Origin of the sequence: Glutamicibacter protophormiae, assembly GCF_014647495.1 — a bacterium.
Lineage (GTDB): Bacteria > Actinomycetota > Actinomycetes > Actinomycetales > Micrococcaceae > Glutamicibacter > Glutamicibacter protophormiae.
Map to the genome: position 1 here is coordinate 56,945 of NZ_BMPH01000009.1, position 56,984 is coordinate 113,928.

Below are 56,984 nucleotides of genomic sequence, written 5' to 3' on the forward strand. Positions count from 1 at the left end.
GGACGGCTCCTACTACAGCACCCTGGCCGGGGTGCCGGTACGGGTGCTCAATGCTCGGATCACCCTGCATACCGACCGTGAGGAGAAGACCTAAACCTACCGTCTGGTCACCAATCTGCACCACCCGGCCCAAGGTACCGCCGAGCAACTGATCGAGCTGTATCACCAGCGGTGGGAAATCGAAACGACGTTCCAGGAAATCAGAGCCACCTTGCTCAAGTCACGGGTGCTGCGTTCTCGGAGCGTGGCCTTGGTAGAGCAGGAAATCTATGCGCTGCTGATCGTGCATCAGTTGCTGCGCAACATGATGGCCGAAGCTACCAACACGCTGCTGCTTGGCCCGTCAGCAGCCGTCGCTGCCCAGATGGTGCCCCGGCTTACCGGTGCCGGGCACGGTGGAGCAACACTCCTGGGCCAGCATCCGGGCTGGTTGAGGCGGGCTGGCCCGATTGGTGCCCGTGTGCTGGCTGCGTTGCAGCCGGCACGGCGGCTGCGCACCAGTTCGCGGACAGTGAAGCGTTCGAACTCCAACTATCAGGCGCGGGCGGGCAATCCGCGCACGCCCACCCGGCCGGCGACACTGCGCGTCGAGATGCTGGGGGCGGAGTACTGGTTGACACCCCCGGCTAAACCTTAACTTACTGGCATTGCCGCTAGACCCCCGTTCGGCACACTCCGGAGCAAAACAGGCCGGGACCGCCCTTCCATCTGGAAGTGCGGTCCCGGCCTGTTGCCAGTGATGGAGCTAGTTCTTGAGGTACTCGTCGTGCTGGCGGTGGGCTTCGATGATCTCGTTGCGGATCTTGTCGATGTCCTTGACCTTGTCGCGGTACTTCTTCTCCATGGTCTTCACGTAGGACTCTTCTTCCAGCAGTTCGGTATAGATGCGCTCGCGCTCTGCCTGGTCTGCGGTGTAGGAGAGATCCGTGTAGTTGTTCGCATGGCGGCGCAGGTTGGCGACGGCGGTCTGCGCCTTGCCGGCCTTGCTGAACAGGGACGCCAGAACAGTGAAGACCAGGACGCCGATGATGACGCTCAGCGACAGGCCGGTGGTGATCTCGATGACCGGCACGTGTTCGCCGTCGTTGATGAACGACAGGTTGTTCTCGTGCAGCGCGTGCAGGATCAGCTTTACGCCGATGAATGCAAGGATCGCGGCCAGGCCGTAGGACAGGTAGATCAGTCGATCCAGCAGGCCGTCAAGCAGGAAGTACAGCTGGCGCAGGCCCATCAGGGAGAACGCGGTCGCGGTGAACACGATGAAGACGTTCTGGGTCAGTCCGAAGATCGCAGGAATCGAGTCCAGGGCGAAGAGGATGTCGGTACCGCCGATGGCCACCATGACCAGCAGCATCGGGGTCAGGACCTTTTTGCCGTCGATCTTGGTGAACAGCTTGTCGCCGTCATACTTGTCGGTGGTGTGGAAAAGCTTCTTGGCCAGTCGGATGATGAAGTTGTTGGCCTCGTCGGACTCTTCGTCCTTCTTGAGCAGGTTGCCCGCGGTCAGCAGGAGGATCAGGCCGAAGATGTAGAAGACCCAGGCGAACTGGTTGATCAGCGCGGCGCCGACGAAGATGAAGGCGGTTCGGGCAATGAGCGAGAAGACGATGCCGAAGAGCAATACCTTCTGCTGGTCTTCGCGTGGCACCTTGAAACTGGCCATGATGATCAGGAAGACGAACAGGTTGTCGACCGAGAGGGCCTTCTCGGTGATATAGCCGGCGAAGTACTCCGCGCCCATGTCCACGCCGCCGAAGATGAAAACGACGATGCCGAAGACCAGTGCGAGGCCGACGTAGATGCTCGACCAGATTGCCGCCTCACGCAGCGACGGAACGTGCGCCTTGCGGATATGGAAGAAGTAGTCGAATGCCAGAAGTGCGAGGATCACGGCAATCGTGATGCCCCAGATTAAAGGAGAAACTCCCATGGGGATTCCTGCTTTCGTAAGTTGGGTACAAGCCATCGAGGTAAGTCTCTTCGCCAACCGAAATCGGTCGGCCGCAGAACCCGGCAAGACTCCCGTGTCTTACGTACTGACGGATCAAACGCTTGTGAATACTCCCTTACGTGAAGTCCACTCTATCGTGCGTTCCACCCTCAGGGAAAGCTCGCAGGCGTTGGCGGCGCTGACCGGCGGCAATCTATCGGCGGGAGGTCCTCCTTGGGATTCGGCCTAGCTCGATGTGTTGCGCGCAGCCAGAACCTGCTCGCGCAGGATGTCGGCATGCCCACAGTGCTGGGCCAGTTCGCGCAGCATATGCAACTGGATCCACCGCAGGGGAAGCGGTCCTCGCTTGTTTCCGGGGAAAACCGTCTCTCCGGTCCTTCCTTCCAAGATCTGATGGGTATGCGCTATTTCTTCGCGGTACTCGGCGATGACGCTGCTGATGGTGTCCTCGACGTCGAGCTTGAAGGATTCATCGGGATTCGGTGCGATGCCCAAGGTCTCGCGGGAGTTTCCCGTGGGCGCCTCCCGGAACCAGACCTGCTCGACGAACGTTCCGTGCTTGACCAGCCCCAGCAGGGTGGTGCGCGAGGGAACCAGCTGCCTGCGGGCCTCCTCCTCGGTCAGACCGTCGAGGCAGCCGATCAGCATCTGGCGATGCTGGTCGATGAAGACCTTCACCTGCTCATCGTGTTCGGCGAATAAATGCTCTGGTGAATTGGGGTTTGCCATGGCTCCATTGTCGGTGCCGGGCTCCGGTGAAAACAAGGAAAAACTTTTTTGAAATAGTTCGACGGAAACGGAATAACCCCTGACAAAACAGAGTTGAGTTAAGTACACTCAAGTTTAACGGTTCGCCCTCATATCGAAAGGAAGCGCGTGGACACCAAACTCACTACCAAGAGCCAAGAGGCACTATCGGCCTCCGGAATGAATGCATCCACCGCAGGCAATCCGCAGATTGAACCTGCACACCTGCTCAAGGCGTTGCTGGACCAGCGCGACTCGGTCGCGGTGGCCCTGCTGAAGACTGCAGGATTGGATGTCGACGCGCTTTCGGTGAAGGCCAGCTCGCTCATCAAGGCACTGCCTTCCAGCTCCGGGTCCTCTGTGGCCCAGGCCCAGTTCTCCCGCCAGCTGCTCCAGGTCGTGAACAATGCCCAGGAGGCCGCCACGGAGATGGGGGACACCTACGTGTCCACCGAGCACCTGCTGATCGCGCTGACCAGCGACCAGACCAAGACCGGCGAGGCACTGCGCGAGCTGGGCGCCACCCGCGACCTGCTGGTCGGCACCCTGCCCACCATTCGTGGAGACCGCAAGGTCGACAACCCCAACCCCGAGGCCACCTTCCAGTCGCTGGAGAAGTTCGGCACCGACATGACCGCCCTGGCCCGCTCCGGCAAGCTGGATCCGGTGATCGGCCGCGACCGCGAAATCCGCCGTGTGGTCCAGGTGCTCTCGCGCCGTACCAAAAACAACCCGGTGCTGATCGGCGAGCCGGGTGTCGGCAAGACCGCAGTGGTCGAGGGGCTGGCCCAGCGCATGATCGCCGGCGACGTTCCGGAATCCCTGCGCGGCAAGACGCTGATCTCCCTTGACTTGGGCGCCATGGTCGCCGGCGCCAAGTACCGCGGTGAGTTCGAAGAGCGCTTGAAGGCGGTGCTGGAGGAGATCAAGGCCTCGGATGGCCAGATCGTCACCTTCATCGACGAGATCCACACCGTGGTCGGCGCCGGCGCTTCGGAAGGCGCCATGGACGCCGGCAACATGCTCAAGCCGATGCTGGCCCGTGGCGAGCTGCGCCTGATCGGCGCCACCACCCTGGACGAGTACCGCGAGAACATCGAGAAGGACCCGGCCCTGGAACGCCGCTTCGCCCAGGTGTATGTGGGGGAGCCGAGCGTGGATGACACCATCGCCATCCTGCGCGGGCTGAAGGAGCGCTACGAAGCGCACCACAAGGTGTCCATCGCGGACTCCGCGCTGGTTGCCGCCGCGGCGCTGTCCAATCGGTACATTTCCGGGCGCCAACTGCCGGACAAGGCCATCGACCTGGTCGACGAGGCAGCCAGCCGGCTGCGCATGGAAATCGACTCCGCGCCGGAGGAGATCGACGAGCTGCGCCGCGAGGTCGACCGCCTGACCATGGAGGAGCTGGCGCTGAGCGACGAGACCGATCCCGCATCGGTGGAACGCCTCGATGCCCTGCGCAAGGACATGGCCGACAAGAAGGAGAAGCTCGATGCACTGAACTCGCAGTGGGAAGCGGAGAAGGCCGGGCTGAACCGCGTCGGCGACCTGAAGGTCAAGCTGGATGAACTGCGTTCGGAGGCGGAGAAGTACCAGCGCGAAGGCGACCTGGAGAAGGCCTCGCGTCTGCTCTACGGAGAGATCCCGACCCTTCAGCAGGAGCTGGAAGCCGCCGCGGCGGCCGAGGAGCACGGGGCTAAGGCGCACACCATGGTGGCCGACCAGGTCACCGCGGATGATATCGCCGAGGTGATCTCCGCCTGGACCGGCATCCCGGCCGGACGCATGCTGCAGGGCGAGAGCCAGAAGCTGCTGGACATGGAGCAGATCATCGGGCAGCGCCTGATGGGCCAGAAGCAGGCCGTGGCGGCGGTGTCGGATGCGGTGCGGCGCACCCGGGCCGGCATCGCGGACCCGAACCGCCCGACCGGTTCCTTCCTGTTCCTCGGCCCCACCGGCGTGGGCAAGACGGAGCTGGCCAAGTCCCTGGCCGATTTCCTCTTCGACGACCCGCGCGCCATGGTCCGCATCGACATGTCCGAGTACTCGGAGAAGCACTCCGTCTCGCGACTGGTCGGCGCCCCTCCAGGCTACGTCGGCTACGAAGAGGGCGGGCAGCTCACCGAAGCGGTACGCCGCCGGCCGTACTCCGTGATCCTGCTCGATGAAGTCGAGAAGGCTCATCCTGAAGTCTTCGACATCCTGCTCCAGGTGCTCGATGACGGGCGGCTGACCGACGGACAGGGGCGCACGGTGGACTTCAGGAACACCATCCTGATCCTGACCTCCAACCTGGGCTCCCAGTTCCTGGTGGATCAGACCCTGGACGCCGAAGCCAAGAAGGCCGCGGTGATGAACGTGGTCAACGCGTCGTTCAAGCCGGAGTTCCTGAATCGCTTGGACGAGGTCATCATGTTCGACCCGCTGAGCATCGACGAGCTGGGCAATATCGTCAAGCTGCAGATCGACCAGCTCTCCGAACGACTGTCCGAACGCCGTCTGACCCTCGAAGTGGATCCGGCCGCCAGCGAATGGCTCGCCCTGACCGGGTACGACCCGGCCTTCGGCGCCCGCCCGCTGCGCCGCCTGGTGCAGCGCGAGATCGGCGACCGGCTGGCCAAGGAGATCCTAGCCGGCGAGGTCCAGGACGGGGATACCGTCTCGGTCACGCTGGATGCGGGCAACGACCGGCTGGCTGTGGGACGCGCCAACGGCTAACCTCCACGGGCCGTGAGCAAAAGGAATGCGGTGTGAAGACTTTCAGGTCCTCACACCGCATTCCTGCTACCCGGGGCCGGCGCAGCAGCGCCGGCGCCTGTCTCAGGCGTTGTCTTTCGATGGGCTCGGGGTTGGGCTTCCTGCATCATCCGAGGCCGGAAGCAGGGAACTGCGCACGTTGCCGTCGGTCAAGCTCAGGAAGCAGGACACCACCCGGTCGCCCTTGTCCCAGGTAGCCTTCGACGGACGGGAGAAATGATAGGTCCAGGTCGAGTCGATCCCCGCGCTCGGGTCCAGCGACACCGACTTGCACAGGTCTTCGGACTGGGTCAGCAGCTGGTCCGCTCCGGGATATGGGGCCTCGGGAGCGCCTTCAAGTTCGAAGCTGCCGATCAGCTGTGCGTTGTGGGAGGAATCGCAGGTGACTACGGTCTGCGGATCCAGCGGCGTGGTGAAGCCGCGCAGGCAGTCTCCGAGCAACAGCTGCTCCGGCGGCATGTTCTCGGCGATGACCCCGTCTAATCCGGGGGCCTCATTGCGCTGCACGTTGTTCGCCTGTGGCGAAGGCGGCGGATCAATGATTCTGAGCACAACGAAAACCACGGCGGCCGCCAAGGCGATGACCGCGGCGGCCAGCAGGAACCACTGCCCGATCTGACGCTTGGGTTTCTCCGGTTCCGGGCGCAACGGAGGCAGTGCGGCCTGCGGCTCCGGGAGGTTCTTATCCACCACCTGATGGGCTCCTTCGTCAGCGGATCGGGCGAGAACGGCAACTACTCATAAAATAGTCGTTGGACTAATCGCCAGTCTAGCGGGTCTGGCCGGTGTTGCGTTCAGCGCTCGCCGTGGAATCGTGTTAACCTTTAATTACGAAAGAACTGATCACATATTCGGGGGCCTCCATCTATTAGGTGGACCACCTCCCGACTCTACTGAAAAGAGGGGGTCACGCCATGGGGCGCGGCCGTCAAAAGGCTAAAGCACAGCGTCAAGCGCGAGACATTAAGTACTACTCGCCCTCGACGGACCTTTCGGCACTCCAACGCGAGTTGGGTGTGCCCTCCGATCCTCATGCTCGGGACACTGAGCGTAATGATTCATCGTATGACGACGATTATTCGGATTACGACGAGTTGACTAAGAAGTATTCGGGAGAAGACGAAGACGACTAAGGTCGTCGACGTTTACCGGGATTCTTTTTGCTCGGGGTGCCACACCTGTGCAGTAAGTGGTACAGCTCTTTAATACATTTTTACGATAAGCCGCAGCGAATAAGCTAAATTAGCTTTGAGGTCGCTGCGGCCTTTGTCGTACCCGGAACCTTGAAAGGTCGATTATGAGCACGCCCGAGGAACTTTCGATCCAGATGGCGCACCACTCGGCGATCCGATCCATGCAGCGCATCGTGGAGCAACAGGCCGAGGCGTCTGCGGAGGGCGAAGCCCGGGACGGGGTGCAGTCGATGCTGGATCAGGGCAAGGTCCTGGTCGTCACCGGGGCCGGCGTTTCCACGGATTCGGGCATCCCCGACTACCGGGGCCCCAACGGCTCGCTGCAACGCCACCGCCCGATGACCTTCCAGGAGTTCCGCTACCGCCCCCAGGCCCGCCAGCGCTACTGGGCGCGAGGCTATGTGGGCTGGCGGCACATGGGAAATGCCGAACCCAATAACATCCACCGGCGCCTGGTCCAGTGGGAACGCGAGGGGCGGATCAACGGGATCATCACCCAGAACGTCGACGGGCTGCACCAGCAGGCCGGATCCCGGCGCGTGATCCCGGTGCACGGCGACCTGTCGATCGTGCGTTGCCTGGACTGCGGCCATGCCGAAGACCGGCGGCACTTCGACGCGCGGCTGCAGGCGGCCAACGAAGGGTATCTGGAATCGGTGGAAATCGATCCCGAGGCGGTCAACCCGGACGGGGACGTGGAGCTGCCGCAGTACCTGGTGGAACAGTTCAACATGGTCGCCTGCGAAAACTGCGGGTCGCTGGTGCTCAAACCCGATGTCGTGTACTTCGGCGAGAGCGTCCCGCCCGCCCGCAAGGAGGCCATGGCGCAGCTGCAGGCCGAGTCCACCTCGTTGCTGGTGCTCGGCTCCTCGCTGGCGGTGATGAGCGGCTACCGCATCCTGCTTGATTTCGTGAAGCTGGAGCTGCCTGTCGCATTGATCACCAACGGGCACGTCCGTGGCGAGCAGAAGGCCACTTGGCGCTGGCGGGTGCCGTTGGAACGCGCGATGGCGCAGCTGCTCTAGCCGACGGCTGCATCAGAGTGCGCGCCAAGGCCCACGCTGCTGCGGCTGTACGCGAGCCCACATCGAGCGTGGCGAAGATATTGCTCAAGTGCCGTGGCACGGTTTTCACGCTCAGGCCGCGGGTGCTGCTGGAGTTCGTGTCCTGCTTCTGAGCCGTGAATCTGCGGTCCGTCAGGGCGGCTCACGGGGTGTTGACGCATTGTGCTCCGCTGCGCGGCGTTCGCCCCGCGTCGGGCAGATCAGCTCTTTGCCTGGGCCGGGCGGGTGCGGAAATCCCCAGGCCCGTCAGGGGCTTCGGCTCGGTACCTGACCTGTGCACCTGCGAAGGCCTGAAGGACGAGACGGTCGTTCCGGACGCGCCTTCGGGATCCCGCCGCTCACAACTGGCGGAGCCGCCGGTGAGATCCGCGGCCGGCGGCCCTGCGCCGGGAACGCAAAACCCCCGGGACACCAGCCTGTCGGCCGGCATCCCGGGGGTGAGCTTTGGAAGACTACTTGGCGTAGCTGCCGGTCAGCAGCACCGCGCCGCCGTCCACGCCCTTGGCGCCCTGGACGAAGTCCAGACCCGCGGCGGAAGCGGATGGATCGAGCACATCGACCTCGCCCATGACCCAGGCGCCCATGCCTGCGGCGTTGAGCAGTTCCACCGCGCGGTCGGCCACGGCCGGATCCACGACGGCGACCATGCCCACACCCAGGTTCAAGGTGCGCTCCAGGTCGGCCTGCGGCACGTTGCCCAGCTGCGCGATGGTGGAGAAGACCGCCGGCAGCGACCAGGTCGAGCGGTTCACGCGGGCCATCAGGCCCTGCGGCAGCACGCGGGCCAGGTTGGCCGCCAGGCCGCCGCCGGTGACGTGGCTGAAGCCGTGCACTCCGAAGTTCTCCCCGTCGTTCAGGGCGTCGACCAGATCCAGGCAGGCGCTGGTGTAGATGCGGGTCGGAACCAGCAGCTCCTCGCCCAGGGTGCGGCCGAACTCGGCGACCTCGCGGTCAAGCTCCCACTTGGCGTGGGCGATGACGCGGCGCACCAGCGAGTAGCCGTTGGAGTGGATGCCGGAGGAAGTCATGCCGATGACCACGTCGCCGGCCTTCACGCGCCCCGGGCCCAGCAGCTGGTCGGCCTCGATGACGCCGGTGGCGGCGCCGGCCACGTCGTACTCGTCCTCGGCCAGCAGTCCCGGGTGCTCGGCGGTTTCGCCGCCCACCAGCGCGGTGCCGGCCAGCTTGCAGCCCTCGGCGATGCCGCGCACGATGTCAGCGATGCGCTCCGGGACGACCTTGCCGGTGGCGATGTAGTCGGTCATGAACAGCGGCTTTGCGCCGACCACCACGATGTCGTCGACGACCATGCCGACCAGGTCCTGGCCGATGGTGTCGTGGATGTCCAGCTTCTGGGCGATGGCGACCTTGGTGCCCACGCCGTCGGTGGAGGTGGCCAGGTAGGGCTTCTTGTAGCCGGTGAGGAAGGAGACATCGAAGAGTCCTGCGAAGCCGCCGACGCCGCCGACAACGCCGGGGGTGTGGGTCGCCTTGATCGCGCCCTTCATCAGCTCGACCGCGCGGTCGCCGGCTTCGACGTCTACACCTGCACCGGCATAGGTGATGGACGTGGGCTGATCTTGCGTGCCGCTCATGGCAGAGGGTTCCTTTTCTGTCGTGGACACCGTAGCTGTGCTCCGGTGCGCTTGCAACGAGGTGGGTTGCGGGGGTACTCGGGCGTGGGCTAGAGGGTTGCTTCGAGCTCGGAGTCCGGGCCCGGTTCGCAGCCGGCCTGGTTGGCCGCTTCCAGCAGGTTCTTGCCGCGGCGCTCGGTCGAGGGCAGCTCGATCGGATAGTCGCCGGTGAAGCAGGCGGTGCACAGGCGCTCGCGCGGCTGGCGGGTGGCCTCGATCATGCCGTCTTCGGAGATGTAGGCCAGCGAGTCCGCGCCGATCGACTTGCCGATTTCCTCCACGGCGGCGCCGTTGGCGATCAGCTCCGCGCGGGTGGCGAAGTCGATGCCGTAGAAGCAGGGCCACTTCACCGGAGGGGAGGAGATCTTCACGTGCACCTCGGCGGCGCCGGCTTCGCGCAGCATGCGCACCACGGCGCGCTGGGTGTTGCCGCGGACGATCGAGTCGTCGACCACGACCACGCGCTTGCCGCGCAGCACGGTCTCCAGGGCGTTGAGCTTGAGCTTGATGCCCAGCTGGCGCAGGGTCTGCGAGGGCTGGATGAAGGTGCGGCCCACATAGGCGTTCTTCACGAAGCCGTGGGTGAACGGGATGCCGGATTCCTCGGCGTAGCCGATGGCCGCCGGGGTGCCGGATTCCGGCACCGGGATCACGATGTCCGCGTCGGCGGAGTTCTCGCGGGCCAGCTGGCGGCCCATTTCCACGCGGGATTCGTACACCGAACGGCCGGCGATGGTGGCGTCCGGGCGGGCCAGATAGACGTATTCGAAGACGCAGCCCTTGGGGGTCGCCTCCGCGAAGCGGGTGGAGCGCACGCCGTTCGCGTCGATGGCGATCAGCTCGCCCGGCTCGATCTCGCGGATGAAGGAGGCGCCGACGGTGGCCAGCGCAGGCTGCTCGGAGGCGACAACCCAGCCGCGGTCCAGGCGGCCGAGCACCAGCGGGCGGATGCCGTGCGGATCGCGGGCGGCGTAGAGGGTGTCCTCGTCCATGAAGACGAAGCAGAAGGCGCCTTCGATCTTCGGCAGCAGCTCCAGCGCGGTGTCCTCGAGGCTCTGGCCTTCGGAACCGGCCAGCAGCGCGGTGACCAGCGCGGTGTCGGTGGTGTTGCCCTGGGCGAGTTCGCCGCGGACCTTGCCGCCTTCGGCGAGCTGCTTGATGCGGACCATTTCGGCCAGGTCTGCGGAGTTGGTCAGGTTGCCGTTGTGGGCCAGGGCCACGGTGCCCGTGGTGGTCGGGCCCAGGGTCGGCTGCGCGTTGGCCCAGTGGCTGGAACCGGTGGTGGAGTAACGGCAGTGGCCGATGGCCAGCTGGCCGGTCATGGAGTTCAGGGTGTTCTCGTCGAAGACCTGGGAAACCAGACCCATGTCCTTGTAGACGTTGATGCGTGCGCCATCGGAGGTTGCAATGCCAGCGGATTCCTGGCCTCGGTGCTGCAGTGCATATAGACCGTAATAGGTCAGCTTCGCGACTTCTTCGCCCGGAGCCCAGACACCGAAGACGCCGCATTCATCCTGCGGCCCCTTCTCGCCCGGAAGGAGGTCGTGATTTAGAAATCCATCGCCACGCGCCATGTAATTATTCTCTCATGTTTCTCAGAGGTCGACACCGACCAAATATGTGGTGGGTGGCGGCCAGGTGCGCGGCCGCCTGCCTTCCTGGGAAGGGGAAGGGCTGCCTAGCCTTGTGGTCCGCTGGAGTCGGTGTCCTCGGCCAGAGGAACCGCCAGATGCTTGCTGGATTTGCGCATGGTCACGCGATCAACGATCACATAGACCACGGCGCCGATACCTACGCCCAAGCCGCCGCAGAACATGGCAAAGAACCCGGAGGCCGATGCGCGTGAATATTCCTCGGACGGCTCGCCAATCAGGCCGACAATCAGACCCACCAACGCACCTACGACAAGGAACGTCAAGACAAAAGGCCAGAACTTCGGTGATGCGTGAACCTGGACTTCAATGGGCTGATCAGCAGACGACGGGGTGGCGGGGTGTTGCTCCATACCCTTAAGGGTACTCAATCAGGGGAAGATGTGCCGACAAGTCTGCCCTAAGTCCCGAGGCATGCAATTGCCCACTTTGCAGGGCTTGTGCCCAGTCGAGCTTCCCTGTTGCCAGGCGAAGCCAGAGATCGGCTGGCATTTCGACCACATTCGGCGGGGTCCCGCGGGTATGCCGGGGGCCGGGTATGCACTGAGTCACACCGAAGGGCGGTACGCGTACTTCCACCGAGTTCCCCTCGGCCCGCGAGGCGAGCTCTTCAAGGGTGAAGCGCACCGCCATGGCGAGCACCGGGCGGGACGGCGAGGCTTCGGCCTGCAACGAATTAACCCATTCCCTGAGCGCCGAACGCCCGTCGGCTTCGTTGATGCGCCGCTTGATGGCCATGGATCCGGTTCCTTCGCTCGATGACGGTTTTCCGCCATGTTTGTTCCCGGGCGCGGCGCCACGGCCGCTAGCATCCGGGGAAATCCCTACCTGCCAACTCTAATCCAGCAGCCCGGGCCCCGGGGGCCGGAGGTTCAGGCGTCAAGACATGCCGGAGCCAGCGGTGGTCGAGTTCGCCCAGCGCTCCGACGGAGGCCAACAGGTCCAGTGCCAGCACATCGGTGCCGCGCGGGGAACCGTCGAGCATTTTCAGCGCCACGCTGTATCCGGCAGGGGTTCCCATGGCCAGCACGCCCTCGGCGCCGAGCTTGGCGATGATGCCGGTGCGTTCGACCACCAGGGTGTTGGCTGATCCCTCGCCGCGGATGGCCCAGGGATTTTCGCGGATCGAATGCACGACCTGTTGGGCGTGGACGTCCCGGGACAGCACCAGTTGGCGGAATCCCCGGGCCAGCGACAGCAGCGACATCTGCGGGGCAGGAGCGCCGCAGCCGTCGACGCCCACGAAGCTGATCGGTCCGCAGAATTCCTCCATGGCCGCCAGCGCCGCACGCTGCACCGGGTGCTCGGGCGAGAGGTACGAGCTGGTTGGGGCGCCCGCAAGGACCGCGGCGTTCAGGAAGGCCGCATGCTTGCCCGAGCAGTTGAACGCCAGCCTATTGGCATGCTGCCGGTTCAAGATCATGCTGGTCCGGGTGGCGCCATCGCCCGGCCAGGCGCTGGGGCACTGCAGATCGGCGGCATCCAGCCCCGCGGTTTCCAGCGTTTCCCCGGCGATTCGCTGGTGCCGGAAGGTTCCCAGGTGGCTGGCGCAGGCCAGGGCCGTGCCCTGGGGAGAAAGCTTCGCCCCGGCGCGCAGCGAGCCGATGGCCTGGAAGGGCTTGAGCGCGGAGCGCGGGAAGATCCGCGCCTGCGGGTTGCCCAGCTCGGCCACCGCCTGCCCGGAGGGATCCAGCACCACGGCCACGCCGAGATGGCGGGATTCGACCATGCCGTTGCGGGTGATGCGCACCAGTTCGGCGCAGTCTGAGAACTCGAGGCTGGGATCCATGCCTGCCAGTCTAGATCCTGTACTGCCCGGCCCGGGCGTATGGCGGGGCCCGGTCACACAAGCCTGGGGGAGCGGGCATCTCCGGTAAACTTTGGCATGTGAAGGTACTGGTTATTGGCCCAGGCGGCCGCGAACACGCAATTGTCCGAGCACTGAGTGCAGACCCCTATGTCAATGAGGTCCATTGCGCACCCGGCAACGCCGGCATCGCGCAGGACGTCACCACCCACGCGATCGATGCCCAGGATCCGGCGGCAGTTGTTTCGCTGGCCCGCGAGCTGTCCAGCGACCTGGTCGTCGTCGGCCCGGAGGCCCCGCTGGCAGCCGGCGTGGCCGATGCGCTGATCGAGGCGGGCATCCCGGTCTTCGGGCCGACCAAGGCCGCCGCGCAGCTTGAGGCTTCCAAGGCCTTCGCCAAGGACGTCATGGCCGCGGCCCAGGTGCCCACCGCCATGGCGCATGTCGCCACGAATACCGACGAGGCCGCCCGCGCGCTGGACGAATTCGGCGCACCCTACGTGGTCAAGGACGACGGCCTGGCCGCCGGCAAGGGCGTCGTGGTCACGTCCGACCGCGCCGAGGCGCTGGCCCACGCCCAGGCCTGCTTCGCCGCCGGCGGCACCGTGGTCATCGAGGAATTCCTGGACGGCCCGGAAGTTTCGCTGTTCGTCATCTGCGACGGAAAGCATGCGGTGCCGCTGTCCCCGGCACAGGACTTCAAGCGCATCTTCGATAATGACGAGGGTCCGAACACCGGTGGCATGGGCGCCTACTCGCCACTTGACTGGCTGCCCGAGGGATTCACGGAAGAGGTCATGGAACGCGTGGCCTACCCGACCCTGCGCGAGATGGAGAAGCGCGGCACCCCGTTCACCGGCGTGCTCTACTGCGGCCTGGCCATCACCAAGCGCGGCATCCGCGTCATCGAGTTCAACGCCCGCTTCGGCGATCCCGAGACCCAGGCCGTGCTGGCCCGGCTGAAGACCCCGCTGGGCGGCGTGCTGCTGGCCGCGGCCCAGGGCAAGCTCGATGACACCGAGCAGCTGGTGTGGTCCAAGCAGACCGCGGTGGACGTGGTCATCGCCGCCGAGAACTACCCGGACACCCCGGTCAAGGGCGCGGCCATCGCCGGCCTGGAAGCGGCCAACGGACTGGAGAACGTGCATGTCATGCACGCCGGCACCGCCGGAGACGAGCAGGGCAATATCACCGTGGCCGGCGGCCGCGTGCTGGCCGTCGTCGGCCTGGGCGACGACCTGTCGGCGGCCCGCGCGGCGGCGTATGCCGGCGTGGCCGAAATCAGCTGGCCCGGTGCCCAGTCGCGCAGCGACATCGCACTGAAGGCAGAACGCGGCGAGATTATCGTTGCAAACGAAAGCAAGTAGAGGACTACAGATTCATGGCAGGATTCCAGACCGACGTGCTCGCCCTTGAGGGTTGGGACCACTTCTACTCGGGCAAGGTGCGCGACCTCTACGTTCCGGCGGGCGTCAGCTTCCAGGACACCGACCGCGTGCTGGTGGTGGCCTCGGACCGCATCAGCGCCTACGACTTCGTGCTGACCAGCGAAATCCCGGACAAGGGCAAGGTGCTCACCCAGTTGAGCCTGTGGTGGTTCGAGCAGCTGGGCGACTTCGCCAACCACGTGATCTCCACCGAGGTGCCTGTCCAGGTGGCAGGACGCGCAATGGTCTGCAAGAAGCTGGACATGTACCCGATCGAGTGCATTGCCCGCGGCTACCTGACCGGTTCCGGGCTGGCCGAATACAAGGTGTCCTCCACCGTGTGCGAGCTGCCGCTGCCCGCCGGGCTGGTGGACGGCTCGCGCCTGGAGCCGGCGCTGTTCACCCCCTCGGCCAAGGCCGAGGTGGGCGAGCACGACGAGAACATCTCCTTCGCGCAGACCGTGGACCGCGTGGGCGCCGAGGTCGCCGAAGCGCTGCGCGAGCAGACCGTGGCGCTCTACGAGCAGGCCGAGAAGATCGCGCGCGAGCGCGGCATCATCCTGGCCGACACCAAGGTCGAGTTCGGCGAAGATCCGGCCACCGGCCAGATCACCCTGGGCGACGAGGTGCTGACCCCGGATTCCTCGCGCTTCTGGGATGCCGAGCACTACGCGCCGGGCCAGGCCCAGGCCAGCTTCGACAAGCAGTTCGTCCGCGACTGGCTGACTTCCGAGGCTTCGGGCTGGGACAAGAACTCGGGCGAGCAGCCACCTGCGCTGCCGGAGGAGATCATCGAAAAGACCCGTGCGCGCTACATCGAGGCGTACGAGCGACTGACCGGGCGCACCTTCGCCGCCTAGCCCCGACGCTCAACAGGACAGCCCCGCACACCGTTAGCCCGGTGCGCGGGGCTGTCCTGTTCAGGCAGGCCCGGGAGTCCTTGCCCGCCGGCTACACCAGCGAGTCCAGCCAGGCCTGGTGCAGCGCCGCGAAGCGGCCCTCGGCGGCGATCAGCTCTTCCGGGCTGCCGTCCTCCACGATCTTCCCGTCGTGCACCACCAGCACCCGGTCGGCGATCTGCACCGTGGACAGGCGGTGGGCGATGATCAGCGCGGTCCGGTTGCCCAGCAGGGTCTGCAGGCCGTGCTGCACCGCGCGCTCCGAGGGGATGTCCAGCGAGCTGGTGGCCTCGTCCAGGATCAGCACCGCCGGGTCGGCCAGGAAGGCGCGGGCGAAGGAAATCAGCTGGCGCTGCCCCGCCGACACCCGGCCGCCGCGCTTGTTCACGTCGGTGTCGTAGCCGTCGGGCAGGTCCAGGATGAATTCGTGGGCGCCGACGGCGCGCGCCGCGTCGTGGATCTCCTCCAGCGACGCGCCGGGGCGACCCAGGGCGATGTTTTCCGCCACCGTCCCGGAGAACAGGAACGCCTCCTGCGTCACCATCACCACGTGCCGGCGCAGCTCGATGTTGGACAGTTCGCTGATCGGCACCGCATCGAGTTCAAGGCTTCCGGAGCGCAGGTCGTAGAAGCGCGCGATCAGTTTGGCCAGCGTCGACTTGCCGGCCCCGGTCTGGCCGACCACGGCCACGGTCTGGCCGGCTTCGATCTTCAGGTCGAAACGGTCCATGACCACCGGCCCGTCGCCATAGCCGAACACCGCGTCCTGGAAGACCAGTTCTCCGCGGACCCGGTCGATGCTGCGTGGTGAGCGCGGCTCGAGGACCGTGGGCTCTTCCTCCAGCAGGCCGGAGACCTTCTCCAGGGCCGCGGTGGCGGACTGCAGCGAGGAGTAGAACATGGCGATCTCGTCCATGGGCTGGAAGACGCGCTTGGCGGCCAGCAGGATCGCGACCATGACGCCCACGGCCAGGGTGCCGTCGATGATGCGGAACCCGCCGTAGGCCAGCAGCGCGGCGACCGTGAGGTTGCCGATCAGCACCAGCCCAGGCTGCAGCACCCCGAAGAGGTTGAAGGAGCGCACGCTGTTGTCCCGGTACTGCCCGGCGATGTCCGCGTAGTTCGCGTCGTTGGCGCGCTCGCGGCGGAAGGCCTTGACCGCTCGGATGCCGGTCATGGTTTCCACGAAGGTGGAGATCACCCTGGCCGAGACCACCCGGGATTCGCGGTAGAGCACCTCGGAGCGGCTCTGGTACCAGTGGAACAGCACGGCCACCGGGAGCACCGCGATGCAGACCACCACGCCGGAACGCCAGTCCAGCGCGAAGATGGAGATCAACGTGAAGACGATGAATACGCAGGAGGAGGCCAGCTCGGAGACGCCCTGGTCCAGCAGCTCGCGCAGGGTTTCCAGATCGGAGGTCTGGCGGGAGATGATGCGCCCGGAGGTGTAGCTCTCATGGAATTCCAGGCTCAGCCGCTGGGTGTGGCGGAAGACCTTCTGGCGCAGGTCCAGCAGCATGGCCTGGGAGATCCTCGCGGCGCACTTGATGTACCAGGACAACAGCACGCCGGCCAGGTTGGCGCAGACGATGTAGGCGCCGCCGGTGAGGCCCAGCGCGGCCCAGTTGCCCTGGCGCACCTGGGGCAGCGTCCAGTCGATCGCCAGCGCAATGAGGATCGGCAGCAGCACGCGGGCCGCGTTGGTGAACAGCACCAGCACGATGGTCTGGATGAACAGCTTCTTCTGCGGCAGCGCCAGCGCGGCGAGCAGGCGGAAGGAGCGGCGGCGCACTTCCTTGCGCTCGGCTCCGGTGAGGGTGACGGCGTCCTCATTGGCGACGCCCAGGGGCCTGCTCATCGGGCCACCTCCGATCGGATCTCGGGTTCGTTCTCATCCAGGCTGGCGATCACGTAGCGATAGTGCTCGTTGGTGCTCAGCAGGTTCGCGTGGCTTCCCACGGCGTCGATGCGCCCGTCGCGCAGCAGCGCCACGCGGTCCGCCAGCACGACGGTGGAGGGGCGGTGCGCCACCACCAGCGTGGTGGTTCCGGACAGGACGCTGCGCAGGCGTTCGGTGACCGCCTCCTCGGTGCGCACATCCAGCGCTGAAAGGGGGTCGTCGAGCACCAGGACCCGTGGACGGGCCGCGATGGCGCGGGCCAATGCGATGCGCTGGCGCTGGCCGCCGGAAAGGGAGAGCCCCTCCTCGCCGATCAGGGTGTCCACCCCGTCCGCCAGCTGGTAGGCGAAGTGTGCCTGCGCGACATCCAGCGCCTCGGCCAGCAGGGCCTCGCGCTGCTCGGCGGCCAGGTCCCCGGGGGCTCCCATGAGCACGTTCTCGCGGATGCTGGTGGAGAACAGCGTGGTGTCCTCGAAGGCCACGGCGATCTCGGTGCGCAGCTCGTCCAAATCCCAGTCGCGCACGTCGACCCCGTGCACCTTGACCGTGCCTGCGGTGGCATCTTGCAACCGGGGGACGAGGTTCAGCAGCGTGGACTTGCCCGACCCGGTGATGCCCACCAGCGCCATGGTCTCACCCGGGCGGATCTGCAGGTTGATCTCTGCCAGGATGGGGCGGGCGCGGCCGGCGTCGTCCGGGTAGGCGAAGCGGACGTGGTCCAGCTGCACCGCGCCGGAGTACTGCGCCGGACGGACCGGGGCCTCGGGGGAGGTGATGTCGTTAATCGAATCCATGACCTCGAAATGGCGCTCCAAGGCGGTTTTAGTGCTCAGCGTCATGCCCAGCAGCATGCCCATGGCTTCCACCGGGATGGCGATGACCGCTGCGATGGCGAAGAAGGCGACCAGCGAACCGACGCTCAGGGTGCCGGCGGACACCTGGGCGATGCCGATGACCAGCCCGATGCCGAGGATGGTTTCGGGGATGGCCACCACGGTGAGCAGGAAGCTGGCCAGCGTGCGGGCCTTGGACAGCTCGGTTTCCTGCAGCGACTTGGCCTGCTCGTTGAAGCCCTCGTAGATGTCGCGGCCGCGGCCGAAGGACTTGATCACGCGGATGCCGTGCACTGATTCCTCCACCGCGGTGGCCAAATCGCCGGCCTGGTCCTGGCTCAGCCGGCTGGCCGCGCGGAAGTCGTTGCGGAAGTGGTAGGCCTTGATGGCGATCGGGATGGAGCCCAGCAGGAACAGCAGGCCCAAGATCCAGGAGTGGGTGAACATCAGCGCCAGGCCGGTGATCACGGTGACGGTGTCCACGATGAGCATCATGGCTCCGAAGGCGAGCCAGCGGCGCAGCAGCGACAGATCCGACATCGAGCGCGAGAGCAGCTGCCCGGAACCCCAGCGTTCGTGGAAGGCGACCGGCAGGCGCTGCAGGTGCTTGTAGAAGCCCACTCGCATGGTCATTTCAACACCCGCGGCCGGGTTGAGCACGAACTGGCGGCGCAGGAAGATCAGCAGCGCCTCGACGAAGCCGAGCAGGGTGATGATGCCGACGGCGTACCAGACCTGTGCGGAGGCGCCGTTGACAGCGAGGACGTCGTTGACCAGCTTGGCCAGGACCTGCGGAATGGCCAATGCCACGATGCCCGCGCCCAGCGCGCAGAAGAATCCGCCGATGAGCCTGGGCAGCACCGGTTTGACGAAGGGTGCAAGCCGTTTCAGTGTTCTTGACAGCGGAACGGCCTCAGCGGTTCCACTGCTCTTCCCCTGCGCCACGATTCCCCGCATTCACCCAGATTTTCGACAGAGCTACAGCCTACAACCACTAGTTGGGAGAATTCAATCATTCAGGGGATTGAGAAGTAAATGTTTCATAAAGGAAAAAAAGCTTCGTTCCTGCAGCAAGGAGATGCGGCAGGAACGAAGCTTTTACGGGTCTGGGGCGGTCAGTCCCTGGCGGTCAGCGTCACCAGCACCGCTTCCGGCGGGCAAGCAATGCGGATCGGTGCGAAGCGGGAATGGCCCAGGCCGGCCGAGACGTTCAACGGCACGCTGTTGCCGGCATGCTCCCAGTAGGTCAGGCCGCGGGCGCGCCAGGTCGGCAGGTCGCAATTGGACACGAGCGCCCCGTAGCCGGGGATGCAGATCTGGCCGCCATGGGTGTGGCCGGCGAAGATGACGTCCGCGTTGGCCGCGGTGAATTGGTCCAGGACCCGCTGGTACGGGGCATGGGTCAGCGCGATGCGCACATGCGGGGCCTCATTGCTGGTGGAGGAGCCGCGGGTCCATCCGGCGAAGTGGTCGCGTTCGATGTGCGGGTCGTCCACGCCGGTCAAATCCAGGCGGATGCCTTTCAGCACGGTCGAGTAGGCCTGGTTGGACATGTTGATCCATCCGGCCGCTCCGAAGGCCCGGTGCATGTTCTCGAATGGCAGCGCGTCGCGTTCCGAGGGATTCGGAGTGCCGGTGTGCCGGACCAGATAGCGCAGCGGGTTCTTCGGGCGCGGAGCGAAGTAGCAGTTGGATCCGGGAACGAAGGCGCCCGGCACGTGCATCAACGGCTCCAGGGCGTGCAACAGATCCGGGACGCCGTTCTGATGGCTGAGGTTGTCGCCAGTGTTGATGACGTAGTCCGGGTTCAGCTTGGCCAGGTTCCTGATCCACCGGGTTTTCAGGTGCTGGCCGGGGATCATGTGGATGTCGGACAGATGCAGGATGCGGATGTCGGCGGCACCGCGGGGGAGCAGCTTCAAGGTCTCGTGGCGGACCCCGAACTTCTGGGTCTCAGACATGCCGTAACCGATGAGCGCTCCGCCTACAGCCAGCGTTCCGGCCGCCAGCAGGGCCGCGGTCCCGGCAGCATGGCCCAACGCCGATGCAAAGTTTTTTTGTTCCGCCATGACTTGTCCGTCATCGTCCTTTCAATATGGCTTTTCACAAAGCCTTCATTAAGCCAATCTAAGCCGAAGGGCCGCGTTCAACCAAAGTTGAACGCGGCCTTCACAGCTGCAAGCTAGTCGTCGGACTTCGATTCCTTCTTGGAATCGGACTTGGAGTCGGACTTGGATTCCTTGGAATCCGATTTGGATTCCTTCTCCTCCGACTTCGATTCGGAGCTCGATTCCTTCTTGGAATCGGACTTCGAGTCTTCCTTCGAATCGGACTTGGAATCAGAAGAGTCCTCGGAAGGTTCCTTCTTCACGACTGGCGCCTTGCGTGCCGAGCCGAGCGATTCGTGCGGGTAGTCGTAAACGGCTTCCTGCATGAAGTCCAGCCACAGCGGTGCGGCATAGGTCGATGAGTCAACCATGGACGGAGCGCGCTGGTCGTTGATCAGGGCACCGTGCATGAGGTTTTCTTTGCGGTCCTCGCCCTGGCCCTTCAAGCGGCCGACCCACGAGGCGGTGGAGATGCCAGTGGTATAGCCAACGAACCAGGTGGAAGTTGCGCCGTTGTTGGTTCCGGTCTTGCCGGCGATCGGGACGTTGATGGTTCCCTTCGCCACGCGGGTCTTCGCGATCTTTGACAGGGTGCCGTTCAAGTCGCTGACGTGCTGTTCTTCAACGGCCTGGCTGCAGGTGGTCTTCTTGACCTTGTAGGCATTGCCGTCGCGGTCGGTGACCGAGGTTAGCGCGCGCGGCTCGCAGAACTCGCCCCTGTTGGCGAAGGCTGCGAATGCCGCGGCCTGGCTCAGCGGAGTGATCTTCTCGGAACCGATGATGAACGACGGGTTGACCGGGGTGAAATCGGTAGGCGTGCGGTTCTCGCCCTTGTCCTGGGCCTTGACGCCCAACGCGTTGATGTACTTCGTGATGCTGCAAAGATCGATCTTGGCAGCCTCAGCAACCGTCGCTGAGTTGATCGACCAGTAGAGGCCGTAATCGACCTTCATCTTGCGGGCAAAGCCACGCGATGCGTTTCCGACCTTCCAGGGTGAGTATGTCTGAACGGAACCCTCTGGAAGGCATGACGCCTTCCACTTGTAGGAGCCGGAGTAGTTCTGTCGGCTGGCATCAATCGTGTCCCACATATTGTGCCCCTCGGACAACCAACCCAAAGTCGTGTACGGCTTCATGGTGGAACCGCCCTGGAAGCCGCCGGCTCCGCCGAGCGAACGTTCAACGGCGAAGTTGATCACTGTATTGCCCAGGCCGCCGGCCGGGTCGTACGTGGTGTTCTGCGCCATGGTCAGAATATTTCCGGTACCAGGCTCAACCGAAACGATGGAGGAGAAGACGTCCTCGTTGGACTTGGCCTTGGGATCGATAGCCTTGCGGGCGTCCTTCGCGGCCTTCTTGTTCAGCTTGCTGTTCAGAGTGGTCTTCATAGTCAGTCCACCGCGGTACAGCAGGTTCTCGCGGTCCTGCTTGGTCTCGCCGAATGCATCGTCGGTGAGGATCAAGTTGGTGACGTAGTCGCAGAAGTAGGCGTTGTCATCCGCGGCGATGCAGCCGGACGGGGACTTGCTGGGGTCCAGCTCCAAGTCGCTCTTGACTGCCTTGTCGTACTCGGCCTTGGTGATCGCGCCGGCGCGCAGCATGTTGCCCAGCACCTTGTTGCGTCGATCCAGCGAGCGCTCGGGGTTGTTGATCGGGTTGTAGACGTTCGGCAGCTGCACCATGCCGGCGAGCATCGCCGACTGCTGGAGGTTCAGGTCCTTGGCATCAACGGAGTAGAAGTGCTGTGCGGCAGCCTGCACCCCATACTCGCGGCCCGAGAACAGCACCAGGTTCAGGTAGCCTTCGAGAATCTCGTCCTTGGACATTTCCTTCTCGATGGACACGGCGTACTTCAACTCGCGGATCTTGTCCGCGTAGTCCTTCTGGCCGCTGATGGTGCTCTCTTCGGCACCGGTCAGTTCCTGGTTGTTCACCAGCAGGTTGTTCACGTACTGCTGGGTCAAGGTCGAAGCACCCGAGCGCGAGGAACCGGTGACGTTGCTGACGACGGCACGGGCGATGCCCTGGGGATCGATGCCCTTGTGCTCGTAGAAACGCTCATCCTCAACCGACACGATGGCCTTGCGCATGAACGGCGAAATGTCATCAAGCTTCACCGGCTGGCGGTTCTGCTCGTAGAACTTCGCGATTTCCTTCCCGTCGGAATCCAAGATCGTCGAAGGCTCCGAAATCGGAAGTGCCTCGAACGAGCTCGGAAGCGCGCTCACAATGTTGTTACCGGTGGTCAAACCGGTTTTTGCTATAGCTGCCACGGGCACGATCATGCCGGCGGCGAGCACACCACAAAGGGCACTGATTCCGAAGAATGCGACGATTTTGCCCAAAGTGGTAGCTGTATCAAAAAAGGGTGACTTCTTAGCTGCCATACCCACTAGTTTACAAGGACGCGCTAACGTATCGAGTATGACTAAATGGGAATACGCCACATTACCTCTGCTGATCCACGCGACGAAGCAGATTCTCGACCAGTGGGGAGACGACGGATGGGAGCTGGTTACCGTAGTTCCAGGCCCCAACGGCACCTCTCCGGTGGCCTACCTCAAGCGTCCGAAGCAGTAATCGCCCAACCCCTAAAAAAGGAGTAAAACCCCATGCAAGAAGCCACTTCTTCGCGTGTCGAAGCTCGCCTGACCGAGCTTGGACTGACCCTTCCCGCCGTTGCCAAGCCGGTAGCCGCCTACCTGCCTGCCGTCACCACCGGCAACTACGTTTACACCTCAGGGCAGTTGCCGCTGATTAATGGTGAACTCTCAGCTGTGGGAAAGGTCGGCGCAGAGGTATCCGCCGAGACTGCCAAGGGCATGGCGCAGACTGCAGCACTGAACGCCTTGGCGGCCATCAAAGCCGAAATTGGTGACCTTGACCGCATCAAGCGCATCGTGAAGGTCGTCGGCTTCGTAGCCTCGGCCCCCGAGTTCACCGGCCAGCCGGGTGTCATCAACGGCGCTTCGGAGTTCTTCGGCGAGGTGCTCGGCGATGCCGGGCTGCACGCCCGCTCGGCCGTCGGCGTAGCTGTCCTGCCGCTGGACGCCCCGGTCGAAGTTGAGGTCATCGCGGAATTTGAGTAGTCAACGACGCGACGCTGTAGCGCGGTCCCGACGGGCATTCCCGTCGGGACCGCGCCACGGCGTGGTGCGCCGGCTCTTCGACGTGCCGCTGCACGAAGTCTCTGCGGCGGAAAACTGGTTCGCCTTCGGAACGCGCACTCCGCGCGCCGCCCGCAAGGCCTCCTCGGTGACCTTGGTGCGCGACACTTCCCAAGGCGTGGAGACCTATCTGACATACCGCCCCGGGGGATCCCCCTTGGGCAACGTGGCATTCCCCGGCGGAAGCCACGAAGCCAGCGACAGGGCCGCCTACCAGTGGTTCGGCCCGAGCCTGTCGCAGTGGTCCAAGCGCATGGACGTGCTGGACCAGCAATTGGTGCAGGCGCACGTCGTCTGCGCCATTCGAGAACTTTTCGAGGAAACGGGCATTCTGCTGGCCGGCACCGACGAGCAGTCGGTCATTGAGATGACCGACCCCGAGGAATGGATGACCGCCCGGGAATCCATCGCCGGCCAGGACTTGGGGTTCGATGAGTTCCTGCGCCGCCGCGGCCTGGGGCTGCGCACCGACCTGCTGCGCCCGGTAGCGCACTGGCTCAGCCCGAACTTCGCTTTCCGGCGCTTCGACACCTGGTACTTCGCCGCCACGGTCCCGCTGCGGCAGGAGCCGACGCTGCTGCGCGGCAAGGGGAAATGGGGGCGCTGGTGCGTTGCCAGTCAGGTGATCGCCAAACGCAACAGCAGCGCGCTGGGGGACATGGTCGGCCAGCCGAATACCGTGGACATGAACCTGTCGCAGATCACCTACCCGGCGGTGGAAATCATGCTCGAGCGAATGACCGATGCCAACGGCGTGGTGGCCTACCTCTCCCGTGTGCGCTCCTTCGACCTGCAGCATCCCGATCTGCTGGTGCGCGACGGCACCTACTATCTTGAGGTCATCGGCACGCAGAAGGCAGATTCGGCCAGCTCCTGGCAGGCCACGGCCGGGCACTGAGCCGGCTGCCGGAGACGAAGACAGCGAAGGCCGAATACCTCTGCAGGTATTCGGCCTTCGCTGTCTTCGCTGATGCGGCCTAGCGCGAGCGCTGGCGCAGGCGCTGGATGTCCAGAATCACGACGGCGCGTGCTTCCAGACGCAGCCATCCGCGCTGCACGAACTCGGCAAGGGCCTTGTTCACGGTTTCACGCGAGGCGCCGACGAGCTGTGCCAGCTCTTCCTGGGTCAGCTCGTGAGCGACCAGGATGCCATCGGTGGCCGGACGACCGAAGCGGTCGGCCAGATCCAACAGCGCCTTGGCCACGCGGCCAGGAACGTCGGAGAACACCAGATCGGCGAGGGACTCGTTGGTGCGACGCAGGCGGGCGGCAAGAGCCTGCAGCAGCTGGATCGAAACCTCAGGAGAGTTCAGGATCGCCTTGCGCATGTTCTCGTGGCTCAGACCGGCAAGTCGGGTTTCCGACACGGCGGTCGCCGTTGCGTTGCGTGGGTGTGGATCGAAAAGGGCCATTTCGCCGAACAGCTCACCCGGGCCGAGAACGGCGATCAGGTTTTCGCGTCCGTCGGACGAAGTGCGGCCGAGCTTGATTTTGCCCGAGACGATGAAGTAGAGACGGTCGCCCTGATCGCCTTCACGGAACACCGATGCACCACGGGACAGATCGACCTCGGTCAGTTCTTCGGTTAGCGTGGCGAATACTTCATCACCAAGCGACGCGAAAAGCGGCGCACGGCGCAGTACCTCGATATCCATTAAATCTCCTGTCAACAGTAGTAGGCGCTCACTTCATTGTGCCGTATTCGGTAACAATGTGACAGTTTCCACACGTGGTTTAACCAAGAAAATGTTGAAAATCACGCAGTTTCGAACAAAACTCGCGAATATGCTCGCAGAAATCCATCAGCTTCTAAGGGTACCTTGGATTAATACCGTTTAGATGAATGAAGTGGAGTCTCGGTGCTCGAAGTTTTCGGCTGGCTGGACGCGGTCATTTGCGTTGTTCTGCTGACTTTTTTCATTATCGGACTCCGCCGAGGCTTCCTTCTGACCGTCGGCGACATGCTCGGACTGATCGTGGGCGGCGTGGCGGCGTTCTTCGCCATCCCGCTGGTGTCGACCCTGGCCAGCAATCCGTGGTGGCGGGTGGGGCTGATGGTCGCCACCGCTGCGGTGCTGATCATCATGGGCCAGGCGCTGGGCCGTTTCATCGCCACCAAGATCCGCCACTGGATGAACGTCGATTTCCTGCGCGCAGCGGACCGGCTGGCCGGCGGTGCGCTTTCGATCCTGATTACCGCCACCATTATCGGCGCCCTGGCGTTCTCCGCCTCCAGCATGGGCATTCCCCGGCTGTCCGCCGAAATCGCCAAATCCAAGATGATCGACACGATCCGCGGGCTCACCCCGGATTTCGTCACCTCGGCCATTTCCACGGCCCGCTCGGCCGTGATGGCGCAGACCATTCCCGCGCTGATCGAGCCCTTCGCTCCGCCGGTCGCACCGGTCGAGGACACCGACTGGGAGCCGAACGACCTGCAGCTGGCCTCGGCAAAGTCCGTGGCCAAGATTTCGGGCACCGCGGTGGAGTGCGGTGTGAACCTGACCGGGTCCGGTTTCGTCATCGACGACGACCTTGTCATGACCAACGCCCACGTGGTCGCCGGCTTGAGCGCCGCCACGGTGGAAACCGGCAGGGGCGAGCTGAACCGAGGCAAGGTGGTGTACTTCGATCCCGAGGCGGATATCGCGCTGCTCTACGTGGAGGGGCTTGCCGCCGAACCGATCGACCTGGCCACCAAGGACCTGGTTCGCGGGGATTCCGCGGCGTTCGTCGGATACCCCTCCGGCGGGCCGCAGCAGGTGCGCGGCGCCGTCGTCGCGTCCAAGGCCACCGTCTCCATCGCCAATATCTACGGCGAGGATCCCGCGCAGCTGTCGGTCTACCAGCTCACCGCCGAGGTGGCGCAGGGCAACTCTGGAGGCCCGCTGCTGGATGAATCCGGCGACGCCGTGGGGTTGATTTTCGCCAAGTCCCGGAGCGACGACGAGGTGGGCTTCGCCCTGAGCCTGGAAGAAATGAGCGACGCGTTGAACGCTGGCGGCCACCGGACCACCTCGATCAAGACCGGCGCCTGCATCAGCGACTAGCTCCGGGCCAGTACGGATCCAGGCAACCGCGCCGCCGCTAGCTGCCCAGCAGGTGGGCCATCTGCTGAACGGCCAGGCGGTAGCCGTTGACCCCGGCGCCGATGATGATGGAGCTGGCCACGGGGGAGATGTACGAGTGGTGGCGGAACGCCTCGCGCTTGTGCACGTTCGAGATGTGCACCTCGATGGCCGGAAGCTCCACGCCGCTGATGGCATCGGCCAGGGCGATCGAGGTATGGGTGAACGCGCCGGGGTTGATGACGATTCCCGCGGCGGTGGTGCGTGCCTCGTGGATGGCGTCCAGCAGCACGCCTTCGTGGTTGGACTGCAGGGCCTTGAGCTCGAAGCCCAGCGACTTGGCCGTGCTGCGGGCCAGTGCCTCGACATCGGCCAGCGTCTCCCGGCCGTAGATCTCGGGTTCGCGGGTTCCCAGCAGGTTCAGGTTGGGTCCGTTGAGCAGCAGGATGGTGCGTGAGGCATTTTCAGTCATGGAGTCAATCTAGTACAGCCGGTGTTCCCGGTGCTGTTCCATGACGAAGCCATCCGGATCCAGGCAGCCGCGCGAACCGGCGGTGCCGGCATCAAGCAGTCCTCGAATTCCCGTCCACGGCTCTTGTGGATATATTCAATGGTGGAAAGCCCGGGATCATCAGGAGGTTCGCATGAACAAGCGTGCCAAGCGCATCATCGGCAATATTTCGGTAGGTGCGTTCCTGGCCGGGGTGCTCGGCATTCTGGCGGTGAACCACTTTGATCCGGACTTCCTGAAGAACGACGCCGAGCTGACAGCCGAAGCCAACGCCGGCACCCCGATCGTGCAGGGGCCCATTGTGCCCCAGACGCTTCCCACCGCCAGGGCGACCACTCCCGCCGAGATCGACAGCGCCCGCCAGATCGCCCTTGACCTGGGCCGCTCCGAAGCCACCTGGGACAAGAACTGCGTGTCATGGAACCCTTCCGGGGCCGAAGGCTCCCCGCAGGGCTGGGCCGACAAGGTGGCCGCTTCGTGGCTGGACTCCGCCGGGGCTGGATGCCCGGACGCGATGACCTGGCCGTACTACTATATCGAGTCCTTCGACTCGAACGCGCCAGGGCGGCTGCGCATCACCATGGAGCAGGCAGCGGCCGCAGACCCGCAGATCTTCACCGACACCCCCGGCGACCTTGAATTCATCGCCGAGGAAGTGCTCGACGCGACGCACAAGAAGTTCAAGGACCTGGAGTCGGTCCACGTGGTGGTCGACGGCCACAGCGCCGCTTCGACGGTCGAGGCCAAGGACCGCAGGGAAGCGGCCCGCTAGCGTCGAAGTCCCCGGGCACGGCACAGGCCGCCGTCCGGAGCAGCTTCCCCTGCTGGGAGGCGGGCATCCGGGCGGCGGCCTGTATTCGCGGCCTGGCGGCTACTTCTTCATCGACTGCGCAATCTGCGACATGACGGTGTTGTCCGCCAGCGTGGTGGCATCGCCGACCTCGCGGCCTTCTGCCACGTCCTTGAGCAGACGGCGCATGATCTTGCCCGAGCGGGTCTTCGGCAGCTCCGGAACCACCAGCACGTGCTTCGGCTTGGCGATCGGTCCGATGTCCTTGCCCACGTGGTTGCGCAGGGTCGCCACGACATCCTCGCCCTCGGCCGGTTCGGCCTGCAGGATCACGAACGCGACCACTGCCTCGCCGGTGGTCTCGTCCTTCGCGCCGACCACGGCCGCTTCGGCCACGTACGGGTGGGCGACTAGGGAGGACTCGATCTCGGTGGTGGACAGGCGGTGCCCGGAGACGTTCATGACGTCGTCCACGCGGCCCAGCAGCCAGATGTCCCCGTCGTCGTCCTTCTTCGCGCCGTCGCCGGCGAAGTACATGTTCTCGAAGCGGGACCAGTAGGTGTCCTTGTAGCGTTCCATGTCGCCCCAGATGCCGCGCAGCATGGCAGGCCACGGTTCGCGGATGACCAGAAAGCCGCCCTCGCCGTTGCCCACCGAGTTGCCGGCTTCGTCGACTACGTCGATGCTGATGCCCGGCACGGCGACCTGGGCGGAGCCCGGCTTGGTCTTGGTGACGCCCGGCAGCGGCGCGATCATGTGGGCGCCGGTTTCGGTCTGCCACCAGGTATCCACGATCGGGGTCGGGTTCGCTTTCTTCTCGCCGTTGGCGCCGTTGTTGGAGCCGATGACGTCGCGGTACCACATCCATGCCTCGGGGTTGATCGGCTCGCCCACGGAGCCGAGCACGCGCAGGGAGGACAAGTCGTAGCCGTCAGGGATCTGCCGGCCCCACTTCATGAAGGTGCGGATGGCGGTCGGCGCGGTGTACAGGATGCTGACGCCGTACTTCGTCACGATTTCCCACCAGCGGCCCTGGTGCGGGGTGTCCGGGGTGCCCTCGTAGATGACCTGGGTGGCGCCGTTGACCAGCGGCGCGTAGGTGACATAGGAGTGGCCGGTGACCCAGCCGATGTCCGCGGTGCACCAGAATACGTCCGATTCCGGGTGCAGGTCGAAGGTGTCGCGGTGGGTGACGGCGGTCTGCGTGAGGAAGCCGCCGGTGGTGTGCACGATGCCCTTGGGCTTGCCGGTGGTGCCGGAGGTGTACAGCACGAACAGCGGGTGCTCGGAGTCGTGGCCCACCGCGGTGTGCTCGGTGCCGGCCGAGTCCACGACGTCGTGCCACCACTTGTCCAGCGGGCCGAACTCGGTGGGCTCGCCGTTGCGCTTGACGACCACGACGTTCTGAACGGTATGGCCCGGGGCGGACAGCGCCTCGTCGACGGCCGGCTTCAGCGGGCTCGGCTTGCCGCGGCGCCAGGTGCCGTCGGCGGTGACCACGAGCTTGGCGTCGGCGTCATCGACGCGGCTGCGCAGCGCGTCGGCGGAGAAGCCGCCGAACACCACCGAGTGGATGGCGCCGATGCGGGCGCAGGCCAGCATGGTGATGACGGCTTCCGGGATCATCGGCAGGTAGACGGCGACGCGGTCGCCCTTTTCGACGCCCAGGGATTCGAAGGCGTTTGCGGCCTTCTTGACCTCTTCGGTCAGCTGCGCGTAGGTGTAGGTGCGGGTGTCGCCCGGCTCGCCCTCGAAGTAGATGGCGACGCGGTCTCCCAGCCCGTTCTCGACGTGGCGGTCCAGCGCGTTGTACGCCGCGTTGACCTTGCCGCCGACGAACCACTTGGCCACCGGCGCTTCGGACCAGTCCAGGGTTTCGGTGAAATCCGTGTCCCAGGTGAGGACCTGCCGCGCCTGGTCGGCCCAGTAGCCCAACCGGTCGGCTGCCGCGGCATCGTAGCGGGCCTGGGTGGCAATGGCGTTGTCGCTGAATTCCTTGCTCGGTGCGAATGACCGGGTCTCGTTCGACAGGTTATCCAAAGTCTTGGATTCGCTCACGGTAGTTTGGTCCTTCCAGTTAGACACGTTTAACTCTGTGATCAAAGTTACACGCTCAAGTGTCGGCCTGTGTGGTTTGTGTCACGGATTGGCGCGGGAGTGGGTGAATTCTGCGCCAAGCGGTCATTGGGTGCGTTGAACTGCGTTCCGGCCCGTCCGGGGATACGCCGCGCAAACGGGACGGGATGAGTGAAAACCCGGGCGGTCCGTGGCAGTATCGAAGCGTGGCTGTGAATGTGAAAATTGAAACGGAGCTCGGGCTCAAGCGCCGGGCACGCAAGATGAACCGCCTGCTGGCGGAGGCCTACCCCTACGCGGTGCCCGAACTGGATTTCGAGAATCCCTTCGAGTTGCTGGTCGCGACGGTGCTGTCCGCGCAGACGACCGATGTCCGCGTCAACGCCATCACCCCGGCGCTGTTCGCCCGCTTCCCGGATGCCCACGCCATGAGCCGGGCCGAGCGCAGCGAACTGGAGGAACTGATCCGGGCCACCGGTTTCTTCCGGGCCAAGACCGAATCGCTGCTGGGGCTTTCGGCGGCGCTGGTGGAACGCTTCGACGGCGAAGTCCCGCCGAAGCTGGACGAGCTGGTCAAGCTGCCGGGCGTAGGACGGAAGACCGCCAACGTGGTGCTGGGCAATGCCTTCGGGGTTCCTGGCATCACCGTGGACACGCATTTCGGACGCCTGGCCAACCGTTTCGGATGGACCAATGAAACCGACCCGGTGAAGGTCGAGCACGCGGTCGGCGAGCTGTTCGAGAAGCGCGACTGGACGATGCTCAGCCACCGCGTGGTGTTCCACGGCCGCCGGGTCTGCCACTCACGCAAGCCCGCCTGCGGGGCCTGCGTGCTGGCCATGCTGTGCCCTTCCTACGGCATCGGCGAGGAAATACCAGCCAAGGCGAAAGCGTTGCTTAAGTACGAGCTCGCTCCGGGGCGTGAAGAGCTGCTGAACAAGATGCTCGCCGGAGCCACCCGCCGTGAACTGCGGGCCGAGGGATATGGATTGGACGCATGAGCGCACTGAAAGACCTGAAGCAGGTTGTTGCCGAGCATTCGCACACGATAGGCGCGACGCAAAAACTCCCGGACTCCTGGGCCTTCAAGCAGCTCGACGCCAACAGCGTGCGCCGCGCCGCGATCCTGATGCTCTTCGGCTCTGCCGACGGCCGGGGCTTGAGCCGCGATGCGGATCCCGCCGAGCTGGACCTGCTGTTCGTCGAACGCGCCGAGACCCTGCGCTCCCACGCCGGACAGATTTCATTCCCCGGCGGCGGGATCGATCCCGAGGACGCCTCCGAAACCGACGCCGCGCTGCGCGAAGCCTGGGAGGAAACCGGGGTGCAGACCTCGGGCATCGAGGTGCTGGGGCAGCTGGCCGCGACCGAGCTTCCGGTTTCGAACTTCATCGTCACCCCGGTGCTGGGGTGGTGGCACACCGAATCCGCGGTGTTCCCCGTCGACCCGGGGGAGAGCGCAGGGGTCTTCCGCGTGCCCGTCGCGCACCTGCTGGACCCGCGCAACCGGGTGCTGGGCGTGGTGCAGCGCGGAGGGCGCAAGTTCAGCGCCCCCGCCTTTGAATACGACGGCCGGGTGATCTGGGGCTTCACCGCCATGGTGGCGGACAAGCTGTTCAACGAGCTGGGCTGGACCAGACCGTGGTCGCCCAAGCGTGAAATCCGCATGCTCTAGGCCGGTCCGGCGAGCTTTTTCTTCCGGCTATTTCGCCTCGGCATAGTTCTCTGTAATCACCACGCTGACAGGGAAGTTGACCGACTGGTCCCCGAACAGGGTGCGCCCGGCGAGCGCAGCGGCATGCCTGATGATCTCGGCCAGCTGCGGCGCCCGGCCCTCGGGGCATTCGAAGACGATTTCGTCGTGGACGAAGAAGACCTGGCGGCACTCTTGGCTCCAACCGGCCTGATGGATCAGGTGGCGGGCATGGCCCATCCAGATCAGCGCCCATTCGGCGGCGGTCGACTGCACCACGAAGTTGCGGGTGAAGCGGCCTCGGGAGCGGGCCGCCGCGTCGGCGGCGCGCTGGGAGGCCTCGTCCCTGGTATCGCGCTGCGCCTGCATCCAGCGTTCGTCCGCCGGCGGGCATCCTCGCCCCAGGAAGCTGCTCACCCCGTCGCCGCGCTCGCCGGCGCGGGCTGCCGCATCAACGAAATCCATGGCCGCGGGGAAGTTCTTCTTCAATGCGGCCCCCACGGCCGCGGCGCCTCCGGAGGTACCGCCGTAGATGACCGACAGCATGCCCAGCTTGGCCTCGTTGCGGTCCTTGACCAACCCTGCATCGATGAGCCACTGGTAGAGGTCGTCCTGCAAGCCGGCTTGCTGCAGGTGGCGGTCGCGGGACATGGCGGCGAGGATGCGAGGTTCAAGCTGGCGCCCGTCGGCCACCACGAATCTCCTGCCTGCCGGGGTCCGCACGACCTGGCGGATGGAATGCGGCAGCTGCAGCGCGCCGCCGCCCGACGCGGCCCAGCGGCCGGAAGCGACGGTGCCCAAGACGTAGTGGGGATGGAAGCGTCCATGGGCGACCCATGCATCCAGCCAGGCATCCCCGTGGGTGCTGGCCAGCCGCGATAATTTCTTGTACTCAAGCACTTGGGCGATGGCCGGGTGATTGATCTGCTCCAGTTCCCAGGCCCGGACCGACTGCACCGCGAATCCTGCTCGGTGCAGGGCGCGCAGCAGCTCCTGCGGGGAGTCGGGGTTCAGTCCCGGGGTCTGCAGCGTGTGGCCCAGCTGCTGGGCCAGGGCGGCGAGCTTGGGCGGACGCACGGATTCCGGGACGCGCTCGCCGAGCATCCGGCGCAGCAGCTGCCGGTGTCCCTGCTCGTCCCAGGACAGCCCCGTGGCCTCCATTTCCGCGGCGATCAGTGCGCCCACGGATTCGGCATGGATCAGCAGCTGCAGCCGCTTGCGGGCTGCAGGATCGGTCGGCAGCGCCTGCAGCTGGGCCGCGTACATGTTCACCAGTTCCTGCAGGGACTCTCCGCTGACCGGGGCGGAAAACAGGGTGCCTTGGTCGCCGGCATCATGGGACGGCGGAGGGTTCTCCAGATCGATGTCCGGCAGGCGCACTGCCGCCAGCGGGCTGCGGTGGAGAATACGCTGGGCCAGCGAGAGCACATGGGCCTTGGCGAGGTAGACGTCTGCGGAGGCCAGCAGCTGAAGCCAGGGGGAGGTGCGCAGCATCACCCAGCGAGGGGAATGAACGCGCTCAATCTCGGCCACCGACTGGCAGAGCTCATCCCGGGCAGCGGTCCGGGCCGAAGTGAGCGGCTCGCCGGTGGCGGCGTCGCGCAGCTGCAGCAGGGCGAATCCTTCGGGATCCGCGGCGAGGAAGGCGAGCACGCCAGAATGTCCAGGGGGCATGCTTCCATTGTGCCGTGGCCAGAGTGGATATCCCCAGTTCGCGGACACCGCGAACCGCCGGCAAACCTGCGGTGGCAACCTCGACCCATGAACTGGTTACCCTTTCGCCCGCAAGACCCGGGACCCGGAACCGATGCTCGGTTCGTTCCGCAGTCCCTGGAAGCTCCGCCCGGGGAGCCTGCACCGCACCGTGCTCAACGCCGAGCAGTCCATGGGGGCGACCGCGGGGGACCGGGCTGCGTGCTGGTGAGCGACGACGAGGAGCTGGTGGCGCAATGCGCCCTGATTTCGCTGGGTGCGGCGGTCAGGATTTCCCGGTGTGCCAGCGACTCGCCGCTGATTCGTGACGCCGAGGGGCCGGTGCTGTGGGGTGTGGATGCAATCGGACCGGCGTTGGCGGGCTCTGCCCGGTGCGATGTCCTGGTGGGCGTCGAGGCGCAAGCGCAAACCCTGTGGGAAGCGGCCAGCCAGCTGCCCCAGGCCAGGGTTGCGGTCCTTCCCGGCGCGAGCCAGTGGCTGGGCGAGTATCTGGGGCTGTGGTGCATGAGATCGGGTCATGGGCATACCGTGGCGTTGGGTTCACGGGCGGGCGGGCTGGGTACCAGCACCCTGGCCGTACTGCTGGCCCATGCCGGAACGCTCAGCGGACTGCACAGCCTGGTCGTGGATCTGGACCCCCATTCCTGCGGGCTGTGGCCGCGGATCTGCTCCCAGCCGCCCTCCGGGATCGGCTGGGAGGAATTGGCGGCTTCGGGAGGAGCGTTGGCTTCGCACCAATTGGTCGAGGCGCTCCCGAGCGTCCGGGGAACAGCAGTGCTCACCTGGTCTGGAACTCCGCCACCGGGTCCGGTGGACGGACCCTTGACAGCCCGGCTGTTGACAGCCGCACGGCAGGGGTTCGACTTGCTGGTTCTTGACACCGGGAGGACACCGCATCACGAAGCAGAGACGATAGGCCACTTCACGGACCGGCAGATCATGGTGTGCGATGCGGCAAGCATCCCGCCGCACGGCGACTACGTGCTGCGTGCTGAACACGCAAGAGCACCTGCCTGGGCGGAGAACCGCTCCCTGCTGGGGAGCGTGGCCCATGCGACGTCGATAGAACGGGCCGTTGCACGCGGGGACCTGCTCGATGCCCTCAGGTCCCGACGGCTGAGGCAGCAGCTGGCCGACTTGCGCCTGCTACCGGCAGCCACCGAGGAGACGGGGCTGCGAGGCGCGCCATGAGCCCCGGACGCCATTCGCCATCACCGCCACATTCCGCCCGGCCGAACCCGCTGGACACGCGCATCCTGGAGTCGGTCCGGGACCGTGCCTTGGCCAGCGGCGGAGAATTGGACACCATCTCGCTGGCGAGCGCCGTCCACGATTCGGGCACCGCCCTCGGCGCCCGCGGTGCGACCGAGTCATTGAAAGCCCTGCAGGACGAGGTCGCCGGCCTATCGGTCCTTGAACGATTCGCCCAGCGTCCGGGGATCACGGATGTGCTGGTGGACGGGCAAGGCCAGGTATGGACCGATTCATCCCGGGGACTGGAACTTACGGGATTCCGCTTCGCGTCCCCCGAGCAGGTGCGTTCGCTGGCCGTGCACCTGGCGGCCATGGCCGGACGGCGGTTGGACGCGGCCAGCCCCTTCATGGACATGAGCGTCAAGAATTATCGGGTCCATGCGGTACTTCCGCCCATCGCCACCGAAGGCCCGCTGATTTCCATCCGCGTGAAAACCCGACAGCTGCTCGACTTGGACACCGTCCTCGCCCAGGCGCCTGGTTTCTGGCCCACGGTGCTCCGCGAGATCATGGGACGACAGCTGAATTTCCTGGTCACCGGCGGTACCGGCAGCGGCAAAACGACGCTGCTCCAGGCCATGCTGGCGCAGGCAAGCGACAAGCAACGGCTGGTGATCATCGAAGACTCCCACGAGCTGGTGGTCGACCACCGCCATGTGGTGAGCCTGCAGACCCGCTCGGCGAACGTCGAATCCGCCGGGCAGATAGAACTCCGGGACCTGGTGGTCCAAGCATTGCGCATGAGACCTGACCGGCTGGTCGTCGGGGAGTGCCGAGGGGCGGAGATCCGGGACTTCCTCGCGGCCATGAACACCGGCCACCAGGGAGCGGCCGGCACCCTGCATGCAAACCATCCCGAATCCGTGCCGGCACGCTTGGCCGCGTTGGGTGGCTTGGCCGGGTGGGGGCTGCAAGCCACCTCGCTTCAGGCCGCCAGCGCCTTGGACCTGATCATCCACATGCGTCGGCAGCCGTCCGGAGCGCGCTCGCCGGTAGCGCTGGGAAGCTTGTCCACCGATTCGAACGACCGACTCGGCGTGCGCATGCTGGTCGACATGGGAACGCGGAACCGTCCCGATGCCCGCAGCCTGGAGCTGCTGCGGGAGAAACTCGGCGACGAGGCCTCGGCCGAGGTCGCACGGTGGCACGCGGGCCGTGCCGGGAGGGAGCAATGATGACTGCGGTGCTGCTGTTGCTGCTGGCCGGGCTCTGGCTGTGGTGGACCCCGCGGTCGGCTTCCGGCAGGGCAACGGATTCCGGCCTGCTGGGCAGCTGGAAGCTGCGCGCAGCCTCGGACGGCGCCCAGCAGCAGGAGCTGAGTCGAGACGCCCACGTGATCCGCGAGCTCTCTGCGTTGTTGCGCAGCGGCTTGATGTTCCCGCAGGCTCTCGAAGCGCTGCTGCAGATACGCGCGGAGCCGTGCCCGGTCCTGGACGCACTGCGCCGGCTGGCAGCGCAGGCCAGGTTCCACGGCGAACAGGCCATTGAAATCGAACATTCCGCGGGGCACAAGGACGGCGGGTCGGTGCAACGGCTGTCCTGGTGCTTGGATCTTTCAACGCAGACCGGAGCCCCGCTGGCCGGGGTGCTGGATCAGCTGGCAGAGGATCTGGAAGCGGAGCTGCTGGCACGGCAGTCGTTCGACGCGGCCATGGCCGGCCCCAGGGCTACCACGCGGTTATTGACCTGGCTGCCGGTGGGAGGACTCGGCGCGGGGTTCTTGCTCGGCATCGATGTGGGTTCCACCTTGCTGACCTCGTGGCCCGCGCAGCTGAGCATGGCGGCAGGCGCCGGACTGTGGGCGCTGAACAGGATCTGGTGCCGCCGGTTGCTCGCGGCGACGACGGCGCAGGCCCTGAAATGACTGCAGCGGCTCTGCTCTGCTTGTTATCCGGAATTCTCTTGTGGAATACCCGGGGGTCCGCCACGGTCCGCAACCCGGAAAGGCAAGGGCAAGCCGTCTCGGCCCGAAGCAGGAAGACGTATGAAGGCAGCGAACCCATCGACCTGGTTCTGGACCTCGGCGCGAGCCTGATGGAATCAGGGCTGCCCATGACCACGTTGCTTGACTCGATGGGGCGCTGCATCCCGCAGTGCGCCGCGTTGCGGACCGTGGCCAGATGCCTGGAGATGAACATGGAATGGGAGAAGGCCTGGGAACCGGCGCCACGCTGGCTCGCTCCGTTGCAGCGTTCCCTGGGATTCGCCCATGCCACCGGTGCTCCGGCGTCCGCGCTGCTGCGGAATACCGCCCAGCTGCAACGCAGGGAACGGGCCCAGCATGTCGCCCGATGCGGTGCGCAGTTCGCCACCAGGCTGGTGCTGCCGCTGGGGGTCTGCGCGCTTCCAGCCTTCATCGCCTTGGGTGTGGTGCCGCTGATCATTGCGTTGTTCCCGCATCTTGCCTGATTCCTCGCTGGCAAGTTATGCCCACCTTGCGGCCGGCCGCAACCGCGTCAGGGATAGTACTGCGAGCCTGAAAGCACCATCACCGCCCCAGCCGGGGACGGACTCGATGCAACCCGACCGAAAGGAACCGACATGAATAGCACCCTGAGCAGGCTGCGCGAAGGGCTCGATGAGGAGCAAGGCTCAACCACCGCAGAATTCGCCATGGTCACCCTCGCCGCCGTGGCTTTCGCCGGCCTGCTGATCAGCATCTTGTCCAGCGGCGACGTGCGGGGCATGCTCATGGGCCTCATCAGCAAGGCCTTGAGCCTGTAGGCCATGGACGTCATGGACGAACGCGGCAGCAGCACGGCGGAGTTCGCCGTGCTGCTGCCGGCCATCGCGCTCCTGCTGTCGCTGCTGTTGTGCCTCGGGGTCCTGGGGATGCACCAGATCCAGGTCCAGCAGGCGGCCGGGGCCATGGCCAGGGAACTTGCCCGCGGCGAGGACCCCGGCGCAGCCCGGGCACGGGGCATCCAGCTGGCCGGGACCTCGGCCCGCTTCTCGGTGGACAACGGGGGAGGGTACGCCACGGTTACGGTGGCGAAATCCGTGGACCTGCCGGTGGTGGGGCCGGTCGAGGTTCGGGGCACTGCAAGCGTGGCGAACGAACAATGAGTTGCGCGGAGTTCGGCTCGCAACGGGGAAGCAGCACCGTCGCGGCTACCGCCCTGGCCATCACCGCGCTGCTGTTGGCCGCCGGCATTCTTGCTTGGTCGGCGGTGACCCGAGCGGCGATGCAGGCCGCCAGCGCGGCGGACCTGGCGGCCCTTGCTGCGGCGGATACCGCCCGAGGATTGCGCGTCGGGGATCCCTGCGCCGCCGCCGGGCTGCTGGCCTCGGCCAATGACGCACGACTGGATTCCTGCACCGTCGAAGCCGACGGCACCACCGTGCGTGTTCAGGTATCGGTGGCGATTACGTTTTCCGCGCTGGGAATCGAGTTCCCGGCGGCCTCCGCCCAAGCCCGGGCCGGTGCTCCGCCGCTGACCCGGGACTAGCCGAATCCGTTAGAAGTGGTGCCGCGGCTGGACATCCTCCAGCACGGCGCTGAGCAGCAGCACCGCCCCGGCCTTGTCCAGCGGGTTGTTCCTGTTGCCGCATTTCGGGGATTGCACGCAGCTGGGGCAGCCGCTGCGGCATTCGCAGGCTTCAATGGCATCCCGGGTGGCCCGCACCCAGGTGGAGAACTTCTCGAAGCCGCGCTCGGCAAATCCCGCGCCTCCAGGCTGCGCGTCATACACGAAGATCGTGGGATGGCCGGTGTCCATGTGCAGCGCGGTGGAAACCCCTCCGATGTCCCAGCGGTCGCTGGTGGCCACCAGCGGCAGCAGGCCGATCATTGCGTGTTCGGCGGCGTGCAGGGCGCCGGGGAATTGGTCCACGGTCAGGCCCGCGCGCAGCAGCCGCTGCTCGGTCAAGGTGAACCAGACGGACTTGGTGTGCAGGTCCCGGGCTTCGAGGTCCAGCGGCTCCTCGGAGAGCACCTCGTTGGATGCGATGGATTTGCGTTGGAAGGAGACCACCTGGGTGGTCACGATGACTTCACCGAAGAAGATCTCCAGCTCCCGATGCTTGCTGGTGCGTTCCTCGGATTCGATGGCCACCGTGGTCAGGTCGCGGGCAGTGGTGTAGTAGTCGGGGTTCACCCTGGTCACGACCACCACGTGGTTCTGCTCGTCCAGTTCCTCCACGTGGTAGCTGGCGCCCTGGTGGACGTAGATGGCCCCAGGGTGCGCCTGGTAGTGGCTCTGCGGTGAGTCCATGGTTCCCAGCAGCGCTCCGGTTTCCGCATCGATGATGTCCACCGGCCCGCCGCCGTCGGCGCGGATGGAGAACATCCCGGCCGCGTGCTGCGGGTGGGTCCAGAACCATCCCGCAGGCCGGCGGCGCAGGTAGCCGCGCTGCACCAGGGAATCAAGCAGCGCTTCGGTCTGCGGGCCGAAGATTTCCAGCTCTTCGGGGCGCAGCGGGTTCTCCTGGGCCGCCGCGCACAAATGCCCGCTGAGCACGTACTTGTTCTGCGGATCGAACACGGTAGCCTCGACACCGAGGTCGAAGATGGCCTCCGGGTGGCTGACCAGATAGGTGTCCAGCGGATCTTCGGCGGCCACGAAGAGCGCCAACGCGTCCTGGCCGGAGCGGCCTGCCCTGCCGATCTGCTGGAAGAAGGATGCACGGGTTCCGGGCCAGCCGGCCACCACCACGGCGTCCAGGCCCGAGATGTCGATGCCCAGTTCCAGCGCTGAAGTGGAAGTCACGCCGAGCAGCTCGCCGGAGCGCAGCTTGCGTTCAACCTCCCGCCGTTCCCCGGGGAGATAGCCCGACCGGTAGGCGGCCAGCCTGACCGAGAGCTCGGGAGCGAAATTCTCCAAGTGCTTGCGCGTGAGGGTGGCGATGGTTTCCGCGCCGCGGCGGGACTTGATGAAGACGATGGTTCGCACGTGGTCCGCCATCAGGTCGGTGAGAATTGACGCGCTTTCGGCGATGGCGGTGCGGCGCAGCGGGGCGCCGTTTTCACCGGTGCGGTCGGACAGGGGCGGCTCCCAGAGCCCGATCACCAGTTCGCCGGAGGCGGAGAAGTCGCGCGTCACCGCCGACACCTCGGCGCCGATGAGTCGTCCGAAGGATTCTTCGGGATCGGAGCTGGTGGCCGAGGCGCCGATGAACACCGGATTATTGCCGTAGTGGGCGCAGATTCGGCGCAGCCGGCGCATCAGGTTCGCCACGTGGGCTCCGAAGACCCCGCGGTAGGAATGGGCCTCGTCGATGATGATGTACTTCAGCCGCTTGAAGAAGCGGGACCACGCCGGATGGTTGGGCAGGATGCCGCGGTGCAGCATGTCGGGGTTGGTGAAGACGAAGTTTCCGTGCTGGCGCACCCAAGCGCGGGTTGCCTGGTCCGTGTCGCCGTCGTAGGCGGCAGCCCGTACTCCCGGAACCTTGAGGGCTTCAACGGCCGAGAGCTGGTCGGCGGCCAACGCCTTGGTAGGGCAGATATACAGCACGGAGGCCTGGGCACCGGCGTCGTTGGCGGCAGCGTCCCGGGTGCGGAACAGCGCATCGATGGACGGCATGAGGTAGGCCAAAGATTTGCCCGAGGCGGTGCCGGTGGAGATGATCGTGTGCTTCCCGGCATGGATCAGATCCGCGGCTTGCACCTGGTGCAGCCATGGTTCATTGATGCCCAGCCCCTGGAACGTTGTTTTGACTTCGTCGGCCAGCCAGCCGGGCCACGGTGCGGTGATCTGGTCCTTGGCCGGGACGCTGCGGCGGTGCATCACGGCTTCCGGATCGTTGCTCCGGTCGTAGGGATCAAGCAGGGCACGCACAGACTTCACGAAACTCAGCCTTTCGAAGCCGGAACGGTGGGAAGCGCGGCGCTGGAGTCCGCGGTGTTAAAAGACTATCGCCGTCGCAGCCGGGAACGGCTGCAACGGCGAGAGGAAAGCCCTGAACTCAGGCTTTGAAGTTGACGACCTTGCCCAGGGAAGTCCATCCCAGGGAGGCGTAGAGCTTTTGACCGTCGACCGAGGCGATCAGCAGGCCCTCGTCCACGTCGTGTTCTTGGGCCAGCGAGGCCAGCGCACGCATGACCAGGGTGCCAAGACCCTTGCGGCGGAAGTCCGGGCCGGTGATGATGCGGTCGAAAATGGCGTAGCCTTCGACGGCGGAGACGTGGCCTGAGGCGGCGACGATTTCCTGGTTGTCTTCGGGGTGCAGCGAGACGTAGGCATGGGTGCCGTCGCGCTCAATCTGGAACATGAAACCTTCGGCGGGCAGCGGGACCTCGACGTCATGCACCGCCAGCTCGGTGACCATCAGTACCTCGTCGTCGGCGGCGACCTGCAGGCCGACCTCGGCTGCGGTGGCCAGCAGCTGCTCGACGGAGTCGTCGAACGCAGTCAAACGGCGGTTAGGGTGCTTCTTCAGGGTTTCGGCGACAGCGGCGAGCTCTTCCTTGGAAGGGCCGTAGATAACGTATTCCCAGTCCTCGGTGGTGTCGTGACGCAACGCTGCATGGACGCGTCCCTCATTGCGGGTCTCATAACCGCGGGCTCCCGCCCAGCCGGCGACCCAAGTGCCAATCAGTTCATCGCTTGCGTTTGATGCCATATCTTGACCCTACCTTGTCTTTCCTAGGAATTAGCTGACATTGCGCCAATCGTTGCCTAGTTGAAACGAAAGAATCCCCATTGCCCCCGGAAAAGCGCGCCGGAGAATGTGATTTTGCTCTTTCACCCGGCGTTTCATGCCGTTCAACCACTAAACTTGTGGTGTGGCCATTGAACGAATTGTCTTGTATTACGCATTTACTCCGCTCCCCGACCCGGAGGCCGTCCGCCTGTGGCAGCGTTCGCTGCTGGAACGCTGGGGACTGCGCGGACGCATCATCATCTCTAAAGACGGCATCAACGGAACCGTCGGCGGCGAGCTGAGCGCCGTGAAGAAGTACGTGAAAGCGACCCGCGAATTCCCCGCCTTCAAGAAGATGGACATCAAGTGGTCCGAGGGCTCCGCTGCCGACTTCCCGCGCATCTCCGTCAAGGTCCGCGACGAGATCGTCACCTTCGGTGCTCCGGGGGAGCTCGAGGTCGACGAAAACGGTGTCGTGGGCGGTGGAACGCACTTGCGCCCCGAGGAACTCCACGAACTGGTGGAAGCCAAGGAGCAGTCAGGCTCCAAGGTGCACTTCTTCGACGGCCGCAACGCCTTTGAAGCCCAGATCGGCAAGTTCAAGGACGCCATCGTCCCCGAGGTGGACACCACCCGGGACTTCGTCGCCGAACTGGATTCAGGGAAGTACGACCACCTGAAGGACCAGCCCGTGGTCACCTACTGCACCGGCGGGATCCGCTGCGAGGTGCTCTCCGCCCTGATGGTCAAGCGCGGTTTCCAAGAGGTTTACCAGATGCAGGGCGGCATTGTCCGCTACGGCGAGAAGTACGGCGACGCCGGCCTTTGGGAGGGCTCGCTGTACGTCTTCGACAAGCGCATGCACACCGAATTCACCGATGAAGCGGTGACTATCGGCGAATGCGTGGGCTGCCAGGGTCCGACGAACAAGTTCGAGAACTGCTCGAATCCTTCATGCCGAAATCTGCGGCTGTTCTGCGAGGACTGTGCCCAGGACGAGAAGCTGCGCACCTGCCCGGACTGCAGCATGGCAGCCGATTAATAGGCAAAATACCAGAAGGGCGGCAGGCGACCGGAGATCCGGCGGCCTGCCGCCCTTTGCCGTTCCCGGAAGGGGCGGCATGGATTGCTGCTTATCCGGCCTGGACGGTGGCTTCCGGCCACAGGCCGAGCGAGGCGTCCTTGACGTCGGTTTCCTCGGTTTCATGTTTGTAGACCTTCAACCCGCGGGCCTCGTAGTTCGGCAGCGCGGCCGGACCGTCCAGCGAGCAGGTGTGCAGCCAGACGCGACCCACCGGCGGCAGCCCGGCGGTGCGCGAATCCACCTCCCAGGCCTGGCGCAGCACTTCGGTCAGCAGCAGGCCGCCCAGGCCCTGGCCGATGGCCTGCGGGAAGAGCCCGAAGTAGAAGACCTCGACTTCGCTGCGTCCCTCGGCCACTTCGGTCACCAGCTCCACATATCCCTGCGGTGCGCCGTGGCGGTACAGCACCCAGGTCTCAGAGCCGTTTTTGCGCAGGACGGCGTCCCACTGCTCGCGGGTCGAATCCAGCCGGTCGGCCCAGTTCAGGTCGCTGCCCACGCTGCGGTAGAGGAACTTGGAATACTCTGGCGAGATGTCCTGCACCAACTCGATGCGCACGTCCTGGGGCGTGGGACGGGAGGAAGGCTTGATTTCCTCGGGGGAGAGCAATTGCAGGTAGGTAATCGTGACGTTGGTCATGACCTATATTTTATGCAGGCCGGGCAGGAAAGTTCGCATCCGTTCCCTGCATGGGTACTCGGTAGACTGGTGGGTGTGAATGCCGCCGAATTTTCAGCCCTTGAAGACGCCCCGCAGAGTTCCGATCTGCAACTGCTCGAACGACTCGCCGAAGACCTGACCGCAATCGGGTTCAACTACGGCGACGTCTCGCAGCTGCTGGGCGATGAAGCCACCGCGGCGCTGGCCCGCGACCAGATCCTGCCGGCCCTGCGCGTAATCGAGCGGGATGCTGCGGAAACCGAGCTGGCCTGCGCCTTCCGGATTTTCCAACTGGGCCGGACCGAGGCGGCCGCGGCGCTGAACCAGGCCTTCCCGAGCGTAAAGGTCGACGGCTTGCTGAAGCTCGGGCTGATCGAGCCATGGGCTTCGGGATACCGCGCCACCGTCGCGTTGACGCTGCACTCCTCGGATGCCGACGGCGAGCTGTGGGTGGCCCACGATCTCGGAGCGCACCAGCGTCCCGGCGTGCTGCGCACCGACCACGTGTTGGGCATCGGCCAGGCGTCGCTGACCCTGGCCCAGATCACGCTGCGTGAAAAGGTCGACCGCGCACTGGATCTGGGCACCGGCTGCGGCATCCAGCTCTTCCACCTGCTGGGCCACGCCAACCACGTCACCGCCACCGACCTGTCGGCCCGTGCGCTGGCGTTCACCCGTTTCAACCTGCTGCTGAACCACAAGGTGCTGCAGCTGGATCCGCGCAATCTCCAGGAACGCGTCAGCCTGCTGCGCGGCAGCCTGTTCGAACCGGTGGCAGGGCAGAAGTTCGACCTGATCGCCTCTAACCCGCCGTTCGTGATCACCCCGCGCCGCGCCACCGAGCGCGAGAAGGACCGCTTCACCTACCGTGACGGCGGCATGTCCGGGGACCGCTTGGTCAGCACGGTCATCGCCCAGGCGGGGGACTTCCTGAACCCCGGCGCATCGATGCAGATGCTTTCGAACTGGGAGATTCATCGTCTGGATGATGAATCGAATGAACCATGGGACCTTCGGCTCAAGAGCTGGTTCCCCGAGGACCTCGACGTGTGGGTCATCGAGCGCGAGCAGACTACCCCGAGCGTTTACGCCGAAACCTGGCTGCGCGACGCTTCGCAGACCGAGGAGAGCTCCTCCTACGCCGCCGCCTACAACGCCTACCTGAATGATTTCGAATCGCGGGGAGTGGGGGCGATCGGTTTCGGACTGGTGTACTTCCGCAAGTCCGCCACCGGTACTGCGGCCCTGCGGCGCTTCGAGCAGATCACCCACCCCATCGAGCAGCCGGTGGCAGGCACCCTGCAGCGAGATATCGCGATGGCCGACGAACTGGCCGCGGCGGGAGAGGGCTTCCGCGACTGGCGTCTAGTGGTGGCCGACGACGTCACGGAGGAACGCCACCAGCGCCCTGGTGCCGAGCATCCCGGAGTGATCCTGCTGCGCCAGGGGGCGGGGCTGCGCCGCACCGAACTGTTGGATACGGCGCAAGCGGGTTTCGCCTCCGCCTGCGACGGGGATTTGTCGGTCTCGCAGCTGGTTAACGCGCTTGACTCGCTGATCGGGGAAGGCGAGGAAGACTTCACCGGACGGCTTTATGAAGCGGTGGCCCGACTATTGCGACATGGCCTGCTTCGAAAAATGTGAAACAAGCGCTAAAGTTTTTCGGTATGACAGGGAACACATACCAGGAGCACGCTTTGGCGACGCAGGACGACAAGGGCGCTGTTCCGCAAGTCGTCTCCATTACCGATCCGCAGGCGATCCGGGCCCTGGCTCATGATGCACGCTTGATCGTGCTTGACGAACTTTTCGCTTCGCAGACCACGCGCACCGCCACGGAGCTCGCATCGCTGTGCGATTTGACACCCAGCGCCATGAGTTACCACCTGCGCGCGCTGGAGAAATACGGCTACGTCATCCGTGCAGCCAGCGAGGGTGACGCCCGCGAACGACGTTGGCGCGCCGCGGGTGAACGCCTCGAGCTGAACACCCAGATTGACTCCGCCAACGCAAAGACCGCGTACCTGAATGTGCAGTTGAACGCATTCAGGACACGCCTGAATGACGAGGTGCAGCGCCGCGAGGCGGAAGCGAAGGCGGGCATCGCCCCGTCGCCGGACCGGCCGCCCATGCTGACTAGCGGATTGGTCTTCCTCTCGGAGGAAAAACAGCTGGAGTTCAACCGCCGACTGCTGGACCTCGTCTACGAGTATGAAGCCATGGCCACGGCCGAGGAACGCAGCATCGACTCACAGCGTATGTTCTACTTAATCTCGTTGCTTCCCGAGTACCCGAGCGTCGGGGAGGCTAAGTCCTAGAAATATGTCTGGCGCAGGATCTTTCGATTTTCGGTGTAATATCATCGGGAATTGGGCCTCGCACTGCAGGCTCAATGAGTCAAAGCTGCGCTGGCGGCATGAGGGGCACCCCATTGGGGCTCCGGCATGCCGCGTTGTCTGAAGGAGAGCCGTGCCCGCCAAGGCCAAGGAAAAGACCGGTAAGAAACTCGTCATCGTCGAGTCTCCTGCCAAGGTGAAGTCGATCGCCAAGTATTTGGGTGAAGGCTTCGATGTGGACGCTTCGGTAGGCCACATCCGTGATCTTCCGCAGCCCTCGGAACTTCCCACCGAGCTGAAAAAGACCTCGGTCGGCAAGTTCGCCGTCGATCTGGACAACGATTTCGAGCCGTATTACGTTGTCTACCCGGACAAGAAGAAGCGCGTCTCCGAGCTGAAGGCAAAGCTCAAGGAAGCCGACGAACTCTACCTCGCAACCGATGCGGACCGCGAAGGCGAAGCCATCGCGTGGCACCTGCTGCAGGTGCTCAAGCCCAAGGTTCCGGTGCGCCGCCTGGCCTTCACCGAAATCACCAAGGAAGGCATCGCCCGCGCGCTGGAAAACATGCGCGAACTGGATACCGACCTGGTCGACGCGCAGGAAACCCGCCGCGTGCTGGACCGCCTCTACGGTTACGAGATCTCCCCGGTGCTCTGGCGCAAGGTCGCACGCGGCCTGTCCGCCGGCCGCGTGCAGTCCGTGGCCACCCGCCTGGTGGTGGAGCGCGAGCGCGAGCGTATGGCCTTCATCTCCGCCGGCTACTGGGACATCAAGGGCACCTTCGCCACCGGCAACGGAGAGTCCTTTGCAGCCAAGCTTTCCTCGGTGGACGGCGCCCGCGTAGCGTCCGGCCGCGACTTCGACGACCGCGGCCAGCTCAAGACCGCGCGCACCAAGTTGGCGCACCTGGACCAGGCCTCGGCCGAATCGCTGGTGGCCAACCTGGCCAACACCGACTTCGCCGTTACCTCGGTCGAGGACAAGCCGTACACCCGCCGCCCGGCGGCCCCGTTCACCACCTCCACGCTGCAGCAGGAAGCCAGCCGCAAGCTGCGCTGGAGCTCCAAGCTGACCATGCAGATCGCCCAGCGCCTGTATGAAAACGGCTACATCACCTACATGCGTACCGACTCGGTGTTCCTGTCCAACGAGGCAGTGACCGCGGCCCGCAAGCAGGCCACCGAGCTGTACGGCGCGGACTCAGTCCCGGAGAAGCCGCGCGTCTACAAGGCCAAGTCCGACGCCGCCCAGGAAGCCCATGAGGCCATCCGCCCGGCCGGCGACATGTTCCGCCGCCCGACCGACGTACGCTCCGCGCTGTCCAAGGACGAATACGTCCTTTACGAACTGATCTGGAAGCGCACCGTCGCCTCGCAGATGGCCGACGCCAAGGGCTTCACCGCCACCATCAAGCTCGCCGGCACCGCCAGCGACTCCCGTGTGGCAGAATTCTCCGCCTCCGGAACCGTGATCACCTTCCGCGGCTTCCTGTCCGCCTATGAGGAAGGCAAGGACCAGGAGCGTTCGGAAAACGCCGAAGCCGAGAACGCCGAAGCCCGCCTTCCGCAGCTGTCCGCGGGCCAGCCGCTGGCCGGAGACGAGCTGACCGCGCTGGGCCACGAAACCACCCCGCCGGCCCGCTACACCGAAGCATCGATCGTGGCCGAGCTGGAAAAGCGCGAGATCGGCCGTCCATCGACCTACGCGCCGACGATCTCCACCATCATGGACCGCGGCTACGTCACCAAGCGCGGCGGCGCCCTGGTCCCGAGCTGGATCGCATTCTCCGTCATCCGCCTGCTTGAGGAGCACTTCGCGCAGTACGTCGACTACGACTTCACCGCCCGGCTGGAAGACGACCTGGACGAGATCGCCAAGGGCCAGCGCGCCCGCACCGACTGGCTGAACCTGTTCTACTTCGGCAAGGACAACACCGAGGGCCTGAAGCACGTGGTGGAGAACCTGGGCGACATCGACGCCCGCGCCATCAACTCCATCAAGATCACCGATGACATCACCCTGCGCGTCGGCAAGTTCGGCCCGTATCTGGAACGCGCCCTGCCCGAAGGCGCAGAGGAAGGCACCGAGCCGCAGCGCGCCAACGTGCCCGAGGACCTGGCGCCGGACGAGCTGACCGCGGAAAAGGCCGAAGAACTGTTCGCCAACTCCCAGGTCTCGGAGAAGGAACTGGGCGTCGACCCGGCCACCGGCCGCAAGATCGTGGCCAAGGACGGACGCTACGGCGCCTACGTCACCGAGGTCATCCCGGAGCTGACCGAAGAGGAAATCGCGGCCCAGCCGGTCGAATACTACAAGAACGGCAAGCCGAAGCCGCCGAAGAAGCCGGCCAAGGTCAAGCCGCGCACCGGCAGCCTGTTCAAGTCCATGTCGGTGGAGACCGTGACGCTGGATGACGCGCTGAAGCTGCTGAGCCTGCCGCGGGTGCTGGGCGCGGACGCCGAGGGCGAAGAGATCACCGTCCAGAACGGACGCTTCGGCCCGTACCTGAAGAAGGGCAGCGACTCGCGCTCCATCGAGACCGAGGAGCAGATCTTCACGATCACCCTGGACGAGGCGTTGGCCATCTACGCGCAGCCCAAGCAGCGCGGCCGCCGCGCCGCGGTGCCGCCCCTGGCGGAGTTCGGCGTGGACCCGACCAGCGAGAAGAACATCGTGGTGAAGGACGGACGCTTCGGCCCGTACATCACCGACGGCGTCACCAACATCACCGTTCCGCGCGGCACCTCGCTGGAGGAGCTGACCCGTGAGCAGGCCATCGAGCTGCTGGCGGACAAGCGCGCCCGCGGCCCGGTGAAGCGCACCGCTGCGAAGAAGGCGCCGGCCTCCAAGGCCCCGGCCAAGAAACCGGCGGCCAAGAAGGCCCCGGCGAAAAAGCCGGCCGCGAAGAGCACCGAGAAGTAAACCGAGCACCACCCCGTTGAGGAGCGCACCATGAGACTAGGCGTACTGGATATCGGATCCAATACCGTGCACCTGCTGCTGGTCGATGCGTACCCCGGCGCCCGCCCGGTGCCCTATGCTTCGCATAAGCGTCCGCTGTCGCTGGTGCGCTACCTCAACGACTACGGTGCGATTACCGAAGAAGGCCAGAACGAGCTGATCTCGTTCATCTCGGAGGCTGCCGAGTTTGCCAGCAGCCACCAAGTGGAAGACTTCATGGCCTTCTGCACTTCCGCCATCCGCGAGTCCTCCAACGGCCACGCGGTGCTGGAACGTGTCAAGCACGAGACCGGAGTCACCCTGCTGGAACTGTCCGGCGAGGAAGAAGCCGGGATGACGTTCTACGCGGTGCGCCGCTGGTTCGGCTGGTCCTCGGAGTCCATCCTGAACCTGGACATGGGCGGAGGGTCCCTGGAACTGGCCTTGGGCACCGACGAGTTCCCACAAGTGGCGTTCTCGGTGCCGCTGGGCGCCGGCCGGTTGACCCGCGAATGGCTGCCCAACGACCTGCCGGGCATCAAGGAAGTGCGCGAGCTGCGCAACTACGTGCGCGACGTGCTCACCGACCCGACCACCGAGCTGCGCCAGTACGGCAAACCCACCCTGGCCACCGCCACCTCAAAGACCTTCAGGTCGCTGGCCCGCATCACCGGAGCCGCCCCGAGCACCGAGGGGCCCTACGTCAAACGCGTGCTGCACCGGGACGCGCTGAAGATCTGGACCAATCGCCTGACCGCCATGAGCTGGGCCGAACGCGCCGAACTGCCGGGCGTTGCGGAGATCCGCGCGCCGCAGCTGCTGGCTGGCGCGATCGTGGCCCACGAGGCCATGAGCGCGCTGAAGCTGAAAACCGTGCGCATCTGCCCCTGGGCGTTGCGTGAAGGATTGATGCTCAGGCGTTTTGATCACGTGATGTTCGACTCTACGACCCCGCTCAGTAGTAGCGTTGGGGTAGGGGAAGTTGCCTTGGGCTCCACCGTCCGGCAGATGGCGGAGAAGCAAAACTAGGTATCCTCGGATATAAGCGATCGGCGTCAGCCGGTTCGGTTAGGAGGGCATGACCATGGAAGTACATTCACCCGCGAAAGTCCCGGTGACGCTCTCAAGTGCCTCCGTCTACCCGCTGACGGTCCACGATGCCTTTGCCATGGCCAAGGACCTCGGCTATGACGGCCTAGAGGTGCTGATCACCGGCAACGCGGCCAGCCAGTCGGCGACCGCGTTGCGGGCGCTGATGGACAAGTACCAGCTGCCCATCATGGCGATCCACGCGCCGACCCTGCTGCTGACCCAGCAGGTCTGGGGATCGGCCTGGGCCAAGATCGAGCGTTCGGTCATCCTCGCGCAGGCCGTGGGCGCCGGCGTTGTGGTGGCCCACCCGCCGTTCCGCTGGCAGGGCAGCTACGCGGAGGAATTCGCCGAAGGCGTGCACCGCATCACCGAGAGCACCGGAATGAAGATCGCGGTCGAGAACATGTACCCGTGGCGCGCCCGCGGCCGCGAGGCCAAGATGTACCTGCCGCACTGGAACCCGGTTCCGCAGTCCTACCAGCACGTCACCTGGGATTTCTCGCATGCGGCCATTGCCAACATGGACTCGCGCCAGGCCATGGAGGACCTGGGCACGCGCCTGGCCCATGTGCACCTGTGCGACGGCCTGGACAACGGCAAGGACGAGCATCTGGTTCCGGGTCTGGGAACCCAGCGCGTCTCCGAATCGCTGCAGTACCTGCACGAGAGCGACTGGGAGGGCGTGATTGCCGTGGAGGTCTCCACCCGCAAGGCCAAAAACGCCGGCCAGAAGGAAGAATGGCTGGGCAATACCTTGCAATTCGCCCGGGAGCACTTCAACGTCAGCAAAGATCCCAAGCCAGTGGCAAAATAGCCATATGAGCGAAGCAACCAGCAATCTGAAACTGTCTTTCCTTGGCACCGGTTCCATGAACGGCGCCATCCTGCGCGGCATCCTGGCCTCGGGCCACGACCCGAAGCTGGTCACCGCCACCGTGCGCAGCGAGAACCGCGTGGATGAGCTGCGCGAACTGGGCATCACCGTGCTGGTCAATTCTCAGGACGACGAGGCGAACCGAACCGCCGCCGCGGAGGCCGACGTGATTTTCCTGGGCGTGAAGCCGGTGGGCATCACCGAGCTGTGCGCGGAGATCGCGCCGGCGCTGAAGCCCGGGACCGTGGTGGTTTCGGTTGCCGCGGCGATTACCCTCGCCTCGATGCAGGACAAGCTGCCCGCGGGCCAGCCGGTCATCCGCTCCATGCCGAACACCCCGCTGATGGTGGGCGCCGGCGTGGTGGGCATCTCCCCGGCCGGCACCGTCAGCGATGAGCAGGTCCGGTCCGTGACCGACCTGCTCTCCGGGTCGGGGGACGTGCACGTGATCGACGAACAGCAGCAGAACGCCCTGTCCGCCATTTCCGGCTCCGGGCCGGCCTACGCCTTCTACCTGGCCGAAGCCATGGCCAAGGCAGGCATTGCCCTGGGATTGGACGCCGAGCTGTCTACCAGCATCGCCCGGGCCACCGTGGCCGGCGCGGGCAAGATGCTCTCGGATGCCCAATCGGATCCAGCGGCGCTGCGCAAGGCAGTCACCAGCCCGAACGGCACCACCGAGCGCGCCATCGCCGCCTTCGACGAGGGCGGCATCCCGGCCATCATCGAGGCCGGTGCCCGCGCGGCCGCCGAACGCGCCGCGCAGCTGAGCCGCGAACTGGGTTAGCCCGCACGCTGCGCCGCCCGCTGCCCGGCAGGGGACCCCGCGGGTCTAGGGCCGGGCAGCGAAGCGTTCGAGCAGGTCCACGTGCCCGGAGACGATCAGCATGTCTCGCCGGGTGACCATGGTGTCGGGCACCGCGTAGGTGAAGTCCTCGCCGGGGGACTTCACCCCGACAATGGTGATCCCGTATTTCGAGCGGACCTGGGACTGGGCCAGCGTGAAGCCCTGGGTTTCCTTCGGCGGGTACATCTTCACGATCGCGAAGCCGTCGTCGAATTCGATGAAGTCCAGCATGCGTCCGCCGACCAGGTGCGCGGCGCGGACCCCGGCGTCCGCCTCCGGATAGATCACGTGGTTCGCGCCGATGCGGGTGAGGATCTTGCCGTGGGACGGGGTGATGGCCTTGACCCACAGGTGCTCGATGCCCAGGTCCACCAGGTTCACCGTGATCAGCACGGAGGACTCGATGGAGGTGCCCACGCCGACCACCGCGGAGGAGAATTCCTGTGCGCCGAGCTGGCGCAGCGCGTCGATGTTGGTCGCGTCGGCGGAGACCACATGGGTCAGCGTGCTGGCCCACTGCTGGACCAGTTCCGGGCTGCGTTCAATGGCCAGGACTTCGCGCCCCTGCTTGACCAGGGTTTCGGCGACCGATGCGCCGAAGCGGCCCAGCCCGATGACCAGTACCGGGGCGTTGTGGTCCATGTTCTTGTCAGCCAATGATCGGCCTTTCTTCCGGGAGCTTGTACAGCGTATCGCGATGCCGCATGGTCAGGGCGCTGGCCAGGGTGATGCTGCCGATGCGGCCGGCGAACATCAGGGCGCTGAGCACGTATTTGCCGGCAGGCGGCATCTCCTGGGAGACACCGGTGCTCAGCCCCACCGTGGCGAAGGCGGAGATGGACTCGAACAAGGCCCGCGAGATGCCCACCTGTTCATCGACGGTCACCAGCAGGCCCGTGGCCAGCGCGACCAGCGAGGCGCCCAGGGCCACGACCGAGATGGCCACGCGCATGGTTTCCTCGGGGATGCGTCGGCCGAAGGCTCGGGTCTCGCTGTCGCCACGCACCTCGGCCATGATGGCAAGGAACATCACGGCGATGGTGGTGACCTTGATGCCGCCGGCCGTGGAGGCCGAGCCGCCGCCGGCGAACATCATCGCGTCCGTGATCAGCATGGTGACCTCGTGGATGTCGTTCTGGTCCACCAGGTTCATGCCGCCCGAGCGCATCATGACGGAGGAGAACAGTGCGTGGATCAGCTTGTCGGACATGCTCAGCGTGCCGATGGTCTTCGGGTTGTTCCATTCCGCCAGCAGCCACAGCAGGGAGCCGGCGACCAGCAGGATGGTGGTGACCAGCAACGTCAGCTTGGTGTGCAGGTTCCACTTCCTGGTGTTGAAGCGGTTGGCCAGCAGCACCATGATCACCGGGAAGCCCAGCGAGCCGACGAACACGCCGGCCATCAGCGGCCCGAGGATCCACAGGTCAGTCTCGTAGGGGACCAGCCCGTCGGAATGGGGAGTGAAACCGGCGTTGTTGAACGCGGAGATCGCATAGAACACCCCGTGCCAGATCGAGGAGAGCAGGCTCTCGCCGAGGATGTAGAAGCGCGGGATCAGGAACAGCGCAATCAGCGCCTGCAGGCTGATGGCCGTCAGGATCACGATGCGCAGCAGCGAGCCCACCTCGCCCAGCGCCGAAGCCCCGGAGGTGTTCATCGAGTTCTGCGCCATCAGCTTGGCGCGCACGCCGAGCTTGCGGGAGACCGCCAGCGACATGATGGATGCCAGCGTGAGGATGCCCAAGCCGCCGATGAAGGTGCCGACGATGATGATCAGCTGGCCCAGGAAGGACCAGTGCTCGGCGGTGGAGACCGTGGTTAGGCCGGTCACGCAGACCGAGGACACCGCGGTGAACAGCGCGTCGTGCAACGGCGTGGGCCTGCCGCTGGAGGAAGCGAATGGCGCGGCCAGCAGCGAGGTGAACAGCGTGATCACAATCAGGAAGGCGCCCAGGGTCAGGCGGGCGGGGGAGCGGATGGTGAAGTTGGCGATTGAGGTGCGAATCGCCAGCCACCTGCGGCGCGCCTCGTCGCGCGATTCGCCTGGCTGCCTTCCGGCGCCCGGACCGCTCATGCTGCTCATTGGAATAGGCTCGGTCTTTCCCGTAAAAATGAATGTCTGGAAACCTTACTCCATGTAATTTACGCGTTTGACGGCAACTTCGCCCGTCCAACGGTCGGATCTGGCGGCGCTGGAGCAATCCGGGCGCCATAAATGCATGAGTTGCATCACGATCAGGTAGCCTGAAATTGTGTTAGAGCCCCAGCATGCCCCACGACCAACGATGGTGATGTGGGACGAGAAGTACCTGAAATACAAATTTAGCGACTGGCACCCGATGCATCCGGCTCGCCTGGAGCTGACCTATCGGCTCAGCGAGCAGCTGGATGTCTTGGGCGGGCCCAACGTTAGCATCGAACCTCCAGCGGTTGCGGAAGATTCCGTGATCGCCACGGTGCATGACCAGTCCTTCATCGACCAGGTACGCAAGGTCAGCCTTGATCCCAGCATTGTTGCCGAGGAGTTCGGGCTGGGCACCGATGACGATCCGGTGTTCGCCGGCATGCACGAGGCCGCGGCGCGCATCGTGGGCGGATCGGTCATCGCTGCGGATGCGATCATGGACGAAACCACGGTGAGAGCCGTCAATTTCGCCGGTGGCATGCACCACGCTGCACGCAGCAAGGCCAGCGGCTTCTGCATCTACAACGATGCGGCCGCCGCCATCCACCGCCTGCTCGAGCGCGGGGCCCGGCGTGTGGTGTACATCGATGTCGACGCCCACCACGGCGACGGCACCGAATCGATCTTCTGGGACGACGACCGCGTGCTGACCATTTCCATCCACGAATCGGGCCTGAGCCTGTTCCCGGGCACCGGCTTCGCCAACGAGATCGGCGGACCCAAGGCCGAGGGCAGTGCCGTGAACATCGCGGTCCCGGCCATGACCTCGGATGCCGGGTGGATGCGCGCCTTCCACGCGGTGGTCCCGCAGCTGGTGCGCGCATTCAAGCCGGAAGTGATCGTCTCCCAGCACGGCTGCGACGCGCACCGGGATGACGACATGACCAATCTGAAGCTGTCGGTTGATGCCCAGCGACAGGTGGCCTTGGATATTTCGCAGCTGGCAGACGAGCTGTGCGAGGGCCGCTGGCTGGCCACCGGCGGCGGCGGCTACAACGTCACCGCGGTTGTGCCGCGCACCTGGACGCATCTGACGGCGATCGTGGCCGGCAAGCCGGTACCGCTGCGCACCTACGTGCCCGAGGAATTCCGCCGCTATGTGCTGGAAACCTACGGCCGGGCGATGCCCTACCTCATGGGGGACGACGCCCAGCTGTGGTGGCGCAACTGGGAAGTGGGCTACGATCCCGCCGACCCGGTGGACCGCTCCATCATCGCCACCCGCAAGGAAGTATTCCCGCTGTTCGGGCTGGATCCCTGGTTCGACTAGCGGACAACGCGCCGGCCCGGCGCCAAGGGCCGGTGCGTAGGGAATTGTGCATGGCTGCGGTCATGCGGGGACATATGCCTACGTTGCAGATCGGTCATATGCCGCTAGGGTTATGTCTGTGGCTATTGATGAAGTTTTTTCTGCGTTGGCTGAGCCGACGCGGCGCAGGATTATTGAAGCACTGAAATCTGAACCCAAGGCAGTGGGCGCATTGGTGACCGAGCTGGAGATTTCCCAGCCGACGGTTTCCAAGCACCTGAAGGTGCTGCGCGAGGCGAACCTGGTCAGCATGACGGCGGCCGGGCAGCGGCGCATCTACAGCATCGACACCGAAGCGGTCGAGGTGCTCGTCGGCTGGTGTGCCGAGATCCTGCCGATTCCGGAATCCCAGGAACAGGCCGTGGGAGTGCCCGGCAACGAGGCGCAGGTCGAGCTGGCGGACGCCGCTCCTGCTGCGCAGCATCTGGGCCGGAGTGTAGGCCGCGGGCTGGAACAAGTCACGGGACGAGCCCAAGAATTCTTCGAGAAGCTACCACGGTTCGGGCGCCGCCGGTAGACATTTGACCAGTAGATGGGGTGCCGAGCCTACAAAATGGCTAAAAATTTACGTTACGCGGACATTCCTGTTTTGTAACGTGAAATTTTCGTTCAGATTGCCTTGCATGGCATTCTCGTGTCTGGGGCAGTGACGCCGGGTATCTTGTGGCCCTGTCACGGCCCGTGCCTGCCCCAAGTGATGAGGAGAGAAACTTGGATAAGCACTTAGCGACGATTCGCGACGAAGTCTTCCGCCGCAATCCCGGCGAAGCAGAGTTCCACCAGGCGGTCACCGAGGTTTTTGAAAGCCTTGAAGCAGTATCGCTGAAGCACCCTGAATACGCCGAAGCCGCCATTCTGCAGCGTCTGTGCGAACCTGAACGCCAGATTATTTTCCGTGTTCCCTGGGTCGACGACAACGGCAAGGTCCAGATCAACCGCGGCTTCCGCGTTGAATTCAACTCTGCACTGGGCCCCTACAAGGGCGGGCTGCGCTTCCATCCATCCGTGTACCTCGGCATCGTCAAGTTCCTCGGCTTCGAGCAGATCTTCAAGAACTCCCTGACCGGCATGCCGATTGGCGGCGGCAAGGGCGGCTCGGACTTCGACCCGCGCGGCAAGTCCGACGGCGAAGTCATGCGCTTCTGCCAGTCCTTCATGACCGAGCTGTACCGCCACATCGGTGAATACACCGACGTCCCGGCGGGCGATATTGGTGTCGGCGGCCGCGAGATCGGCTACCTGTTCGGCCAGTACAAGCGCATCACCAACCGCTATGAATCCGGTGTGCTCACCGGCAAGGGCCTGTCCTGGGGCGGCTCGCTGGTCCGCCCGGAGGCGACCGGCTACGGCGCGGTCATCTTCACCGAGGAAATGCTCAAGACCCGCGGCCAGTCCCTTGACGGCCAGCGTGTCATCATCTCGGGTTCGGGCAACGTGGCGCTGCACGCCATCGAGAAGGCGCAGTCCCTGGGCGCCAATGTCGTCACCGCCTCCGACTCGGGCGGGTTCATCGTGGACGAAGCAGGCATCGACCTGGACCTGCTGCGCCAGATCAAGGAAGTCGAACGCGGCCGCATCTCCGAGTACGCGGAACGCCGCGGCAGCAAGAAGGTCAAGTACGTCGACAGCGGAAACGTCTGGGACGTGCCGGGTACCGTGGCCCTGCCATGCGCTACCCAGAACGAGCTGGGGGCCGCCTCGGCCAAGAAGATGGTTGCCGCCGGCACCATCGCCGTTGCCGAAGGCGCCAACATGCCCACGACCGCCGAAGCGACCTCGGTCTTCCAGGATGCCGGTGTGCTCTTCGGCCCCGGCAAGGCCGCCAACGCCGGTGGCGTGGCGACCTCTGCGCTGGAAATGCAGCAGAACGCCAGCCGCGACTCGTGGTCCTTCAGCCACACCGAACGTCGGCTGGGTGAAATCATGGTCGGCATCCACGACCGCTGCGCGACCACCGCAGAAGAGTACGGAATGCCGGGCAACTACGTGGCCGGCGCCAACATTGCCGGCTTCGTCAAGGTCGCCGACGCCATGCTGGCCCAGGGCCTGATCTAGCGCCTTCTACCCGCCGAATCGCCTGCAGCCCAGAGTATCTGAAGTGGAAAACACTTCAGATACTCTGGGCTGCTGTCGCACCCCCGGCAAAAAAGTCGGATTGACCGTGACACGTGTGTGTTTCGTGATGCGAAAGTTATGAAAGTGCGACTAGACTGGTACAAAGCAAACGTGAATCCGATCGCCGGTGTTGATCCAAAGTCGTGTAAGTTCACGTGTGCTAGTCACGCGACGAACAAGAGATCAGCGTCAGGAGAATATCCCGCATGCAGGATAAACAGAATTTTGCAGGAGCCCGTTTCATGACGGTGGCCGAGGTGGCCGACATGATGCGCGTTTCCAAAATGACGGTTTATCGTCTGATCCACGCGGGCGATCTGCCTGCGGTTCAGTTTGGTCGCTCCTATCGCGTTCCGGAAAACGCCGTAGAAACCTATCTGCAGTCTGCGGCGATTGATCCGCAACGTGGTACGGGTTCCCTCGGTCGATAAGCCAAGCGGTGGTCAGAGCATGGCCGAAAAGCGGGTAATCTATTAAGGAACGTTTAACGTCCGGTCAACCTTGCCGTGTGCTTCGGCGCAGGGGGAGCATCGAGGTTGGCGCATTTTAATTAGTTTGTGAGGAACCAATATGGGCTCTGTTATCAAGAAGCGCCGCAAGCGTATGTCGAAGAAGAAGCACCGCAAATTGCTTCGTAAGACTCGCCACCAGCGCCGCAACAAGAAGTAGATCTACTTCGAGCAGCTTGCCGCTTGGCATTCATCGCCA

52 protein-coding genes and 1 pseudogene (1 of these 53 cut by a window edge) are annotated in these 56,984 nt (G+C 65.0%); 32 read left to right on the forward strand and 21 right to left on the reverse strand.

Annotation, left to right across the window (positions count from 1 at the left end):
* Positions 1-637, forward strand: a pseudogene (locus tag IEY43_RS18430) (IS4 family transposase) (it extends 641 nt beyond the left edge of the window).
* A 108-nt stretch (positions 638-745) separates the two neighbouring features.
* Here IEY43_RS18430 and IEY43_RS11435 read toward each other — a convergent pair.
* Positions 746-1,930 carry a TerC family protein gene (locus IEY43_RS11435; protein ID WP_188948726.1) on the reverse strand — a complete coding sequence of 395 codons (1,185 nt, stop codon included), beginning with the start codon at positions 1,928-1,930 and terminating at the stop codon, positions 746-748.
* 246 nt (positions 1,931-2,176) lie between these two features.
* Positions 2,177-2,680, reverse strand: coding sequence for a DinB family protein (locus IEY43_RS11440; protein ID WP_188948727.1), 504 nt, complete (start codon positions 2,678-2,680; stop codon positions 2,177-2,179).
* A 147-nt stretch (positions 2,681-2,827) separates the two neighbouring features.
* Here IEY43_RS11440 and clpB point away from each other — a divergent pair, with 147 nt between their 5' ends.
* Complete coding sequence (gene clpB / locus IEY43_RS11445) at positions 2,828-5,419, forward strand: ATP-dependent chaperone ClpB (RefSeq protein ID WP_188948728.1); 2,592 nt, start codon at positions 2,828-2,830, stop codon at positions 5,417-5,419.
* Positions 5,420-5,521: 102 nt separating this feature from the next.
* Here clpB and IEY43_RS11450 read toward each other — a convergent pair whose 3' ends face one another.
* Positions 5,522-6,148 carry a septum formation family protein gene (locus IEY43_RS11450; protein WP_188948729.1) on the reverse strand — a complete coding sequence of 209 codons (627 nt, stop codon included), beginning with the start codon at positions 6,146-6,148 and terminating at the stop codon, positions 5,522-5,524.
* Positions 6,149-6,372: 224 nt separating this feature from the next.
* On the opposite strand from IEY43_RS11450, the gene IEY43_RS11455 reads away from it, so the two are divergent.
* On the forward strand, positions 6,373-6,591 hold the full coding sequence (locus IEY43_RS11455) for a DUF3073 family protein (RefSeq protein WP_188948730.1): 219 nt from the start codon (positions 6,373-6,375) through the stop codon (positions 6,589-6,591).
* 164 nt (positions 6,592-6,755) lie between these two features.
* The gene (locus IEY43_RS11460; RefSeq protein WP_229777373.1) at positions 6,756-7,676 is read left to right on the forward strand and encodes a Sir2 family NAD-dependent protein deacetylase; all 921 of its coding nucleotides are present in this window, start codon (positions 6,756-6,758) and stop codon (positions 7,674-7,676) included.
* A 491-nt stretch (positions 7,677-8,167) separates the two neighbouring features.
* On the opposite strand, the gene purM is transcribed toward IEY43_RS11460, so the two are convergent.
* From purM to IEY43_RS11485, 5 genes are all read right to left on the reverse strand, one after another.
* Positions 8,168-9,310 carry a phosphoribosylformylglycinamidine cyclo-ligase gene (purM, locus tag IEY43_RS11465; RefSeq protein ID WP_188948731.1) on the reverse strand — a complete coding sequence of 381 codons (1,143 nt, stop codon included), beginning with the start codon at positions 9,308-9,310 and terminating at the stop codon, positions 8,168-8,170.
* A gap of 89 nt (positions 9,311-9,399) precedes the next feature.
* Positions 9,400-10,923, reverse strand: coding sequence for an amidophosphoribosyltransferase (gene purF, locus IEY43_RS11470; RefSeq protein WP_188948732.1), 1,524 nt, complete (start codon positions 10,921-10,923; stop codon positions 9,400-9,402).
* Between the two features lie 104 nt (positions 10,924-11,027).
* Positions 11,028-11,354: a hypothetical protein gene (locus IEY43_RS11475; RefSeq protein WP_188948733.1), complete on the reverse strand. Its 327-nt coding sequence runs from the start codon at positions 11,352-11,354 to the stop codon at positions 11,028-11,030.
* 4 nt (positions 11,355-11,358) lie between these two features.
* Positions 11,359-11,739 carry a sterol carrier family protein gene (locus IEY43_RS11480; RefSeq protein ID WP_188948734.1) on the reverse strand — a complete coding sequence of 127 codons (381 nt, stop codon included), beginning with the start codon at positions 11,737-11,739 and terminating at the stop codon, positions 11,359-11,361.
* A gap of 67 nt (positions 11,740-11,806) precedes the next feature.
* Positions 11,807-12,790 carry an asparaginase gene (locus IEY43_RS11485; RefSeq protein WP_188948735.1) on the reverse strand — a complete coding sequence of 328 codons (984 nt, stop codon included), beginning with the start codon at positions 12,788-12,790 and terminating at the stop codon, positions 11,807-11,809.
* 98 nt (positions 12,791-12,888) lie between these two features.
* On the opposite strand from IEY43_RS11485, the gene purD reads away from it, so the two are divergent.
* Both purD and IEY43_RS11495 read left to right on the forward strand, forming a co-directional pair.
* On the forward strand, positions 12,889-14,175 hold the full coding sequence (gene purD, locus IEY43_RS11490; protein ID WP_188948736.1) for a phosphoribosylamine--glycine ligase: 1,287 nt from the start codon (positions 12,889-12,891) through the stop codon (positions 14,173-14,175).
* A gap of 14 nt (positions 14,176-14,189) precedes the next feature.
* Positions 14,190-15,095, forward strand: a complete 906-nt coding sequence (locus IEY43_RS11495; RefSeq protein ID WP_188948737.1) for a phosphoribosylaminoimidazolesuccinocarboxamide synthase — start codon at positions 14,190-14,192, stop codon at positions 15,093-15,095.
* A gap of 91 nt (positions 15,096-15,186) precedes the next feature.
* Here IEY43_RS11495 and IEY43_RS11500 read toward each other — a convergent pair whose 3' ends face one another.
* The 4 genes from IEY43_RS11500 to IEY43_RS11515 all read right to left on the reverse strand — a co-directional run bounded on the left by IEY43_RS11500 (position 15,187) and on the right by IEY43_RS11515 (position 22,251).
* Positions 15,187-16,995, reverse strand: coding sequence for an ABC transporter ATP-binding protein (locus tag IEY43_RS11500; RefSeq protein WP_188948738.1), 1,809 nt, complete (start codon positions 16,993-16,995; stop codon positions 15,187-15,189).
* Positions 16,992-18,827: an ABC transporter ATP-binding protein gene (locus tag IEY43_RS11505; protein ID WP_188948739.1), complete on the reverse strand. Its 1,836-nt coding sequence runs from the start codon at positions 18,825-18,827 to the stop codon at positions 16,992-16,994. Before IEY43_RS11505 ends, IEY43_RS11500 begins: the two co-directional genes overlap by 4 nt.
* A 158-nt stretch (positions 18,828-18,985) precedes the next feature.
* Positions 18,986-19,939, reverse strand: coding sequence for a metallophosphoesterase (locus tag IEY43_RS11510; RefSeq protein ID WP_188948740.1), 954 nt, complete (start codon positions 19,937-19,939; stop codon positions 18,986-18,988).
* Between the two features lie 113 nt (positions 19,940-20,052).
* Positions 20,053-22,251: a transglycosylase domain-containing protein gene (locus IEY43_RS11515; protein ID WP_229777374.1), complete on the reverse strand. Its 2,199-nt coding sequence runs from the start codon at positions 22,249-22,251 to the stop codon at positions 20,053-20,055.
* A 151-nt stretch (positions 22,252-22,402) separates the two neighbouring features.
* Between IEY43_RS11515 and sp36 the strand changes: the two genes are divergently transcribed.
* The 3 genes from sp36 to IEY43_RS11530 all read left to right on the forward strand — a co-directional run bounded on the left by sp36 (position 22,403) and on the right by IEY43_RS11530 (position 24,043).
* Positions 22,403-22,558 (forward strand): Sp36 family protein, encoded by a 156-nt coding sequence (sp36, locus tag IEY43_RS11520; RefSeq protein WP_113607488.1) that lies wholly within the window; start codon positions 22,403-22,405, stop codon positions 22,556-22,558.
* Between the two features lie 32 nt (positions 22,559-22,590).
* Positions 22,591-23,067 (forward strand): RidA family protein, encoded by a 477-nt coding sequence (locus IEY43_RS11525; RefSeq protein WP_188948742.1) that lies wholly within the window; start codon positions 22,591-22,593, stop codon positions 23,065-23,067.
* A 61-nt stretch (positions 23,068-23,128) separates the two neighbouring features.
* The gene (locus IEY43_RS11530) at positions 23,129-24,043 is read left to right on the forward strand and encodes an NUDIX hydrolase (protein WP_188948832.1); all 915 of its coding nucleotides are present in this window, start codon (positions 23,129-23,131) and stop codon (positions 24,041-24,043) included.
* A gap of 79 nt (positions 24,044-24,122) precedes the next feature.
* On the opposite strand, the gene IEY43_RS11535 is transcribed toward IEY43_RS11530, so the two are convergent.
* Positions 24,123-24,800: a Crp/Fnr family transcriptional regulator gene (locus IEY43_RS11535; protein WP_047119846.1), complete on the reverse strand. Its 678-nt coding sequence runs from the start codon at positions 24,798-24,800 to the stop codon at positions 24,123-24,125.
* A gap of 204 nt (positions 24,801-25,004) precedes the next feature.
* Here IEY43_RS11535 and IEY43_RS11540 point away from each other — a divergent pair, with 204 nt between their 5' ends.
* The gene (locus IEY43_RS11540) at positions 25,005-26,195 is read left to right on the forward strand and encodes a MarP family serine protease (protein ID WP_188948743.1); all 1,191 of its coding nucleotides are present in this window, start codon (positions 25,005-25,007) and stop codon (positions 26,193-26,195) included.
* 37 nt (positions 26,196-26,232) lie between these two features.
* On the opposite strand, the gene aroQ is transcribed toward IEY43_RS11540, so the two are convergent.
* Positions 26,233-26,685 (reverse strand): type II 3-dehydroquinate dehydratase, encoded by a 453-nt coding sequence (gene aroQ / locus IEY43_RS11545; RefSeq protein ID WP_188948744.1) that lies wholly within the window; start codon positions 26,683-26,685, stop codon positions 26,233-26,235.
* Between the two features lie 172 nt (positions 26,686-26,857).
* On the opposite strand from aroQ, the gene IEY43_RS11550 reads away from it, so the two are divergent.
* A complete protein-coding gene (locus IEY43_RS11550; RefSeq protein WP_188948745.1) occupies positions 26,858-27,496 on the forward strand; it encodes a hypothetical protein in 639 nt (212 codons plus the stop codon).
* Between the two features lie 99 nt (positions 27,497-27,595).
* Here the strand turns inward: IEY43_RS11550 and acs are convergent, their stop codons facing one another.
* The gene (gene acs / locus IEY43_RS11555; protein ID WP_229777376.1) at positions 27,596-29,572 is read right to left on the reverse strand and encodes an acetate--CoA ligase; all 1,977 of its coding nucleotides are present in this window, start codon (positions 29,570-29,572) and stop codon (positions 27,596-27,598) included.
* Between the two features lie 185 nt (positions 29,573-29,757).
* On the opposite strand from acs, the gene nth reads away from it, so the two are divergent.
* Positions 29,758-30,591: an endonuclease III gene (nth, locus tag IEY43_RS11560; RefSeq protein WP_188948747.1), complete on the forward strand. Its 834-nt coding sequence runs from the start codon at positions 29,758-29,760 to the stop codon at positions 30,589-30,591.
* Positions 30,588-31,265, forward strand: a complete 678-nt coding sequence (locus IEY43_RS11565) for an NUDIX hydrolase (protein ID WP_188948748.1) — start codon at positions 30,588-30,590, stop codon at positions 31,263-31,265. Before nth ends, IEY43_RS11565 begins: the two co-directional genes overlap by 4 nt.
* A gap of 27 nt (positions 31,266-31,292) precedes the next feature.
* Here the strand turns inward: IEY43_RS11565 and IEY43_RS11570 are convergent, their stop codons facing one another.
* On the reverse strand, positions 31,293-32,957 hold the full coding sequence (locus IEY43_RS11570) for a bifunctional 3'-5' exonuclease/DNA polymerase (protein ID WP_188948749.1): 1,665 nt from the start codon (positions 32,955-32,957) through the stop codon (positions 31,293-31,295).
* Between the two features lie 87 nt (positions 32,958-33,044).
* On the opposite strand from IEY43_RS11570, the gene IEY43_RS11575 reads away from it, so the two are divergent.
* From IEY43_RS11575 to IEY43_RS11605, 7 genes are all read left to right on the forward strand, one after another.
* Positions 33,045-34,187 (forward strand): CpaE-like family protein, encoded by a 1,143-nt coding sequence (locus IEY43_RS11575; RefSeq protein WP_188948750.1) that lies wholly within the window; start codon positions 33,045-33,047, stop codon positions 34,185-34,187.
* Entirely contained in the window at positions 34,184-35,425 is a 1,242-nt protein-coding gene (locus tag IEY43_RS11580; protein WP_188948751.1) for a TadA family conjugal transfer-associated ATPase, read from the forward strand. Before IEY43_RS11575 ends, IEY43_RS11580 begins: the two co-directional genes overlap by 4 nt.
* Positions 35,422-36,114 carry a type II secretion system F family protein gene (locus IEY43_RS11585; protein ID WP_188948752.1) on the forward strand — a complete coding sequence of 231 codons (693 nt, stop codon included), beginning with the start codon at positions 35,422-35,424 and terminating at the stop codon, positions 36,112-36,114. The genes IEY43_RS11580 and IEY43_RS11585 overlap by 4 nt, the downstream gene beginning before the upstream one ends.
* Before the next feature lie 170 nt (positions 36,115-36,284).
* Complete coding sequence (locus IEY43_RS11590; protein ID WP_268240066.1) at positions 36,285-36,659, forward strand: type II secretion system F family protein; 375 nt, start codon at positions 36,285-36,287, stop codon at positions 36,657-36,659.
* Positions 36,660-36,791: 132 nt separating this feature from the next.
* Positions 36,792-36,974: a DUF4244 domain-containing protein gene (locus IEY43_RS11595; protein WP_188948754.1), complete on the forward strand. Its 183-nt coding sequence runs from the start codon at positions 36,792-36,794 to the stop codon at positions 36,972-36,974.
* A 3-nt stretch (positions 36,975-36,977) separates the two neighbouring features.
* Positions 36,978-37,316: a TadE family type IV pilus minor pilin gene (locus IEY43_RS11600; protein WP_188948755.1), complete on the forward strand. Its 339-nt coding sequence runs from the start codon at positions 36,978-36,980 to the stop codon at positions 37,314-37,316.
* Entirely contained in the window at positions 37,313-37,699 is a 387-nt protein-coding gene (locus IEY43_RS11605) for an Rv3654c family TadE-like protein (protein ID WP_188948756.1), read from the forward strand. The genes IEY43_RS11600 and IEY43_RS11605 overlap by 4 nt, the downstream gene beginning before the upstream one ends.
* Before the next feature lie 9 nt (positions 37,700-37,708).
* On the opposite strand, the gene sftH is transcribed toward IEY43_RS11605, so the two are convergent.
* Together sftH and IEY43_RS11615 are read right to left on the reverse strand one after the other, a co-directional pair.
* Positions 37,709-40,039 (reverse strand): DEAD/DEAH box helicase, encoded by a 2,331-nt coding sequence (sftH, locus tag IEY43_RS11610; protein ID WP_374189864.1) that lies wholly within the window; start codon positions 40,037-40,039, stop codon positions 37,709-37,711.
* Between the two features lie 118 nt (positions 40,040-40,157).
* On the reverse strand, positions 40,158-40,814 hold the full coding sequence (locus IEY43_RS11615; protein ID WP_188948757.1) for a GNAT family N-acetyltransferase: 657 nt from the start codon (positions 40,812-40,814) through the stop codon (positions 40,158-40,160).
* 163 nt (positions 40,815-40,977) lie between these two features.
* On the opposite strand from IEY43_RS11615, the gene trhO reads away from it, so the two are divergent.
* Positions 40,978-41,877 (forward strand): oxygen-dependent tRNA uridine(34) hydroxylase TrhO, encoded by a 900-nt coding sequence (trhO, locus tag IEY43_RS11620; RefSeq protein ID WP_188948758.1) that lies wholly within the window; start codon positions 40,978-40,980, stop codon positions 41,875-41,877.
* A 91-nt stretch (positions 41,878-41,968) separates the two neighbouring features.
* Here trhO and IEY43_RS11625 read toward each other — a convergent pair whose 3' ends face one another.
* Complete coding sequence (locus IEY43_RS11625) at positions 41,969-42,556, reverse strand: GNAT family N-acetyltransferase (protein WP_188948759.1); 588 nt, start codon at positions 42,554-42,556, stop codon at positions 41,969-41,971.
* Positions 42,557-42,631: 75 nt separating this feature from the next.
* On the opposite strand from IEY43_RS11625, the gene IEY43_RS11630 reads away from it, so the two are divergent.
* From IEY43_RS11630 to proC, 6 genes are all read left to right on the forward strand, one after another.
* Positions 42,632-44,221, forward strand: coding sequence for a DUF7059 domain-containing protein (locus IEY43_RS11630; protein WP_188948760.1), 1,590 nt, complete (start codon positions 42,632-42,634; stop codon positions 44,219-44,221).
* Between the two features lie 23 nt (positions 44,222-44,244).
* Positions 44,245-44,895, forward strand: coding sequence for an ArsR/SmtB family transcription factor (locus IEY43_RS11635; RefSeq protein WP_188948761.1), 651 nt, complete (start codon positions 44,245-44,247; stop codon positions 44,893-44,895).
* A gap of 151 nt (positions 44,896-45,046) precedes the next feature.
* Positions 45,047-47,836 carry a type I DNA topoisomerase gene (topA, locus tag IEY43_RS11640; RefSeq protein ID WP_188948762.1) on the forward strand — a complete coding sequence of 930 codons (2,790 nt, stop codon included), beginning with the start codon at positions 45,047-45,049 and terminating at the stop codon, positions 47,834-47,836.
* 30 nt (positions 47,837-47,866) lie between these two features.
* Complete coding sequence (locus IEY43_RS11645; protein ID WP_188948763.1) at positions 47,867-48,883, forward strand: Ppx/GppA family phosphatase; 1,017 nt, start codon at positions 47,867-47,869, stop codon at positions 48,881-48,883.
* A gap of 55 nt (positions 48,884-48,938) precedes the next feature.
* Positions 48,939-49,760: a sugar phosphate isomerase/epimerase family protein gene (locus IEY43_RS11650; RefSeq protein ID WP_374189865.1), complete on the forward strand. Its 822-nt coding sequence runs from the start codon at positions 48,939-48,941 to the stop codon at positions 49,758-49,760.
* Positions 49,761-49,764: 4 nt separating this feature from the next.
* Entirely contained in the window at positions 49,765-50,607 is an 843-nt protein-coding gene (proC, locus tag IEY43_RS11655; RefSeq protein ID WP_188948765.1) for a pyrroline-5-carboxylate reductase, read from the forward strand.
* Between the two features lie 45 nt (positions 50,608-50,652).
* On the opposite strand, the gene IEY43_RS11660 is transcribed toward proC, so the two are convergent.
* Positions 50,653-51,309 (reverse strand): potassium channel family protein, encoded by a 657-nt coding sequence (locus tag IEY43_RS11660; protein ID WP_188948834.1) that lies wholly within the window; start codon positions 51,307-51,309, stop codon positions 50,653-50,655.
* 7 nt (positions 51,310-51,316) lie between these two features.
* Entirely contained in the window at positions 51,317-52,750 is a 1,434-nt protein-coding gene (locus tag IEY43_RS11665; RefSeq protein WP_188948766.1) for a TrkH family potassium uptake protein, read from the reverse strand.
* 202 nt (positions 52,751-52,952) lie between these two features.
* Between IEY43_RS11665 and IEY43_RS11670 the strand changes: the two genes are divergently transcribed.
* From IEY43_RS11670 to IEY43_RS11690, 5 genes are all read left to right on the forward strand, one after another.
* The gene (locus IEY43_RS11670) at positions 52,953-54,122 is read left to right on the forward strand and encodes an acetoin utilization protein AcuC (protein ID WP_188948835.1); all 1,170 of its coding nucleotides are present in this window, start codon (positions 52,953-52,955) and stop codon (positions 54,120-54,122) included.
* A 118-nt stretch (positions 54,123-54,240) separates the two neighbouring features.
* Complete coding sequence (locus tag IEY43_RS11675) at positions 54,241-54,678, forward strand: ArsR/SmtB family transcription factor (protein ID WP_188948767.1); 438 nt, start codon at positions 54,241-54,243, stop codon at positions 54,676-54,678.
* A 194-nt stretch (positions 54,679-54,872) separates the two neighbouring features.
* A complete protein-coding gene (gene gdhA, locus IEY43_RS11680) occupies positions 54,873-56,216 on the forward strand; it encodes an NADP-specific glutamate dehydrogenase (RefSeq protein WP_188948768.1) in 1,344 nt (447 codons plus the stop codon).
* 266 nt (positions 56,217-56,482) lie between these two features.
* A complete protein-coding gene (locus IEY43_RS11685; protein ID WP_047119816.1) occupies positions 56,483-56,707 on the forward strand; it encodes a helix-turn-helix domain-containing protein in 225 nt (74 codons plus the stop codon).
* Between the two features lie 139 nt (positions 56,708-56,846).
* On the forward strand, positions 56,847-56,945 hold the full coding sequence (locus IEY43_RS11690) for a 30S ribosomal protein bS22 (protein WP_005504750.1): 99 nt from the start codon (positions 56,847-56,849) through the stop codon (positions 56,943-56,945).
* Positions 56,946-56,984: the final 39 nt, after the last annotated feature.

Bases quoted from the DNA above. Each gene is read 5' to 3' on its own strand.
- IEY43_RS11435 (WP_188948726.1), bottom strand. From the start codon at position 1,930: ATGGGAGTTTCTCCTTTAATCTGGGGCATCACGATTGCCGTGATCCTC.
- IEY43_RS11440 (WP_188948727.1), bottom strand. From the start codon at position 2,680: ATGGCAAACCCCAATTCACCAGAGCATTTATTCGCCGAACACGATGAG.
- IEY43_RS11455 (WP_188948730.1), top strand. From the start codon at position 6,373: ATGGGGCGCGGCCGTCAAAAGGCTAAAGCACAGCGTCAAGCGCGAGAC.
- IEY43_RS11460 (WP_229777373.1), top strand. From the start codon at position 6,756: ATGAGCACGCCCGAGGAACTTTCGATCCAGATGGCGCACCACTCGGCG.
- purM (WP_188948731.1), bottom strand. From the start codon at position 9,310: ATGAGCGGCACGCAAGATCAGCCCACGTCCATCACCTATGCCGGTGCA.
- purF (WP_188948732.1), bottom strand. From the start codon at position 10,923: ATGGCGCGTGGCGATGGATTTCTAAATCACGACCTCCTTCCGGGCGAG.
- IEY43_RS11475 (WP_188948733.1), bottom strand. From the start codon at position 11,354: ATGGAGCAACACCCCGCCACCCCGTCGTCTGCTGATCAGCCCATTGAA.
- IEY43_RS11480 (WP_188948734.1), bottom strand. From the start codon at position 11,739: ATGGCCATCAAGCGGCGCATCAACGAAGCCGACGGGCGTTCGGCGCTC.
- IEY43_RS11485 (WP_188948735.1), bottom strand. From the start codon at position 12,790: ATGGATCCCAGCCTCGAGTTCTCAGACTGCGCCGAACTGGTGCGCATC.
- IEY43_RS11495 (WP_188948737.1), top strand. From the start codon at position 14,190: ATGGCAGGATTCCAGACCGACGTGCTCGCCCTTGAGGGTTGGGACCAC.
- IEY43_RS11500 (WP_188948738.1), bottom strand. From the start codon at position 16,995: ATGAGCAGGCCCCTGGGCGTCGCCAATGAGGACGCCGTCACCCTCACC.
- IEY43_RS11505 (WP_188948739.1), bottom strand. From the start codon at position 18,827: ATGCGGGGAATCGTGGCGCAGGGGAAGAGCAGTGGAACCGCTGAGGCC.
- IEY43_RS11510 (WP_188948740.1), bottom strand. From the start codon at position 19,939: ATGGCGGAACAAAAAAACTTTGCATCGGCGTTGGGCCATGCTGCCGGG.
- sp36 (WP_113607488.1), top strand. From the start codon at position 22,403: ATGACTAAATGGGAATACGCCACATTACCTCTGCTGATCCACGCGACG.
- IEY43_RS11525 (WP_188948742.1), top strand. From the start codon at position 22,591: ATGCAAGAAGCCACTTCTTCGCGTGTCGAAGCTCGCCTGACCGAGCTT.
- IEY43_RS11535 (WP_047119846.1), bottom strand. From the start codon at position 24,800: ATGGATATCGAGGTACTGCGCCGTGCGCCGCTTTTCGCGTCGCTTGGT.
- aroQ (WP_188948744.1), bottom strand. From the start codon at position 26,685: ATGACTGAAAATGCCTCACGCACCATCCTGCTGCTCAACGGACCCAAC.
- IEY43_RS11550 (WP_188948745.1), top strand. From the start codon at position 26,858: ATGAACAAGCGTGCCAAGCGCATCATCGGCAATATTTCGGTAGGTGCG.
- nth (WP_188948747.1), top strand. From the start codon at position 29,758: ATGAGTGAAAACCCGGGCGGTCCGTGGCAGTATCGAAGCGTGGCTGTG.
- IEY43_RS11565 (WP_188948748.1), top strand. From the start codon at position 30,588: ATGAGCGCACTGAAAGACCTGAAGCAGGTTGTTGCCGAGCATTCGCAC.
- IEY43_RS11570 (WP_188948749.1), bottom strand. From the start codon at position 32,957: ATGCCCCCTGGACATTCTGGCGTGCTCGCCTTCCTCGCCGCGGATCCC.
- IEY43_RS11575 (WP_188948750.1), top strand. From the start codon at position 33,045: ATGAACTGGTTACCCTTTCGCCCGCAAGACCCGGGACCCGGAACCGAT.
- IEY43_RS11580 (WP_188948751.1), top strand. From the start codon at position 34,184: ATGAGCCCCGGACGCCATTCGCCATCACCGCCACATTCCGCCCGGCCG.
- IEY43_RS11585 (WP_188948752.1), top strand. From the start codon at position 35,422: ATGATGACTGCGGTGCTGCTGTTGCTGCTGGCCGGGCTCTGGCTGTGG.
- IEY43_RS11590 (WP_268240066.1), top strand. From the start codon at position 36,285: ATGGAATCAGGGCTGCCCATGACCACGTTGCTTGACTCGATGGGGCGC.
- IEY43_RS11595 (WP_188948754.1), top strand. From the start codon at position 36,792: ATGAATAGCACCCTGAGCAGGCTGCGCGAAGGGCTCGATGAGGAGCAA.
- IEY43_RS11600 (WP_188948755.1), top strand. From the start codon at position 36,978: ATGGACGTCATGGACGAACGCGGCAGCAGCACGGCGGAGTTCGCCGTG.
- IEY43_RS11605 (WP_188948756.1), top strand. From the start codon at position 37,313: ATGAGTTGCGCGGAGTTCGGCTCGCAACGGGGAAGCAGCACCGTCGCG.
- IEY43_RS11615 (WP_188948757.1), bottom strand. From the start codon at position 40,814: ATGGCATCAAACGCAAGCGATGAACTGATTGGCACTTGGGTCGCCGGC.
- IEY43_RS11625 (WP_188948759.1), bottom strand. From the start codon at position 42,556: ATGACCAACGTCACGATTACCTACCTGCAATTGCTCTCCCCCGAGGAA.
- IEY43_RS11635 (WP_188948761.1), top strand. From the start codon at position 44,245: ATGACAGGGAACACATACCAGGAGCACGCTTTGGCGACGCAGGACGAC.
- IEY43_RS11645 (WP_188948763.1), top strand. From the start codon at position 47,867: ATGAGACTAGGCGTACTGGATATCGGATCCAATACCGTGCACCTGCTG.
- IEY43_RS11650 (WP_374189865.1), top strand. From the start codon at position 48,939: ATGGAAGTACATTCACCCGCGAAAGTCCCGGTGACGCTCTCAAGTGCC.
- proC (WP_188948765.1), top strand. From the start codon at position 49,765: ATGAGCGAAGCAACCAGCAATCTGAAACTGTCTTTCCTTGGCACCGGT.
- IEY43_RS11660 (WP_188948834.1), bottom strand. From the start codon at position 51,309: ATGGACCACAACGCCCCGGTACTGGTCATCGGGCTGGGCCGCTTCGGC.
- IEY43_RS11665 (WP_188948766.1), bottom strand. From the start codon at position 52,750: ATGAGCAGCATGAGCGGTCCGGGCGCCGGAAGGCAGCCAGGCGAATCG.
- IEY43_RS11670 (WP_188948835.1), top strand. From the start codon at position 52,953: ATGGTGATGTGGGACGAGAAGTACCTGAAATACAAATTTAGCGACTGG.
- IEY43_RS11685 (WP_047119816.1), top strand. From the start codon at position 56,483: ATGCAGGATAAACAGAATTTTGCAGGAGCCCGTTTCATGACGGTGGCC.
- IEY43_RS11690 (WP_005504750.1), top strand. From the start codon at position 56,847: ATGGGCTCTGTTATCAAGAAGCGCCGCAAGCGTATGTCGAAGAAGAAG.